Annotated in this window: 53 protein-coding genes and 1 tRNA gene (2 of these 54 running past the window's edge); 33 read left to right on the forward strand and 21 right to left on the reverse strand. The window is 64.8% G+C overall.

Features of this window, described 5'->3' with window-relative positions; genetic code table 11:
- Positions 1–67: transfer RNA gene (locus LDZ27_RS12235), tRNA-Met, on the forward strand; it begins 10 nt to the left of the window's first position.
- 369 nt (positions 68–436) lie between these two features.
- On the opposite strand, the gene LDZ27_RS12240 is transcribed toward LDZ27_RS12235, so the two are convergent.
- Genes LDZ27_RS12240 through LDZ27_RS12250 form a run of 3 tightly spaced genes read right to left on the reverse strand, consistent with a single transcriptional unit; the run spans position 437 to position 2,316 of the window.
- Positions 437–823, reverse strand: a complete 387-nt coding sequence (locus tag LDZ27_RS12240) for a hypothetical protein (protein ID WP_244814340.1) — start codon at positions 821–823, stop codon at positions 437–439.
- A gap of 27 nt (positions 824–850) precedes the next feature.
- Complete coding sequence (bamE, locus tag LDZ27_RS12245) at positions 851–1,402, reverse strand: outer membrane protein assembly factor BamE (protein WP_244814341.1); 552 nt, start codon at positions 1,400–1,402, stop codon at positions 851–853.
- 20 nt (positions 1,403–1,422) lie between these two features.
- Positions 1,423–2,316: a peptidoglycan DD-metalloendopeptidase family protein gene (locus LDZ27_RS12250; protein ID WP_244816135.1), complete on the reverse strand. Its 894-nt coding sequence runs from the start codon at positions 2,314–2,316 to the stop codon at positions 1,423–1,425.
- Positions 2,317–2,852: 536 nt separating this feature from the next.
- Between LDZ27_RS12250 and LDZ27_RS12255 the strand changes: the two genes are divergently transcribed.
- The gene (locus tag LDZ27_RS12255; protein ID WP_244816136.1) at positions 2,853–3,104 is read left to right on the forward strand and encodes a GlsB/YeaQ/YmgE family stress response membrane protein; all 252 of its coding nucleotides are present in this window, start codon (positions 2,853–2,855) and stop codon (positions 3,102–3,104) included.
- A gap of 61 nt (positions 3,105–3,165) precedes the next feature.
- Here the strand turns inward: LDZ27_RS12255 and LDZ27_RS12260 are convergent, their stop codons facing one another.
- Entirely contained in the window at positions 3,166–3,834 is a 669-nt protein-coding gene (locus tag LDZ27_RS12260) for a VTT domain-containing protein (protein WP_244814342.1), read from the reverse strand.
- A gap of 192 nt (positions 3,835–4,026) precedes the next feature.
- On the opposite strand from LDZ27_RS12260, the gene mutL reads away from it, so the two are divergent.
- Together mutL and miaA are read left to right on the forward strand one after the other, a co-directional pair.
- Complete coding sequence (mutL, locus tag LDZ27_RS12265; protein WP_244814343.1) at positions 4,027–5,964, forward strand: DNA mismatch repair endonuclease MutL; 1,938 nt, start codon at positions 4,027–4,029, stop codon at positions 5,962–5,964.
- Positions 5,961–6,911, forward strand: a complete 951-nt coding sequence (gene miaA, locus LDZ27_RS12270; RefSeq protein ID WP_244814344.1) for a tRNA (adenosine(37)-N6)-dimethylallyltransferase MiaA — start codon at positions 5,961–5,963, stop codon at positions 6,909–6,911. Before mutL ends, miaA begins: the two co-directional genes overlap by 4 nt.
- A 59-nt stretch (positions 6,912–6,970) precedes the next feature.
- Here miaA and purM read toward each other — a convergent pair whose 3' ends face one another.
- Positions 6,971–8,023 (reverse strand): phosphoribosylformylglycinamidine cyclo-ligase, encoded by a 1,053-nt coding sequence (purM, locus tag LDZ27_RS12275; RefSeq protein WP_244814345.1) that lies wholly within the window; start codon positions 8,021–8,023, stop codon positions 6,971–6,973.
- Positions 8,024–8,264: 241 nt separating this feature from the next.
- Between purM and hda the strand changes: the two genes are divergently transcribed.
- From hda to LDZ27_RS12310, 7 genes are all read left to right on the forward strand, one after another.
- Positions 8,265–9,062, forward strand: coding sequence for a DnaA regulatory inactivator Hda (gene hda, locus LDZ27_RS12280; RefSeq protein ID WP_304656940.1), 798 nt, complete (start codon positions 8,265–8,267; stop codon positions 9,060–9,062).
- An 11-nt stretch (positions 9,063–9,073) separates the two neighbouring features.
- Entirely contained in the window at positions 9,074–9,757 is a 684-nt protein-coding gene (locus LDZ27_RS12285) for an HAD family phosphatase (protein WP_244814347.1), read from the forward strand.
- Positions 9,754–11,367, forward strand: coding sequence for a polynucleotide adenylyltransferase PcnB (pcnB, locus tag LDZ27_RS12290; RefSeq protein ID WP_244814348.1), 1,614 nt, complete (start codon positions 9,754–9,756; stop codon positions 11,365–11,367). Before LDZ27_RS12285 ends, pcnB begins: the two co-directional genes overlap by 4 nt.
- Before the next feature lie 99 nt (positions 11,368–11,466).
- Positions 11,467–12,054, forward strand: a complete 588-nt coding sequence (folK, locus tag LDZ27_RS12295) for a 2-amino-4-hydroxy-6-hydroxymethyldihydropteridine diphosphokinase (RefSeq protein ID WP_244814349.1) — start codon at positions 11,467–11,469, stop codon at positions 12,052–12,054.
- Positions 12,051–12,731 (forward strand): deoxynucleoside kinase, encoded by a 681-nt coding sequence (locus tag LDZ27_RS12300; protein WP_244814350.1) that lies wholly within the window; start codon positions 12,051–12,053, stop codon positions 12,729–12,731. Before folK ends, LDZ27_RS12300 begins: the two co-directional genes overlap by 4 nt.
- Before the next feature lie 40 nt (positions 12,732–12,771).
- Positions 12,772–13,587: a 3-methyl-2-oxobutanoate hydroxymethyltransferase gene (gene panB / locus LDZ27_RS12305; RefSeq protein ID WP_244814351.1), complete on the forward strand. Its 816-nt coding sequence runs from the start codon at positions 12,772–12,774 to the stop codon at positions 13,585–13,587.
- 76 nt (positions 13,588–13,663) lie between these two features.
- Positions 13,664–13,963 (forward strand): hypothetical protein, encoded by a 300-nt coding sequence (locus LDZ27_RS12310; RefSeq protein ID WP_244814352.1) that lies wholly within the window; start codon positions 13,664–13,666, stop codon positions 13,961–13,963.
- A gap of 31 nt (positions 13,964–13,994) precedes the next feature.
- Here the strand turns inward: LDZ27_RS12310 and LDZ27_RS12315 are convergent, their stop codons facing one another.
- Positions 13,995–14,948: a CopD family protein gene (locus tag LDZ27_RS12315; RefSeq protein WP_244814353.1), complete on the reverse strand. Its 954-nt coding sequence runs from the start codon at positions 14,946–14,948 to the stop codon at positions 13,995–13,997.
- Between the two features lie 432 nt (positions 14,949–15,380).
- Between LDZ27_RS12315 and LDZ27_RS12320 the strand changes: the two genes are divergently transcribed.
- The 4 genes from LDZ27_RS12320 (at position 15,381) to LDZ27_RS12335 (ending at position 19,872) form a co-directional block, all read left to right on the forward strand.
- Entirely contained in the window at positions 15,381–16,124 is a 744-nt protein-coding gene (locus tag LDZ27_RS12320; protein ID WP_244814354.1) for a cytochrome c, read from the forward strand.
- A gap of 21 nt (positions 16,125–16,145) precedes the next feature.
- A complete protein-coding gene (locus LDZ27_RS12325; protein ID WP_244814355.1) occupies positions 16,146–17,444 on the forward strand; it encodes a cytochrome c in 1,299 nt (432 codons plus the stop codon).
- Between the two features lie 83 nt (positions 17,445–17,527).
- Positions 17,528–18,148: a hemolysin III family protein gene (locus tag LDZ27_RS12330; protein WP_244814356.1), complete on the forward strand. Its 621-nt coding sequence runs from the start codon at positions 17,528–17,530 to the stop codon at positions 18,146–18,148.
- Between the two features lie 218 nt (positions 18,149–18,366).
- Entirely contained in the window at positions 18,367–19,872 is a 1,506-nt protein-coding gene (locus tag LDZ27_RS12335) for a DEAD/DEAH box helicase (protein WP_244814357.1), read from the forward strand.
- A gap of 49 nt (positions 19,873–19,921) precedes the next feature.
- On the opposite strand, the gene LDZ27_RS12340 is transcribed toward LDZ27_RS12335, so the two are convergent.
- The 4 genes from LDZ27_RS12340 to ggt all read right to left on the reverse strand — a co-directional run bounded on the left by LDZ27_RS12340 (position 19,922) and on the right by ggt (position 24,764).
- The gene (locus tag LDZ27_RS12340) at positions 19,922–20,413 is read right to left on the reverse strand and encodes a hypothetical protein (RefSeq protein ID WP_244814358.1); all 492 of its coding nucleotides are present in this window, start codon (positions 20,411–20,413) and stop codon (positions 19,922–19,924) included.
- 29 nt (positions 20,414–20,442) lie between these two features.
- Positions 20,443–21,267, reverse strand: coding sequence for a ferritin-like domain-containing protein (locus LDZ27_RS12345; protein ID WP_244814359.1), 825 nt, complete (start codon positions 21,265–21,267; stop codon positions 20,443–20,445).
- Between the two features lie 340 nt (positions 21,268–21,607).
- Positions 21,608–22,978, reverse strand: a complete 1,371-nt coding sequence (locus tag LDZ27_RS12350; RefSeq protein ID WP_370653313.1) for an MFS transporter — start codon at positions 22,976–22,978, stop codon at positions 21,608–21,610.
- Positions 22,979–23,126: 148 nt separating this feature from the next.
- Complete coding sequence (ggt, locus tag LDZ27_RS12355; RefSeq protein WP_244814360.1) at positions 23,127–24,764, reverse strand: gamma-glutamyltransferase; 1,638 nt, start codon at positions 24,762–24,764, stop codon at positions 23,127–23,129.
- Between the two features lie 435 nt (positions 24,765–25,199).
- Here ggt and LDZ27_RS12360 point away from each other — a divergent pair, with 435 nt between their 5' ends.
- Complete coding sequence (locus LDZ27_RS12360) at positions 25,200–25,397, forward strand: hypothetical protein (protein ID WP_244816138.1); 198 nt, start codon at positions 25,200–25,202, stop codon at positions 25,395–25,397.
- Positions 25,398–25,448: 51 nt separating this feature from the next.
- On the opposite strand, the gene LDZ27_RS12365 is transcribed toward LDZ27_RS12360, so the two are convergent.
- Positions 25,449–25,829: a hypothetical protein gene (locus LDZ27_RS12365; protein WP_244814361.1), complete on the reverse strand. Its 381-nt coding sequence runs from the start codon at positions 25,827–25,829 to the stop codon at positions 25,449–25,451.
- 230 nt (positions 25,830–26,059) lie between these two features.
- Between LDZ27_RS12365 and glpK the strand changes: the two genes are divergently transcribed.
- The 13 genes from glpK (at position 26,060) to gloA (ending at position 40,431) form a co-directional block, all read left to right on the forward strand.
- Positions 26,060–27,556, forward strand: coding sequence for a glycerol kinase GlpK (gene glpK / locus LDZ27_RS12370; RefSeq protein ID WP_244814362.1), 1,497 nt, complete (start codon positions 26,060–26,062; stop codon positions 27,554–27,556).
- Between the two features lie 189 nt (positions 27,557–27,745).
- Complete coding sequence (miaB, locus tag LDZ27_RS12375) at positions 27,746–29,122, forward strand: tRNA (N6-isopentenyl adenosine(37)-C2)-methylthiotransferase MiaB (RefSeq protein ID WP_244814363.1); 1,377 nt, start codon at positions 27,746–27,748, stop codon at positions 29,120–29,122.
- A 33-nt stretch (positions 29,123–29,155) separates the two neighbouring features.
- Complete coding sequence (locus LDZ27_RS12380) at positions 29,156–30,274, forward strand: PhoH family protein (protein WP_244814364.1); 1,119 nt, start codon at positions 29,156–29,158, stop codon at positions 30,272–30,274.
- Positions 30,271–30,735, forward strand: a complete 465-nt coding sequence (gene ybeY, locus LDZ27_RS12385; RefSeq protein WP_244814365.1) for an rRNA maturation RNase YbeY — start codon at positions 30,271–30,273, stop codon at positions 30,733–30,735. The genes LDZ27_RS12380 and ybeY overlap by 4 nt, the downstream gene beginning before the upstream one ends.
- A 52-nt stretch (positions 30,736–30,787) precedes the next feature.
- Positions 30,788–31,471, forward strand: a complete 684-nt coding sequence (locus tag LDZ27_RS12390; RefSeq protein WP_244814366.1) for a gamma-glutamylcyclotransferase — start codon at positions 30,788–30,790, stop codon at positions 31,469–31,471.
- 188 nt (positions 31,472–31,659) lie between these two features.
- Positions 31,660–32,562 carry an HlyC/CorC family transporter gene (locus LDZ27_RS12395; protein WP_244814367.1) on the forward strand — a complete coding sequence of 301 codons (903 nt, stop codon included), beginning with the start codon at positions 31,660–31,662 and terminating at the stop codon, positions 32,560–32,562.
- 52 nt (positions 32,563–32,614) lie between these two features.
- The gene (gene lnt, locus LDZ27_RS12400; RefSeq protein WP_244814368.1) at positions 32,615–34,234 is read left to right on the forward strand and encodes an apolipoprotein N-acyltransferase; all 1,620 of its coding nucleotides are present in this window, start codon (positions 32,615–32,617) and stop codon (positions 34,232–34,234) included.
- A 185-nt stretch (positions 34,235–34,419) separates the two neighbouring features.
- Positions 34,420–35,448, forward strand: a complete 1,029-nt coding sequence (glyQ, locus tag LDZ27_RS12405) for a glycine--tRNA ligase subunit alpha (RefSeq protein ID WP_244814369.1) — start codon at positions 34,420–34,422, stop codon at positions 35,446–35,448.
- Between the two features lie 17 nt (positions 35,449–35,465).
- Positions 35,466–37,565 (forward strand): glycine--tRNA ligase subunit beta, encoded by a 2,100-nt coding sequence (glyS, locus tag LDZ27_RS12410; RefSeq protein WP_244814370.1) that lies wholly within the window; start codon positions 35,466–35,468, stop codon positions 37,563–37,565.
- Between the two features lie 3 nt (positions 37,566–37,568).
- Positions 37,569–38,120, forward strand: coding sequence for a D-glycero-beta-D-manno-heptose 1,7-bisphosphate 7-phosphatase (gmhB, locus tag LDZ27_RS12415; RefSeq protein ID WP_244814371.1), 552 nt, complete (start codon positions 37,569–37,571; stop codon positions 38,118–38,120).
- A 53-nt stretch (positions 38,121–38,173) separates the two neighbouring features.
- A complete protein-coding gene (locus tag LDZ27_RS12420; RefSeq protein WP_244814372.1) occupies positions 38,174–38,947 on the forward strand; it encodes a 1-acyl-sn-glycerol-3-phosphate acyltransferase in 774 nt (257 codons plus the stop codon).
- Between the two features lie 88 nt (positions 38,948–39,035).
- A complete protein-coding gene (locus tag LDZ27_RS12425) occupies positions 39,036–39,926 on the forward strand; it encodes a M48 family metallopeptidase (RefSeq protein ID WP_244816139.1) in 891 nt (296 codons plus the stop codon).
- 118 nt (positions 39,927–40,044) lie between these two features.
- A complete protein-coding gene (gloA, locus tag LDZ27_RS12430) occupies positions 40,045–40,431 on the forward strand; it encodes a lactoylglutathione lyase (protein ID WP_244814373.1) in 387 nt (128 codons plus the stop codon).
- Between the two features lie 77 nt (positions 40,432–40,508).
- On the opposite strand, the gene LDZ27_RS12435 is transcribed toward gloA, so the two are convergent.
- Entirely contained in the window at positions 40,509–41,144 is a 636-nt protein-coding gene (locus tag LDZ27_RS12435) for a FadR/GntR family transcriptional regulator (RefSeq protein WP_370653398.1), read from the reverse strand.
- Between the two features lie 188 nt (positions 41,145–41,332).
- Here LDZ27_RS12435 and dgoD point away from each other — a divergent pair, with 188 nt between their 5' ends.
- Positions 41,333–42,481: a galactonate dehydratase gene (dgoD, locus tag LDZ27_RS12440; RefSeq protein WP_244814374.1), complete on the forward strand. Its 1,149-nt coding sequence runs from the start codon at positions 41,333–41,335 to the stop codon at positions 42,479–42,481.
- A 20-nt stretch (positions 42,482–42,501) separates the two neighbouring features.
- On the opposite strand, the gene pabB is transcribed toward dgoD, so the two are convergent.
- From pabB to grpE, 5 genes are all read right to left on the reverse strand, one after another.
- The gene (gene pabB, locus LDZ27_RS12445) at positions 42,502–44,313 is read right to left on the reverse strand and encodes an aminodeoxychorismate synthase component I (protein ID WP_244814375.1); all 1,812 of its coding nucleotides are present in this window, start codon (positions 44,311–44,313) and stop codon (positions 42,502–42,504) included.
- Positions 44,314–44,362: 49 nt separating this feature from the next.
- The gene (gene dnaJ, locus LDZ27_RS12450) at positions 44,363–45,499 is read right to left on the reverse strand and encodes a molecular chaperone DnaJ (RefSeq protein ID WP_244814376.1); all 1,137 of its coding nucleotides are present in this window, start codon (positions 45,497–45,499) and stop codon (positions 44,363–44,365) included.
- Between the two features lie 238 nt (positions 45,500–45,737).
- Complete coding sequence (gene dnaK / locus LDZ27_RS12455; protein ID WP_244814377.1) at positions 45,738–47,690, reverse strand: molecular chaperone DnaK; 1,953 nt, start codon at positions 47,688–47,690, stop codon at positions 45,738–45,740.
- 192 nt (positions 47,691–47,882) lie between these two features.
- A complete protein-coding gene (locus LDZ27_RS12460) occupies positions 47,883–48,266 on the reverse strand; it encodes a thioredoxin family protein (protein ID WP_244814378.1) in 384 nt (127 codons plus the stop codon).
- A 19-nt stretch (positions 48,267–48,285) separates the two neighbouring features.
- A complete protein-coding gene (gene grpE / locus LDZ27_RS12465; RefSeq protein ID WP_244814379.1) occupies positions 48,286–48,891 on the reverse strand; it encodes a nucleotide exchange factor GrpE in 606 nt (201 codons plus the stop codon).
- Between the two features lie 360 nt (positions 48,892–49,251).
- Between grpE and LDZ27_RS12470 the strand changes: the two genes are divergently transcribed.
- A complete protein-coding gene (locus tag LDZ27_RS12470) occupies positions 49,252–49,413 on the forward strand; it encodes a hypothetical protein (protein WP_244814380.1) in 162 nt (53 codons plus the stop codon).
- On the opposite strand, the gene LDZ27_RS12475 is transcribed toward LDZ27_RS12470, so the two are convergent.
- The 3 genes from LDZ27_RS12475 to hrcA form a co-directional block, all read right to left on the reverse strand.
- Positions 49,385–49,792 (reverse strand): RNA-binding S4 domain-containing protein, encoded by a 408-nt coding sequence (locus tag LDZ27_RS12475; RefSeq protein WP_244814381.1) that lies wholly within the window; start codon positions 49,790–49,792, stop codon positions 49,385–49,387. The two genes, LDZ27_RS12470 and LDZ27_RS12475, sit on opposite strands and share 29 nt — an antisense overlap.
- 37 nt (positions 49,793–49,829) lie before the next feature.
- Entirely contained in the window at positions 49,830–50,897 is a 1,068-nt protein-coding gene (gene hemH / locus LDZ27_RS12480) for a ferrochelatase (RefSeq protein ID WP_244814382.1), read from the reverse strand.
- A gap of 128 nt (positions 50,898–51,025) precedes the next feature.
- Positions 51,026–52,042 (reverse strand): heat-inducible transcriptional repressor HrcA, encoded by a 1,017-nt coding sequence (gene hrcA, locus LDZ27_RS12485; protein WP_244814383.1) that lies wholly within the window; start codon positions 52,040–52,042, stop codon positions 51,026–51,028.
- A gap of 183 nt (positions 52,043–52,225) precedes the next feature.
- Between hrcA and LDZ27_RS12490 the strand changes: the two genes are divergently transcribed.
- Both LDZ27_RS12490 and recN read left to right on the forward strand, forming a co-directional pair.
- Positions 52,226–53,119 (forward strand): NAD kinase, encoded by an 894-nt coding sequence (locus LDZ27_RS12490; protein ID WP_244814384.1) that lies wholly within the window; start codon positions 52,226–52,228, stop codon positions 53,117–53,119.
- Positions 53,120–53,154: 35 nt separating this feature from the next.
- Positions 53,155–54,807, forward strand: coding sequence for a DNA repair protein RecN (gene recN / locus LDZ27_RS12495; RefSeq protein ID WP_244814385.1), 1,653 nt, complete (start codon positions 53,155–53,157; stop codon positions 54,805–54,807).
- 15 nt (positions 54,808–54,822) lie between these two features.
- On the opposite strand, the gene glnE is transcribed toward recN, so the two are convergent.
- Positions 54,823–57,149, reverse strand: the 3' portion of a protein-coding gene (gene glnE / locus LDZ27_RS12500; RefSeq protein WP_244814386.1) for a bifunctional [glutamate--ammonia ligase]-adenylyl-L-tyrosine phosphorylase/[glutamate--ammonia-ligase] adenylyltransferase. The gene runs 466 nt beyond the window's last position; only the last 2,327 of its 2,793 coding nucleotides appear in the window; its start codon lies off the right edge, out of view; its stop codon occupies positions 54,823–54,825.

Genomic DNA, 57,149 nt, shown 5'->3' on the forward strand with positions numbered 1-57,149 from the left:
CTCAGTCGGTTAGAGCGACGGAATCATAATCCGCAGGTCCGGGGTTCGAATCCCTGATTCGCCACCAGCTTGAAGAAAAAGCCGCTGTTCCAAAAGGACAGCGGCTTTTTCCTTTTCCGCTCGTCGAATCTCCTCGTCGCAAACCGAACAATCACAAAAATGTCGGCCACCGTACATTCAGACGAATACGCACGAGCAGATACTTCATCTGCGCACGGGGGAACGGCAGCACGCGCGAACGAGAGATCACAAACAAGATGGGCGGCACTCGACCGAGCCGTGGGTAAAGAAAAAAGCGTGAACGCGCTTCTTTGCCAACGTCCCGGCGAGTAGGAGACGGATAAACCCTCGCCCCGACAACGAAGCTCAAAAGCCGGCAATCGCCGGCTTTTTCTTTTTCTTTTTCCGCGCGAGCGCCGCTTTCCCGCGCGATGCGTCAGCGATAGCGCGCGAAAACCGTCCGCGCGCATTCGGCGCACCAGTGGCGCTCGGCGGCATCCACGGTGGCGTCCCAGATGTGGTCGTGAGCGCATCGCCAGGTGAGCGGCGCGGCGGCGTCGACATAAGCCGGCGAGACGAGCGCGCCGCCGCGCACGTCCGCGATCACGCGCGCCCGATTGGTTTCGGTCTCGCGCCGCTGCGTCGCGCAGTTCATGCAGCGAATGTTTTGCGCGCGATCGAGCGCATCGTCCCAACGATGACCGCGGCTGCACTCCCAGCGCAGGGGCGCGTCGCCGGGGGCTATCACCGATGCCCGCTCGCGGTATCGCGTGGCTTCGTCCATCAACGCGCGCTGCCTTTTGCCGATGTTTCTGTCGCTCATTGCATCAACGCCTCGTGCGTCCTGCGCTCAATGCCGCCCGCCGCCTTCCGCCTCGGAGCGCGACGTCGTCACCACGGTGCCGTCCGGACCGAAATGCGCGTTGAACATGGCGTCGCGGTTGACGCCGTCCTCCAGCCAGTGCCAGCTCCAGACGCGCTCCTGCTTCAGCCGGTATTCCGCGACCGTGGTCGGCTTGCCGAGAAGGCGCCGCACTTCGTCCTGCGTCATGCCCGGCCGAACCTTCGCGATGTTCTCCGCCGTGAGCACCTGCGTCACCGAAACGAAGAGGCCGTCGGGATCGAGATCGACCATGTACGTGTTCGTGCCGGCCGGCCCGCGCGGATATTCGAGCCGCTTCGAGCCATCGGTGAAAGTGCGCTCCGTCTCGGGCTCGCCCATCTGGCTGCGAATCTGCGCTTCGGTCGTCACGCCGGGCTTGAGATCCTTGAGCAGCAGCGTGTCCGGCTTCACGGAATTGAAGAAGGAACTGAGCTTGCTCATCGCTTCTCCGCTTTGTTGCTGGTCGCACCCGGCAAGCAACGACGCCGCGAAGAACACGGCAATCACGATTTTTTTCATTCTGTCCTCTCTCACGCGACTCAGCCGCCGGAGCCGAGCAGCGGCACCGGATCGACGGCTGCGCCCGCCTTTCTCACCTCGAAGTGCAGCACGGGCGAGCCGCTCGGACCCGTGCCCATATCCGCGATGGTCGCGCCCTGCTTGACGGCGTCGCCTTCGTGCACGAGCAGTTTGTCGTTATACGCGTAGGCCGTCAGATAGTCGTTGCTGTGTCGCACGATGATCATGCGCCCATACGACCGAAGCCCGCTGCCCGCGTACACCACCTTGCCCGCCGCCGCGGCCTTCACCGGCTGACCGGCCTTCCCGGCGATATCGATGCCCTTGCTTCCGCTCGCGCCGAACGCGCGCACGATCTCGCCCTTCGCGGGCCAGATGAACGTGCCTTTGCCCGCCGGCGCGGATGTAGTGGCCGCCGGGGCTTCGGCGATTTTGGCAACGGGCCTTTCGGCGGCGGCCTTGCCAGGCGACGGCAAGAGCGGCGGCAGATCCTTCGCGCCTCCCGACGTGGACGCAGACGCCGACGCTCCCGGCGGCACCACGCGCAACACCTGCCCGACGTTGACCTGCCTGCTCTGCGGCAGATTGTTCCAGCTCGCCAGATCGTCCGGCTTCTGCTTGTAGAGCCGCGAGATGCCGAAGAGCGTATCGCCCGGCTTCACGCGATAGAACCCCGCCTCGACCGGCGCAGCCACGGAAGGCGCGGACGCGACGGACGAAGCCATCGGCGACGGCGCCCCGTTGCGCGGCGCGCTTTGCACCGCGGGCGGCGCGACAGGCATCGAGTTCTCGACGATCGGCGCGGGCTCTCGCGGAGTGGACGTACATCCCGCGAGCCCCGCCGTGATTGCTGCTGCGAGCGAAAGGCTCGCGATGACCGCCCGCGTGTGCGGCCCAACGACATCTTTGTGCATCGACACCCACTTTCCCATGCTTTTATCTTGATCTATTGCAACGCATTCGTTACCTACGGCGTGCACCGCCGCGTCAGCACACGGTGAAGCCCACGCCATACAGCGATGTCCCGACACATCCGACGATGCCGCAACCGGGCAACGTCGCAAAAGCCAGTCCACACAATCCAATTGCGACGAGCCGCAAGCCGCACGCGTAAAACCGCGTCGACTTCCGCTCGCGCGAACATCCGCCAGCATAAGACATTACAGAACCCCGATCGTCCGCATGAGTCAACGGAACACTTTAGGCGAAAGTCAACCGGACGCTTTGGGATTCTAAATTTTTCACGAATGTCCTCGTTCGCCGACGCTGCTCACGACGTTCCCGCAACGTCCACATAGGCCGTTCGGAAAACGCCGCGCGAATCCACAATCCTTGACAGTTTGCGCATTTTTCGCACAGCACTTTCGGCTAAATTCGAGGCGCTCGAAAGCAGGGGCCCCCTGCGGTCCTGCAACTCCCTCACTCTCAGGAGCGTTAGCGCATGAACCTCGTGCATCACGGAATCATCATCAGTCTCATCATCGGCGGCGTCGCGGGCTGGCTTGCCGGCCTCATCATGAACGGCACGGGCTTCGGCATGCTCGTGGACATTCTCGTCGGCATCGTCGGCGGCGTGGTCGGCAACTGGCTCTTCGGCGCACTCGGCATTTCGCTCGGCGGCGGACTGCTCGGCTCGCTGCTTACCGCGGTCATCGGCGCGGTCGTGCTGCTCTTCATCATTCGCCTTTTCCGGCGCGCGTAGAGCCACGTCTTATCGTGACGGGCCGGCTCCGTGGCATCGCCCGCGCCGGCCCCGCATCGTTTTACAGCCGCCCGACTTTCGAGCCGCGGCGGCTCATCTTCCACACGGCGCCAAGCGCAATCGGCACGATGGCCGCGCCAATGCCGACCAGCACGATCACATTCAGATACTGCCGGATGAACGGAATATTCCCGAAGAAGTAGCCGAGCAGGACGAGCAAGAGCACCCAAAGCGCCGCGCCGAGCACGTTGAACAGTTGAAACCGCGTGGCGTTCATCGTAGATGCCCCCGCCACGAACGGCGCGAAGGTCCGCACCACCGGCACGAATCGCGCGATGACGATGGTCTTGCCGCCGTGACGCTCGTAGAAGTTATGCGTCTTCTGGAGCGCGGCGCGGTCGAGAAAGCGTTCCAGCACCGGAATGTTGGTATCGAAGACTTTCGGGCCGATGGCGCGTCCGATCCAGTAATTCACCGTATTGCCCGCAACCGCCGCGACGAGCAGCAGCACGATCAGCGCGCCGAGATCCATCTCGTGCGTGGCCGCGAACGCGCCGCCGATAAACAGCAGCGAATCGCCCGGCAGAAACGGGAACACGACAAGCCCGGTTTCGCAGAACACGATCAGGAACAGCACGGCATAGACCCATCCGCCGTACACATGGATAAAGTCACCGAGCGATTTGTCGATGTGAAGGATGAGTCCCAGAAAATGCAGCAGCGTGTCCAAAAGCATTCCTCGAAGTAATGGGCCGCCGGTCAACCGAAGGACCGGTCCGGCAACAAGCGAAGGGTCGCGCCATGATACCGAAGTGACCGGCTGCGTCGGTTAAAAAGCACGCATCCGGACGCCATCTCGCCCGCGTATGGCGGAAGCGGCGTGCCCGAGGGCCGCCCGTTGCGAATGGCTATAATTTCGCTCATGGCCGATCTCAACGAACTCTCCGCCGGCGTTTCGACCGCCGCCGCCGCGCGCCGTTCGCGCGCCATCGCCCCGCTGCCCGATCAGCTCGTCAGCCAGATCGCAGCGGGCGAAGTGGTCGAGCGGCCCGCTTCCGTCGTCAAGGAATTGCTGGAGAACGCGCTCGATGCCGGCGCGCGCACGCTGCGCGTCACGCTCGACGAAGGCGGGGTCAAGCGCATCGTGATTGCCGACGACGGCTGCGGCATTCCTCGCAACGAACTCCCGCTCGCGCTGATGCGCCACGCGACGAGCAAGATCCGCTCGCTCGCCGATCTCGAAGCCGTCGCGACGCTCGGTTTTCGCGGCGAGGCGATCGCGTCGATCGCGTCGGTGGCCGAGCTTTTCATCACGAGCCGCACCGAAGATTGCCCGCACGCGACGCGCATCGACGCGCAGACGGGCGCGCTGTCGCCCGCCGCCGGCGCCTGCGGCACGACCATGGAAGTGCGCGAGCTGTACTTCAACACGCCCGCGCGCCGCAAGTTTCTGAAGAGCGAGCAGACCGAACTCGGCCATTGCCTCGAAGTGATCCGCCGCACGGCGCTCGCCCGGCCCGATGTCGCCATCTCGGTCATGCACAACGGCAAGGCCATCGAGCACTGGAACGCGAGCGATCCGCGAACGCGCGTCGCGAAGATTCTCGGCGAGGTGTTCGAAACCGCGCATCTGCCGCTCGACGAACGCGCCGGGCCGCTCGCCGTCTACGGTTGCGCGGGGCTGCCGACCGCCAGCCGCGGACGCGCCGACCAACAGTATTTCTTCGTGAATGGCCGCTTCGTTCGCGACAAGCTGCTCACGCATGCCGTGCGCGCCGCCTACGAGGACGTGCTGCACGGCAACCGGTATCCCGCTTATGTGCTGTTCCTCGATCTTCCGCCCGAGTCGGTGGACGTGAACGTGCATCCGTCGAAGATAGAGGTGCGCTTCCGCGATTCGCGCTCGATCCATCAATACGTCTTTCACGCGGTGCAACGCGCCCTCGCGCGGCACGCGGGCGAATCGCCGGAGACGACTTCGGGCGGGCACGCGGCGCAGATCGAAGCGAACGGCCCCGCGTCGTTCAGTGCGAAGCCGTTCGCGAGCACGCCCGACGCGCTGCGCCTGAAAAGCGAGAACGGAACGTCGTGGATGCGCCAGTCGCGCATGACGCAGGGCACGCTGCCGGTCGCGCAGCCGCTCGCGCTCTACGACGCGCTTTTCGGCCGCAAGGAAGCCGCTGCCGCGCCGACGCAGCCGGAAGCGGCGTCGCCTGCGGTGGCGTGGGTGAATGAGCCATCGCCCGCTTACGCCGCGACGCGCCACAGCAGCGACGAGCAGCCGCTCGGCTTCGCCGTCGGCCAGATTCACGCCATTTATGTGCTCGCGCAGAACGCGCGCGGACTCGTGATCGTCGACATGCACGCGGCGCACGAACGCATTCTGTACGAGCAGTTCAAGCACGCGCTCGCGGACCGCGCGATCGCCGTGCAACCGCTGCTGATTCCGGTTTCGATGCCGGCGGAGCCCGTGGAGATCGGCATCGTCGATGAAGAGCGCGAGACGCTCGACGCGCTCGGCTTCGATCTCGCGGTGCTATCGCCGACATCGATCGCGATTCGCGCGGTGCCTGCGCTTCTGAAGGACGCGGACTTGCAGGCGCTCGCGCGCGCCGTGCTCGCCGATCTGCACGCCTACGGCGGCTCGCGCGTGCTGACCGAACGCCAGCATGAACTGCTCGGCACGCTCGCGTGCCATCACGCGGTGCGCGCGAACCGCCGCCTCACGCTCGACGAGATGAACGCCCTTTTGCGTCAGATGGAAGCCACCGAGCGCGCCGATCAGTGCAATCACGGCCGCCCGACGTGGTATCAGCTCACGCTCGCGGACCTCGACCGCCTTTTCATGCGCGGCCAATGAGCGCTTCGCGGATAGCTTGCCTGCTGGGGCCGACCGCGTCCGGCAAGACGGCGGCGGCGCTCGCGTTCGCGGCGGAATCGGCACGGCCGGTGGAAATCGTGAGCGTCGATTCGGCGCTCGTGTATCGCGAGATGGACATCGGCACGGCCAAGCCGAGCGCGGAGGAACGCGCGGTCGCGCCGCATCATTTGATCGATATTCTCGATCCGGCCGACTCGTATTCCGCCGCGCAGTTTCGTGCGGACGCGCTGCGGCTCGTCGGCGAGATCGAAGCGCGCGGTCACGTGCCGCTTCTCGTCGGCGGGACGATGCTGTACTACAAGGCGCTCACGCAAGGCCTGAACGATCTGCCTTCCGCCGACGCCGACGTGCGCGCGGCGCTCGACGCCGACGCCGCCCGCGAAGGCTGGCCGGCTTTGCATGCGCGCCTCGCCTCGGTCGATGCGCAAACCGCCGCGCGCCTCGCGCCCAACGATTCGCAGCGCATTCAGCGCGCGCTCGAAATTTTCTTGCTGACAGGCCAGCCGATGTCCGCGCTGCTTGCCGCGCCGCGCGTCGCGCCGGAGGAAGCGCCGTATCGCTTCGTGCCGATTGCGCTGGAGCCGTCGGATCGCGCGGTGCTGCACGCGCGCATCGCCGCGCGCTTCGATGCGATGCTCGCCAACGGTTTCATCGACGAAGTGAAGCGCCTGCGCGCGCGCGGCGATCTCGATCTCTCGATGCCGTCGATGCGCTGCGTCGGCTATCGGCAGGCGTGGGAGTATCTCGACGGCGCGACGAACTTCGACGACATGCGCGACAAGGGCGTGTTCGCGACGCGCCAGTTGTGCAAGCGGCAGTTGACGTGGCTGCGAGCAATGCCGGAGCGCGTCGTCGTGGATTGCTGCGCGGCGGATGCGACGCAGCGGGCGGTGAAGGCTATCGCCGGGATCGCGGGCATCGAATGAAAAAGGCCGCTCGAAAAACGAGCGGCCTCTCAGTCACGCATTCAGAACTGGAAGCGGACTCAGACGACGGTTTGCGCCTCGCCCTGGGCGCTCTCGCGCACGACGCCGATCTTCCAAACTTGTTCGCCCGCAGCCGACAACAAGCTCGTCGCCGCATCCGCGTCTTCGGCCGCGACGATCACCGCCATGCCGATGCCGCAATTGAACACGCGATGCATTTCCGCATCCGCGACGCCGCCGTGCTTCTGCAGCCACGCGAAAAGCGGCGGCAGCGGCCACGCGCGATGATCCAGCTCGGCCGTGAGCCCTTCGCGCAACACGCGCGGAATGTTCTCGACAAGCCCGCCGCCCGTGATGTGCGCCATGCCCTTCACCGTGACGCTTTGCATCGCGGAAAGCAGCGGCTTCACGTAGATGCGCGTCGGCGCCATGAGCGCGTCCGCGAGCGAACGGCCATCGAAGTCGGCGCTCAAATCCGGATTCGCGCGCTCGATGATCTTGCGCACGAGCGAATAACCGTTCGAATGAATGCCGCTCGACGCCAGCCCGAGCACGACATCGCCCGGTTGGATCTTGCTGCCGTCGATGATCTTGCTCTTGTCCACCGCGCCGACCGCGAAGCCCGCGAGGTCGTACTCGCCGTCCGGATACATGCCCGGCATCTCGGCCGTCTCGCCGCCGATCAGCGCGCAGCCCGCGAATTCGCAACCCTGCGCGATGCCCTTGACCACGTCGGCGGCGGTATTCACGTCCAGCTTGCCGCAGGCGAAATAATCGAGGAAGAAGAGCGGTTCCGCGCCCTGCACGAGGATGTCGTTCACGCTCATCGCGACGAGATCCTGACCGACCGTATCGTGCCGGTTAAGCTGGAACGCGAGGCGCAGCTTGGTGCCGACGCCGTCCGTGCCCGACACGAGCACCGGTTCCTTGTACTTCTTCGGCACTTCGAAGAGCGCGCCGAATCCGCCGATGCCGCCCAGCACGCCTTCGCGCAACGTCTTCTTGGCGAAGGGCTTGATCCGGTCGACGAGCGCGTCGCCCGCGTCGATGTCGACGCCTGCATCGCGATACGACAAACCTTGGGCGTCAGAGGCGGATTTCGGTTGATTCATGGGGGGAGCGCAAGAAGGTCGGTAAAATGCGATTTTACCCGATGATGCTCCGACGACGGTCGGCCTGCCGGTTTCGCCGCCAGTCGGCAGCGCTTTTTTTCGAGACCGATTCGCCCGTTTCCCGGAAAGCGGCGATACGCGCGAAAGACGGCAGCCAAGCGGCGGCGCGCGCATCGACGCGACGCAGCCTTCCGTTTTCGAGAAAGCGCACGCACAGACCGAACTCGCCCGACGACATCCATTGCCCGTGCAACGCCAACTGACGCTCGACCTCGGCACCCCGCCGCCCGCCACCTTCGACAATTTCTACCCCGCCGGCAATCACGAACTGGTGACGCGGCTGCGCGAGCTCGAAGGCGCGCTCGCGGCCGGCCCGGTGGCGGATCGCACGTTCTATGTCTGGGGCGAAGCGGGCAGCGGCCGCAGCCATCTGCTGCACGCGCTCGTGCATGAAGCGGGCGGCCCCGCACGGTATCTCAGCCCGCAGAGCGCGCTGAACGCATTCGGCTTCGATCCGCACGTCGCGCTGTACGCCGTGGACGATTGCGACGGCCTTTCCGCCGCGCAGCAGATCGCGCTCTTCAATCTATTCAACGAAGTGCGCGCGTATCCGGCGAGCGCGCTCGTCGCCACCGGCAACGCCGCGCCGATGGCGCTCGCCGTGCGCGAAGACCTGCGCACGCGCCTCGGCTGGGGCCTCGTGTTTCATCTGCTGCCGCTCTCGGACGAAGCGAAGGCGTCGGTGCTGAAGAACGCGGCGCGCGAGCGCGGCATCGTGCTCGCGGAAGATGTCCCCGCGTATTTGCTCACGCATTTTCGCCGCGACATGCCGAGCCTGATGGCGCTGTTCGACGATCTCGACCGCTTCTCGCTCGAACAGAAGCGCGCGGTCACGCGTTCGCTTCTGCGCACGATGCTCGCGCAAACGGGACGCGTGCCGCCGCTCGTCGCGCTCGGGCCGGAAGCGTCGCAGGAAGCGGACGACTTCGATGCCGCCGCTCCCGCCGCGCCGGACAACGCCGCAAGCCGCTTCAAGTAGAATGCGCTCCCATGAACCTCGCCCTCTTCGATCTCGACCACACGCTCATTCCCACCGACAGCGACCACGAATGGGGCCGCTTCATGGTGAAGCTGGGCATCGTCGACGCCAATGAATTCGCGCGCCGGAACGACGCCTTCTACGCCGATTACAAGGCGGGCGTCCTCGACATCAACGCGTATCTGCACGCCATGCTCGCGCCGCTCGCGAAATATTCGCGCGAACAGCTCGCCGACTGGCACGCGCAGTTCATGCACGAGATCATCAACCCGCGCATCGTGCCGACGGCCGTCACGCTCGTGCGCGAGCATCAGGACAACGGCGATCTCTGCTGCCTCGTCACCGCGACGAACGCGTTCATCACCGCGCCGATCGCGGAAGCATTCGGCATCGAAACGCTGATCGCGTGCGAAGTCGAAACCGTCGGCGATCATCCGCAGGGCGCGTTCACCGGACGGCCGCGCGGCACGCCGAGCTATCGCGAAGGCAAGATCGTGCGCGTCGAAGAATGGCTGGGTTCGCTCGGCAAGACGCTCGCCGACTTCAAACGCAGCTACTTCTATAGCGATTCGCACAACGACATCCCGCTGCTCGAGCGCGTCACCGACCCGGTCGCCACCAACCCCGACGACACGCTGCGCGCGCATGCGCAAGCCAAAGGCTGGCGCATTCTGAACCTCTTCGATACACAGTGATTAAAAAACTCATCCGCAAGCTGTTCGGACAAGAAAGCGTCGCGCCCGAAGCCGCGAGCGATGCCGCGGCCACCGACGATCCGACGGCTTCGTCCACTGCAAAGCCGGCTCGCAAGAGCACGCGCAAGAAAACGGCAGCGCCGAAAAAGCGCGATCCGAGCGTGCCGGTCATTCTGTCGTCGGACATTCATGGCATCGATCCGTCGCTGATCTCGAAGAACGCCGTGCGCGTGACCGAAGGCCTGCAGCAAGCGGGACATCGCGCGTTCATCGTGGGCGGCGCGGTGCGCGACCTGCTGCTCGGCGTCGCGCCCAAGGATTTCGACGTCGCCACCGACGCGACGCCCGACGAAGTGCAGCGGCTTTTCCGGCGCGCGCGCATCATCGGCAGGCGTTTTCAGATCGTGCACGTGCAGTTCGGGCAGGAAATCATCGAGACTTCGACGTTCCGCGCGCTCGTGGACGCGCCGGCCGCGCCCGCTGCGCCGCCCGCGCCGGTCTCCGAGCCGCCGCGCCGGTATCGCCGCGGCGAGCTCGACGCGCGCACGCACGCGGTCGATGCGAGCGGCCGCGTGCTGCGCGACAACGTCTGGGGCGAGCAGCACGAAGACGCCACGCGCCGCGATTTCACCATCAACGCGATGTACTACGATCCGGCGACGCAAACCGTGCTGGATTACCACGACGGCATGGCCGACATCCGCGCGCGCCTGTTGCGCATGATCGGCGATCCGGCCACGCGTTATCGCGAAGACCCGGTGCGCATGCTGCGCGTCGTGCGCTTCGCGGCGAAGCTCGGGTTCGAGATCGACGAAGCCACGCGTGCGCCGATCAAGGAACTCGCCGATCTGATGGACAACGTGCCGGCCGCGCGTCTCTTCGACGAGATGCTGAAGCTGCTGCTCTCCGGCCACGCGCTCGCATGTCTCACGCGTCTGCGTCAGGAAGGATTGCATCATGGCGTGCTGCCGCTGCTCGATGTCGTGCTGGAGCAGCCGCACGGCGAGAAATTCGTCACGCTCGCGCTCACGAGCACAGACGAGCGCGTGCGCGCCGGCAAGCCCGTCTCGCCGAGCTTTCTCTTCGCCACGCTGCTCTGGCACGACGTGCAGACGCGCTGGCAGAAATACACGGCCACGGGCGAATATCCGGTGCCGGCGCTGCATCGCGCGATGGACGACGTCCTCGAAATGCAGACGGAGAAGCTCGCCATCCACAAGCGCTATTCGGCGGACATGCGCGAAATCTGGGGCTTGCAGCATCGTCTGGAAAAGCGCGGCCGCAGCGCGATGAAGCTGATCGAGCACCCGCGTTTCCGCGCGGGCTACGATTTTCTGCTGCTGCGCTGCGAGTCGGGCGAACTGGACGCGGAGATCGGCGAGTGGTGGACCGACTTCGTGGAAGGCGACGGCGCCACGCGCGAAGCGCTGCTCGCGCAAGGCGGCAAGGACCGCAACGCGCCGAAGAAGCGCCGCCGGCGCAGCAATGCAAAGCGCAAGGCGAGCGATGCGAGCGATGCGAACCAGACTAGCGAAAACAGCGAGACGAGCGGCGCGAACGCCAGCGAAACGGACGCGGCAAGAAGCGGCGAAAGCGCGGACAACGAGTAAGGCGAGTTTTCGCTACAGTAGCGGATAAAGGTTTGCACCCGGGCAGCCTGCCGGCATTTCACCGCTTTTCGCCCAAGACCTACGCGTAGGACTTCTGCCATGACGATTGCTTATCTCGGCCTCGGAGCGAATCTCGGCGATGCGCGCCAGACCCTGAAAGACGCCGTCGTGTGTCTCGCCCAGCAGCGCACGATCACCGTGCTCGCCAAGTCGAGCCTCTACCGCACCGCGCCGATCGACGCTTCCGGCGACGACTACTTCAACTGCGTCGTCAAACTCGAAACCACGCTGCCCGCGCGCGCGCTCTTGCGCCTGTGTCATTTCATCGAGGAACAGTTCGGCCGCGAACGGCCGTATCGCAACGCGCCGCGCACGCTCGACCTCGACATTCTGCTGTACGGCGACTCGGGCATCGACGAAATGGATCTCGTCGTGCCGCACCCGCGCATGACCGAGCGCGCGTTCGTGCTCGTGCCGCTGCTCGAACTCGAACCCGATCTCATCATCCCGCAACGCGGACGCGCCGATGCGTTCGTGGCCTCCGTCGCCGACCAGCGCATCGAGAAAGTCGCCATCTGCCAGTGCGCGATGCCCGGCCCGCAAACGCGCGGCGCGGCATCGGCCACGCCAGACGCTCGAGACGCTTCCGACGCCTCCCCAGCCTCCAACAAAGCCAACTGCCGATGAGCGTTCCGCCACTCACCGTCACCGCGCCGCAACTGCGGCCGCCGCACCGTTACATCGCGATCGAAGGGCCGATCGGCGTCGGCAAGACGACGCTTGCGACGCTGCTCGCCGAACGCTGGTCGATGCGAACGCTCTTCGAGCGGCCGCAGGACAATCCGTTTCTCGAGCGCTTCTACCGCGACACGACGCGGCACGCGCTCGCCACGCAACTGAGCTTCGCGTTGCAGCGTGTCGCGCAGACGCGCGAAGTGGCGGACATGCTCACGCAGAACACCCCGCTAATCGCGGACTTTCTCACGCAAAAGAGCGATCTCTTCGCGCGCCTCACGCTGCCCGACGACGAATTCCAGCTTTATCGCGACGTCGCCTCGCGCATCGAAGCGAGCGCGCCGGCGCCCGATCTCGTCGTGTACTTGCAGGCGAGTCCCGAAGTGCTCTTTTCGCGCATCCAGAAGCGCGCGTTGCCGATGGAGCTGCAAATCTCCGATTCGTATCTGCGCGCGCTGACCGACGCGTACAACGACTTTTTCTATCACTACGACGCGACGCCGCTGCTCACGGTCAACGCCGAGCATCTGAATCCGCTCGCATCGGAAGACGACTTCGCGCTGCTCGTCGAGCGCATCGAGACCATGCGCGGCCGCAAGGAATTCTTTGTCAAAGGCGTATCGGCGTGAGCGTTCGCTCGATGCCCGCGCCTTCTCTAGCGAAATCATCATGACGTATCTGCAGGAAACGAGCCGCCCGACCATCACCGTGCCCAAGCTGCAAGCCATGCGCGAGGCGGGCGAACGCATCGCGATGCTCACGTGTTACGACGCGAGCTTCGCCGCGTTGCTGGATCGCGCGGGCGTCGATGTCATGCTGATCGGCGATTCGCTCGGCAACGTGCTGCAAGGCCACGGCACGACCTTGCCCGTGACGCTCGACGACATCGCGTATCACACGGCGTGCGTCGCGCGCGGCAACACGAGCGCGCTGATCGTCGCGGACATGCCGTTCGGCACCATCGGGTCGAAGGAAGAAACGTATGCCAACGCCGTGAAGCTGATGCGCGCGGGCGCGCAGATGGTGAAGATCGAAGGCGGCGAATGGCTCGCGGATACCGTGCGCTTTCTCGTCGAGCGCTCGATTCCGGTGTGCGGGCACGTCGGGCTCACGCCGCAATCGGTGCATGCGTTCGGCGGCTTCAAGGTGCAAGGCAAGTCCGATGCCGCCGCCGAGCAGATGCGCCGCGACGCGCTCGCGCTGCAGGAAGCGGGCGCGCGGCTCGTCGTGATCGAAGCGGTGCCGACGCTGCTCGCACGCGACGTCACCGCGAAACTCGCGATCCCGACGATCGGCATTGGCGCGGGCGTCGACTGCTCGGGGCAAGTGCTCGTGCTGCACGACATGCTCGGCATCTTTCACGGCAAGCGTCCGCGTTTCGTGAAGGATTTCATGCAGGGCCAGCCGAGCATCTTCGCGGCAGTGGAAGCCTACGTGCGCGCCGTGAGGGACGGCAGTTTTCCCGGACCCGAGCACACGTTCTGATGCGCCTTGTCGAACAGACGGAACGGGCGAGCTTTTTGCACACTGTCCCGCAACCGTCACCCGACCGAGAGCGACCATGTGGCACGTCCTTCCCGATGAATACGTCCGCGCCCAGCTTGCCGTGGGCGCGTTCGTCGCGTTGGGCGCGGCGCGCGTCGTGGCCGCCGTGCTCGGCGCGCAGCACGGCTGGCGCATTTCGGCGGTGACGCGCGCGTTCCTCGTGCTGTCGGTGGCGCTGTGCCTGCCGCAAGCGCTCGAACTCCTCATCGTCTCCGGTTCGCATGCTGCTTTCGTCGAACTGCAGGGCAAAGCGGCCGGATGCGCGCTCGCGCTCTTCTGTGCGCCGATCGTGAGTCACAGGCTGGGCTACGAGTAATCGGCGCTCATCCCTCGATCAGGCGGCGATCTCAGCCGCCCGTCGCGAATCCCGGCACGCTGTGCGAAAGCACTGACGCCGCCACGAATACGCCCGCCATCACCGCTGCCTCGACGCGCATCACGTTGATGACCGTGTGCGCGTCCATCGTCGATGCCGTGCGTTGCAGGCGCGGCAGCGCCGACCATCGATTGAGCGCGCCGAGCGCGAGCGCCGCCGCGACGAGCGCCGCTTTCACGGCGAGCGCATGCCCCCAGCCGCTTTGCGTGATGACCGCCGGCGATCCGCCGGTTCCGCGCCACGCATTGAAGACGCCCGTCGCGATGACGAACGCGACCGCGATGGTCGCCACGCGCGACAAGCGGGCAACGACGCGCATCAACGCATCGCGCGCCACCGACGACGCGAGCGCCGGCAACACCGCCGCCGCGCCCGCGATGACGACGCCGCCCCACACGGCCGTCGCGAGCAAATGCAGTGTCTGCACGCCTTCGGCGACGGAGAACGCGCCCGCATCGGCGGCATGGCCGATCGCCGCCTTGCCGCACGCGGCGATCAACGCGCCGAGGACGGCAAGCGCGTTGTGCGCGTTGTGCGCGTGGTGCGCGTTGCGCATCTGGCTGCTCGTCGCCGCGGCGATTGTCAGCAACACGCCGCCGGCGAACGCCACCGACGCGCCGAGGCCCGCGTGCGTCGCTGTCGCGACGAGCCATAGCGTTGCACCCGCATCGAGAATCGGCGAGCCGCTCATGGCGGCGGACTGAAGCCACAGCGAAACGAAATCGCAGACGACGAACGTCAGCGCGGCAGCGAGCGCCGTTCGCGCCGCGCGCCGCGCACTGCCTCGCGCGGGCGACTTCGGCGCGAACGCCTGTTCGCCGCGCAGCCAGGCGTCGAGCAGCAGCGCGCCGAGCGTGCAGGCGAACGCCAGATCGGCGAGCGCCGCGAACGCGACCTGGAGGAGCCACACGGGATCGCTGCTCATGGCGCGTCGCTCATCGTGGCGTGAACGGGAATTGCTGAAACGGAGTCCGGGCGGATCATCGAGCGTGAGGAGAATTGCGGCTCGGGCAGTCTAAACGAAGCGCCCGATGCATCGCGCGAAACGCTTCGTCGCTTGTCGAGCATCCATCGCACGGTGACGTGCACAGTCGAGCGTTTGTCGAATAGCAATGAATCAAACGCAGTGTCAAAGTTCTTAACTGCGGCGCGGCATTTTGTCGCGATTACGCCTCACGGGGCACGAAAAGTTGTGTCAAATAGTCACCATCAGGCATCGATGATAGAATTCCGCGTCGCATCAGAGGCTCGTCGAGCCGCTGTGGCTGTGGTCCGCCACCCTCCGCCACCTTACGCGTGGCCGTGGTTCGCCACCTTCGCACCGAGCCGCACGAAGCTCGGCAGGTCCCCGAATTTCATGGAGTGTCGCGTGTTTTCAAGACGCATTTTCCGTCCGCTGCTCGCCTTGGCTCTCGTCGGCAGCGCTGGCGTTATGAGCGCGGGCCAGGCGCAAGCCCAGGCGCAGAACCAGCCCATCGCACCGGACACCATGGCAGCGCGCGTGCAAGGCTGCACCGCATGTCACGGCGTTCATGGCGAAGGCACGGACAATGACTACTTCCCGCGTCTTGCCGGCAAGCCCGCCGACTATCTCTACAACCAGCTTCAGAATTTCCGCGAAGGCCGGCGCAAGTATCCGCCGATGAACTACCTCGTCACGTATCTCTCGGACGACTACCTTCATCAGATCGCAGGCTACTTCTCGCAGCAGCGCCCGCCGTATCCGCCGCCCGCGAAGACCAACGTCTCGGCGACCACGCTCGCGCGCGGCTCGCAGATCGTGCTCAACGGCGACGCGTCGAAGAACATTCCCGCGTGCGCGGCCTGCCACGGCAAGGGTCTGACCGGCATGCAGCCGGCCATTCCGGGTCTCGTCGGCCTGCATTCCGACTACATCAGCGCGCAGCTCGGCGCATGGAAGTCGGGCACGCGCCACGCGAAGACGCCCGACTGCATGCAGCAGATCGCATCGCGTCTCTCGGACGACGACGTGACCGCCGTGGCCGCCTGGCTCTCCACGCAACAAGCACCCGCCAATCCGGTGCCCGCGCCCGCTGGCTCGTTGAAGATGCCGCTCACGTGCGGCAGCGAACCGCAATAAGGCGTCTGGAGCGACAACACAATGAAACGCAAGTCCCTGTTCGCACTTTCCTCGGCTGTCGTGGTGGCAGCCGTCGCAGCCGCCGCCGTCCTCTGGTCGGGCGGCGACAATCTCCATTCGGGCGGCGCTATCGCGGCGACGCCAGCCGACAAGGCCGAGCTCGTCAAGCACGGCGAGTACCTCGCGCGCGCCGGCGACTGTATCGCGTGCCACACGGTGCGCGGCGGCAAGCAGTTCGCGGGCGGCCTGCCGATGGCCACGCCGTTCGGCACGATGTTCACGCCGAACATCACGCCCGACGACAAGTACGGCATCGGCAAATGGACATCCGACGACTTCTATCGCGCGATGCACACGGGCCGCTCGAAGGACGGCAGCCTGCTCTACCCCGGCTTCCCGTTCACGAGCTACACGAAGGTCTCCCGCGCCGACTCCGATGCGATCTACGCGTACCTGCGTTCGGTCGCGCCGGTTTCCGAGCCGAGCCGTCCGCATGAACTGCGCTTCCCGTTCAACAACCGCAATCTGCTGATCGGCTGGCGCACGCTGTTTTTCTCGGAAGGCGAGTACAAGCCGGACCCGACCAAGTCGGTCGAGTGGAACCGTGGCGCGTATCTCGTCGAAGGCCTCGGTCACTGCGGCATGTGCCATACGTCGATCAACGCGATGGGCGGCCCGGTCAATTCCGCGGCGTTCGCGGGCGGCCTGATTCCGCTGCAGAACTGGTACGCGCCGTCGCTCACGTCGAACAAGGAAGCGGGCCTCGGCGACTGGGACATCAAGGACATCAACGATCTGCTGAAGAGCGGCGTGTCGCAGCGCGGCGCGGTGTTCGGCCCGATGGCCGAAGTCGTCCACAACAGCCTGCAGTACATGACCGACGCGGACATCAGCGCGATCTCGACGTATCTCAAGTCGATTCCGCAGAAGAAGGAAGCGCCGGAATCGCTGCAACTGGAGACGTCCGAGAAGTTCGGCGGCGAGCTGCTCACGATGGGCAAGAAGGTCTACACCGAGAACTGCGCGAAGTGTCACGCGGAGAACGGTCTCGGCAAGCCGCCTGCCTATCCGCCGCTCGCGAACAATCAGTCGATCCAGATGCCGTCGGCCGTCAACCCGATCCGCATGACGCTGAACGGCGGCTATCCGCCGAGCACGGACGGCAACCCGATGCCGCACGGCATGCCGCCGTTCGCACAGGCGCTGTCGGATACGGAAGTCGCGGCAGTCGTGACGTACATCCGGATGTCGTGGGGCAACCACGGCACGCCGGTGTCGCCGCAGCAAGTGAGCAACCTGCGTTCGGCGCCGCTCGACTGACATTCGCGAAGACAGCGTACAATACGCACTTGGGGCGCAGCCTTCATATCGGGGCTGCGCCCTTTGTCTTTGGTGGATCGGTCATGCACGCAGGCGAGCGTTTCAACAGCATCAGCCATTTGATCGGCGCGATCTTGTCGATAGCGGGACTCGCGACGCTCGTCACGATGGGCGCGCTCGACCGCGACGCGTACAAGGTCGTGAGCTTCGCGGTGTACGGGGCCATGCTCTGTGCGCTGTATCTGATTTCGACGCTCTATCACTGCGCGCGCAGCCCGCGCGTGAAGTCGATCCTTCAGAAGTGCGATCACTCGGCCATCTACTTGTTGATAGCCGGCAGCTACACACCGTATACACTGGTGACCTTGCGCGGCCCCTGGGGCTGGTCGCTGTTTGGCGTGAGCTGGGGGCTTGCCGCTCTCGGCATCACGCAGGAATTGACGCTCGGAAGAAGAACCCGCAGCGTTTCGATGGTGCTGTACGTGTTGATGGGCTGGCTTGCGCTCGTAGCCGTTCGTCCGCTCGTCACGGCGCTGCCGCCCGCGGGCACCGCGTGGCTCGTTGCAGGCGGCGTGATCTACAGCGCGGGAATCTATTTTTTCATCAACGACGAGCGCATCCGGCACGGCCACGGTATCTGGCATCTGTTCGTGCTGGCGGGCAGTCTATGTCAGTTCGTGAGCGTCGCGCGCTATGTCGCGTAAGCCGCGAATGTCACGCACGCCTTCCGCATTGCGGCCATCGCAATGCAACTTACAGCCAGCCGGCGTGTCTTCATAGCGCGCCGAACCTTGCGGCACAGCCCGGCGGTCGATGACCGCGAACGAAGGCCCGCCGCCCGATTCATTCCGAGCGTCGCACATCATCGCCGCTGACTTTAGCCGCATGCGCGCCGTTCGCCATAACGATTCGAACACCCTATATGTCTTTTGATTCACTCGGTCTGTCAGAACCTCTTCTTCGCGCCGTCAACGAACTCGGCTACACGAGCCCCACTCCGATTCAGCTCCAGGCCATTCCGGCCGTCCTGAAAGGCGGAGACCTGCTCGCCGGCGCACAAACCGGCACGGGCAAGACGGCCGGCTTCACGCTGCCGATCCTGCAGCGTCTCTCGCAACTCGCGCCCGCAGCGGGCGCAAGCAAGCGCCCGGTGCGCGCGCTGATTCTCACGCCGACGCGCGAACTGGCCGCGCAGGTCGAGGAAAGCGTGCGCGCCTACGGCAAATATTTGAAGCTGCGCTCGACGGTGATGTTCGGCGGCGTCGGCATCAATCCGCAGATCGATGCGCTGCGCCGCGGCGTGGATATCGTCGTCGCGACGCCGGGGCGTCTGCTGGATCACATGCAGCAGAAGACCATCGACGTTTCGCAACTCGAAATTCTGGTGCTCGACGAAGCCGACCGCATGCTCGACATGGGCTTCATCCACGACATCAAGCGCGTGCTCGCGCGTCTTCCGGAAAAGCGCCAGAACCTGCTCTTCTCGGCCACCTTCTCCGACGAAATCAAGGCGCTCGCCGACAGCCTGCTCGATTCGCCCGCGCTGATCGAAGTCGCGCGCCGCAATACGACGGCCGAGCGCATCGAACAGAAAATCTATCCGGTGGATCGCGATCGCAAGCGCGAACTGCTCACGCACCTCATTCGCCAGCACGACTGGTTTCAGGTGCTCGTCTTCACGCGCACGAAGCACGGCGCGAATCGTCTTGCCGAGCAACTGACGAAGGACGGCATCAGCGCGCTCGCGATTCACGGCAACAAGAGCCAGTCCGCACGCACGCGGGCGCTGGCCGAGTTCAAGGATCAGACCTTGCAGGTGCTCGTCGCGACGGACATCGCGGCGCGCGGCATCGACATCGATCAGCTGCCGCACGTCGTCAACTTCGATCTGCCGAACGTGCCGGAAGACTATGTTCACCGCATCGGCCGCACGGGGCGCGCGGGCGCGGAAGGCGAAGCGGTGTCGCTCGTTTGCGTCGATGAACTGCAATTGCTGAAAGACATCGAGCGCCTCATCAAGCGCGCGATCCCGCAGGAAGTGATTCCTGGCTTCGAGCCGGACCCGAACGCGACGCCCGAGCCGATCCAGCGACGCAGTCAGGGACGCGGCGCGCCGCGCGAAGGCGGCCGCGGCAACGGCGCGTCACAGGGACAGCCGCGCGCGCCGAAGCCCGCGAATGCCGGCGCAGGCGGCAAGGGCCGGCCCGACGCTCGCGGCGCCAAGCCCGCAGGCGCGAAGCCGAATAACGGGGCAAGCGCGAACCTGGGAAATCAGGCACCGCGCCGCGCGGAAGCGGCGCACGCCAGCCACGCGCCGAACCCGCGCGCCAAGGCCGGCAATCCGGGCGCACTGCTTGGCGGCAAGCCGCGCAACGACAATGGCGGCGCACGACGCGACGGCATGCGTTCGGGCAGCCGCGGTCGTTGAATGCAGAAGTAGGAAGCGGGCCGCTTTTCGGCGGCTCGCGAAGTCAAGATCAGGCGGCGGCGCTCGCCGCCTGTTTCAGCCAGTCAAGCTGCTCGCGCCAGCGTGCGAGCACATTCTCGGTATCCGTCAATTCGAACGCGATGCCGCCAGTCAACCGCGCATAAGCCACACGCTGCATCTCGCCGCTTTCGATCGAACCGACGAAGCACGCGATGGGCACGCCCTCCAGCGCCACGCGGCGCGCATCGATCTGCACCTGATGGAACGCCTCGTCGAACACGAAGGTGAGTGTCGCGCGTCCGCTTGTCGCGACTGCCTGCGCCGTGCGCGACGACGGCCACAGTCCGAACGCGAGCGTGCGCGCATCGGGAGCGAGGAGTTCGCCCGCGCTCAATAACGCGGTGCGAATGCGGCCGCCCTCGTCCACGGCGGACAGCGACGCGGTGAATCCGCTCGGCGCGCCGGTAAGCGTGCCGTCGAACAACGCGCGCAATTCGGGCGGCCATTCGTCGAAAACGGTCTGCGAGGACAGGGAACCCATACGTTATAACGGTCCGGCCGTGTCGGGAGTCAACGGAAGAACAACTGCGTGATCTTCGCGAGCGGATAGTGCACGCCCGGCTGGATGCGCGCGGGCAGATCGAGCGGCTTGAGCAGCATTTTGATGCACTGATCGGCTGACAGATTGCGCCTCACGAGCGCATTGACGCTCGCGAAAAGCTCGCGGTTGTAGCTGGAATCCTTCACGCGTTCGGGATAGCGAATGGCGAAGACGTGACGCAACGCGATCTCCGAATCCTCGCTTTTCAGTTCGGCCACACGCCGCACGAGCGCGCCCAGCACCGCCATTCGGCCATTGCCCTCGATCTTGTTCCACTTCTTGAAAAAGCGGAAAAAGTGCTTGTAGTGGCGCACTTCGTCGGTGCGGATATTGTCGGTGATTTCCTTCAGCACCGGCTCGTCCGAACATTCGTTGATGGCCCGATACAGCGTGGCCGTGCCCGTCTCGATGACGCAGCGCGCGACCATCTCTAGCGCGCGCTTCTTCTCGAACTGTTCGTAGGAGCAAGTCAGCGAGTATTCGGCGAAGAAATTCTTAAATGCCGTGTCCCAGTCGAATTCGGGCCAGACGTGGTTGATGTACTTCTTGAGCGCCCGCCCGTGCTGCATTTCCTCCGGCTCCCATTCGTCGTTGAGCCAGGCCGCGATTTCCGGATCGTCGCGGAAGTAGGTGCTGAGATTGCTCGTATAGAGATCCGTGCCGCTTTCGATGAACGAGCAGGCGCAGAGCAACAGGAGCAGATGTTCGTTGGCTGCCGCCTTCTGGCGATCGATCCGGTTCAGATCGATGTCTTCGATGCGCCACGGCATCACATGAGTACTGTTTGTGTGCATGTATCGCGCTCCTTGGCTGGACTGAACGTGCCGCCAGCCTCGTGGAAGACGGCCGAGCTTCGGCGACGCCACCCACGTTCGGTGCCAGCGTCCTCAAGTCAAAGTGTTAGCGGCTTTTCGCTTTTTCATCTTAGCCGTCCTGCAATCAGTTTGCAGACATGGGGACAGACTCACGCCGCGCGATGCGGTTCCGCGGGCGGCTCGTGGTGCGTCAAAATTCCACGACTTCACAGAGAAGCGGCTCAGCCGGCTTTGACGAGCACGAAACATGCCGTGTTCGACCGCGCAAAACAAAAGGCGGCCGAAGCTGCCTTTATGCGTTCATGGCTCGAACAGCCGTTCATGCCGGCTGCCGCGTGCCGCCCCGCATGCGCCACGCGACGATCGCGAGCGAGGCGCCCGAAAGAATCGCGGCGAGCAGCACGTAGTAGCTCGGCGCGAGCTTGTCGCCGGTGACATGAATGAACGCCTCGACAATGGTCGGTGCGAATCCGCCGAAGAGCGTGACGCCAAGCGCATAGCCGATCGACAAGCCTGTCGAGCGCACGCGCGTGGGAAAGATTTCGGACATCAGCGCGGGCATCGGTCCGGAATACGCGGCCTTCAGAATGCCTGCCGCCGACTGCAGGACGACGAGCGACAGCACCGTCGGCGAAGCCTGGAGCCACGCGAACATCGGATAGATGGTGACACCCATGACGATGGACGTCCCGAGCATGATGCGGATACGCCCGAGCTTGTCCGAGAGCGCACCCATGATCGGCGAGAAAACGAATTGCAAGCCGCCGTTGAGCACGACCACCGCGAACGACGCCGTGGCGGGCAAATGCAGTTGCTTCACCGCGTACATCGGCATGTACAGTTGCAGCACATACACGCCGACCGTCGATTGCGCGACGATGCCTACCGACAGCAGCAAATTCGCCCATTGATGCGAGAACGAGACGTCGGGCGTGCTTGCCGCGCCGGTGGAATTAGCAGCGCGCGTCGCGCGATTCGCGAGAAACTCCGGCGTTTCGTCCAGATGCGAGCGAATGTAGTAGCCGACCGGGCCGACCAGCAGGCCGAACACGAACGGAATGCGCCAACCCCAGCTCTCCAGTTGCGGCTGCGGCAGCCAAGCCGTCAGCAGCGAGCCGAACGCCGCGGCCATGATCGCGGCGAGGCCCTGGCTTGCGAACTGCCAGCTTGCGTAGTAGCCACGACGCGCGTCGCTGTGTTCGACCATGAATGCCGTCGCGCTGCCGAATTCGCCGCCGACGGCGAAGCCCTGAATCAGGCGCGCGAAGAGGATCAGGAGCGGCGCCGCGATGCCGATGTGCTGATACGAAGGCATGACGGCCATCGTCAGCGTGCCGATCATCATCAGGAGAATCGCGAGCGTGAGCGCGGCCTTGCGGCCCTTGCGGTCGCCGTAGAGGCCAAGGACGATCGCGCCCAGCGGCCGCATCAGAAACGAAATGCCGAATGTGCCGATGGCGAGCATCGTCGATAACCATTCGTCGTGCGACGGGAAAAACGCCTTCGCGATGATCGCCGCGAAGTAACCGTAGACGAGAAAGTCGAACCACTCGAGCGCATTGCCAACGGACGACGAAAAAACGATGCGACGAACCATCGCCTTCGAAAGTGCTCCCGATGATGCATGCGAAGGCGCGTCCGCCGACGCGGTCTTGCCGGAATCCGGCGCCCGGTGCACCCGTTCGTTCATGGTTTCCCCCTGATGCATCATGTCGTGCGCTCTGCCCGCCGCAGCAAGGCGCGGACGTGCGCCGCCCTCGCCTGCTTGTACGCCGGCGAACGGCGGTGTTCATCGAATGAGTGAAAGGAACTGCGCTTGCGCGCAGTCCGACAGGCGTTTAGAAGCCCGCTGCGAGACCGTCGCGCCGGCTGTCGCTTGCCGCGACGTAACCGCGATCGGGATCGTTGCGGTCCAGCTTCCAGATGTACTGGCCGGAGCCGAAATCCATGTACGGGTCGTCGACGGATTTGATCGTATGGCCGAGCCCTTCGAGCGCGCGTGCCGTTTCGAGATCGAGCGTAGCCTCGATGTCGATGGTGAAATCGCGGTTCACCTTCCAGCGCGGCGCGTCGCAGGCTGCCTGCGGCTGCTGACCGTAATCCATCATCCGCACGATGGATTGCAAATGACCTTGCGGCTGCATGTCGCCGCCCATCACGCCGAAGCTCATGACGGCGTCGCGGCGGCCATCGACTTCCTGCGTGACGAACGCCGGAATGATCGTATGGAACGGACGCTTGCCGCCCTCGACGACGTTGGCCGACTTCGGGTCCATCGAGAAACCGCAGCCGCGGTTTTGCAGCGAGATACCGGTATTCGGCACGACCACGCCGGAACCGAAGCCCATGTAATTCGACTGGATGAAACTCACCATCATGCCGCGCTCGTCCGCCACCGACATATAGATGGTGCCGCCCGCCTTCGGCATGCCGAAGTCGAACTGCGAGGCCTTCGCCGGGTCGATGAGCTTCGCGCGCTCGGTGAGATAGGCGTCGTCGAGCATCTGCTCGGGCGTGACTTCCATCGAACGCGGATCGGCCACGTAGCGATAGACATCCGCGAACGCGAGCTTCATGGCCTCGATTTGCAGATGTTGCGACTCGATGCGATCCACCGTCAGCGCCCTGACATCGAACTTGTCCAGAATGCCGAGCGCGATGAGGGCCGCGATGCCTTGTCCGTTCGGCGGAATCTCGTGCACCGTGTAACCGCGATAGTCCTTGCTGATCGGCTCGACCCAGTCCGCGCGATAGTTGCGCAGATCGTCCAGTGTCATGGCGGCGCCGCCCTCGCGGGCGAAAGCCGCGATGCGCTCGGCGATCTCGCCTTCGTAGAACGCGCGCGGCCCGTGCTGCGCAAGCGCGCGCAGCGTATTCGCGTGGCCCGGCATGCGCACGAGTTCACTCACCTCCGGCGCGCGGCCATGCGGCATGAAGACGTCCGCGAAGCCGGGCTGATCCTTCATTTCAGGGACGGCGGCGGCCCATTTGTAAGCGACGATGCTTGCAACGGCGTGCCCGCGTTCCGCAATTTCGATGGCCGGCTCCATCAGGTCCGCAAAGGGCAGCGAGCCAAACTTTGCGTGCAATGCCTCCCATCCCGCGATGACGCCGGGCACCGTCACGGCGTCCCACCCGCGCTTGGGTTGGCGAGCAAGACCGTTCTCCTCGCCGTACTTGCGACGGAAATAGTCGACGTTCCATGCCGCCGGCGACACGCCCGACGCATTCAGTCCATGCAGCTTGCTGCCGTCCCACACGAGCGCGAATGCATCGCCGCCGAGACCGTTGGAAACCGGTTCGACGATGGTGATGGCCGCCGCCGCGGCGATGGCCGCATCGACGGCATTGCCGCCCTTCCAGAGCATGCGCAGGCCGGCTTGCGCGGCAAGCGGATGCGACGTCGAAACGATATTGCGTGCAAAGACCGGCAGGCGCGGCGTGGGATACGGGTTTTGCCAGTTGAAGCGAGTCATGGATGAAGTCCGGATTGCGAGCCGTCTACGGCAGTTCCAGGCCAATCAGCAATGCAATGAGTTGATCGGGCAAAAGAAGGATATTGCATTGCGGGCGTAAGACGGAACAAATTCATTTATTGTATGGATTGATGCAACAGCGGCATGAGTCGCGCGCTCTTCGCACTGCGCTGCACCGCCGCAGGAACTTCGAGTGGATTCTGCGAATTCCCGTCTCGCGTGAACCGCCTGCGGGCGGTCAAAAAGTCAAAGCGAAAATTTGCAGTGAAGCGTTTGGCACTCCTCATACGCTTGCCTACAATCGCAATTCCCGGCATGCGCGGCGCCAGAACCAGCGCGCTTGCCCGGCGGTTTGAAGTTATCCGCACAACTCCTCGAAGCAAGGACCCGGTCGCGAGCCGGCTGCCATGCGCTTCGGCCGTCATGGAGAACACGATGCTGAGTCCGCACGAATTTGCCACGCTGCTGTTGGTTCAGGAAGCGCCCAATCAGGTCGACATGGAGCGAGAGGAACTCGACGCATTGCTGGAACGCCAGCTCGTGCAGCTGGAAAGCCTCGCGTCGGGGCGGCAACAATGGCGCCTCACCGCCACCGGCGATTCCACCATCAAGGCATTCAAGCGGTTCTCCTAGCAGCGTGCCGGACGCGGCATCCACGCCGCGTCCATTCCTCTCTTCTGCGCACTACCCGGCTCGCAACGTGGGATCGACTGCGGCGCGCCAACTGAGCGCCTGAGCGCGCATATCGAGGAAAAAGCTGGCCCAGGCGCTTTGCGCCGCGGAGCCGGGATTCGCGAGATAGGCGCGATGCCGCTCCGCGATGTCCGCCTGGAACGCACAGAACCGGTCTTTCGATAGCCCGCCGCGCCGCTCGGCGACATAAGCGTCGTAGAAAGCCGAATACACCGACTGCGCGTCGGCCCCGTAATCTGCTGGCGTTGTCGCACACATCTGTTGCAGCGCGTCCAGCGACGGCGCGCGGAACGACCCGTCGAGACTTGGCGTCGACACACAGCCGGCCAGCGCTGCCGCGCCCAGCGAACAAGCAACGATCCACTTTCGCATTGCATTCACCCTTCTTCTCGATTCGAGCCGCCAGTATCGTTCGATGAGCGCGTTCGTGCCACTCGGCCAAATGGCATAGGCAAGATCTCATATTGGCGCAAAACGCGTCCATTAAGCCTATGCCATTCGGCCAGGTTGTCCGCGCCCCGCGCGTCCGCTAGATTGCGCATTCGAAGGTCGCACGGCCAATGCCCGATGCCGGCGATATCCGCTCAACTCCGGAGATGACCATGCAGGATCAAATCGTCCTCGCGCTCGATCAGGGCACCACGAGTTCGCGCGCAATGCTGTTCGACAGGAACGGCAACGTTGTGTCCGTCGCGCAGAAGGAATTCCAGCAAATCTATCCGCGTCCGGGCTGGGTCGAGCACGACCCGCGCGAAATCTGGTCGACGCAGGCAGGCGTTGCGGCCGAAGCCGTCACGCGGGCGGGACTGAGCGCGTCGTCGATCGCGGCTGTCGGCATCACGAATCAGCGCGAGACGACCATCGTGTGGGATCGCGAAACCGGCAGTCCGGTGTACAACGCGATCGTCTGGCAGGACAGACGAACGGCCGCCATGTGCGACGAACTGAAGGCGCGCGGGCTCGAACCGATGGTGCGCGCGAAGACCGGCCTGCCCATCGACGCGTATTTTTCCGCGACGAAGATCCGCTGGATTCTGGACAACGTCGAGGGCGCGCGCGACAAGGCGAAGCAGGGACGGCTCGCCTTCGGCACCGTCGATAGCTGGCTCGTGTGGAACTTCACTCGCCACGGCATGCACGTCACCGACGTCACGAATGCGTCGCGCACGATGCTCTTCGACATCCACGCCCGCCGCTGGGACGACGACCTGCTCGAAGCGTTCGACATTCCGCGCAGCATGCTGCCCGAAGTGCGCGCGTCGTCCGAGGTCTACGGGAACACGCACGGCAGCGTGCTCGCCGCCGAAGTGCCGATCGCCTCGCTCGCCGGGGACCAGCACGCCGCGCTTTTCGGACAGATGTGCACGGAAAGCGGCATGGTGAAGAACACGTATGGCACCGGGTGCTTCCTCGTCATGAACACGGGCGAGACGCCGATCGAGTCGCGCAACAATCTGGTGACGACGATTGCCTGGCAGATCGGGGATCAGGTGAACTATGCGCTGGAAGGCAGCATCTTCATTGCGGGCGCGGTCGTCCAATGGCTGCGCGACGGCCTCGGACTGATTCGCCGCGCGAGCGACGTCGAAGCGCTCGCGCGCGCCGTGCCGCATACCGACGGCGTCTATCTCGTGCCCGCGTTCGCCGGCCTCGGCGCGCCGCATTGGAACGCGCGCGCACGCGGCACGCTCTTCGGCGTCACGCGCGGCACGACGTCGAGCCATATCGCGCGGGCGGCGCTCGAATCGATCGCGTATCAGTCGCTCGACGTGCTGCGCGCGATGCAGGCGGACTCCGGCATGCCCATCGCGCAATTGCGTGTCGACGGGGGCGCGTGCGCCAACGACCTGCTGATGCAGTTCCAGGCCGACGTGCTCGGCGTCGATGCGGTGCGTCCGCGCGTCGCGGAAACGACGGCGCTCGGCGCCGCCTATCTCGCGGGCCTCGCGGTCGGATACTGGAAGGACATCGGCGAATTGAAAGCACAGTGGCAGCTCGACCGCCGATTTACGCCGTCGATGCCCGCAGCGGATGTCGAAGCCGGCGTCGCGGGATGGCGCCGTGCCGTCGCTGCGGCGAAGGCGTGGGCCGATGCGTGACGCACAGAACGCCGGTTCCCGAGCGTTCTGGCCCCTCCGTCGGACTCGCGTGCGTAACGTCGGAATACGTCGCCGGCGCTATAATATCGGGCTAAGCGCAAGCAAATGCGGCGCACTTTCTGCAAAAGCGCCGAATCTCCCCCATTTCTACTGCGCCCCCAGGTTAACCACTGCGACCGGCGACCATTCATGACCAAGAAAGTTTACGTAAAGACCTTCGGCTGCCAGATGAACGAGTACGACTCCGACAAAATGGTCGATGTACTCGGCGCGGCTGAAGGCCTCGTCAAGACCGATACGCCCGAAGACGCGGACGTCATCCTCTTCAATACCTGCTCGATTCGCGAGAAAGCCCAGGAAAAAGTGTTTTCGGACCTGGGCCGCGTGCGCGAACTGAAGGAAGCGAACCCGAATTTGCTGATCGGCGTCGGCGGCTGCGTGGCGAGTCAGGAAGGCGCGTCCATCGTGTCGCGCGCGCCTTACGTCGATCTGGTGTTCGGCCCGCAGACGCTGCATCGCCTGCCGGCCATGATCGACAAGCGCCGCGCCACCGGCCGCGCGCAGGTCGATATCAGCTTCCCCGAAATCGAAAAGTTCGACCATCTGCCGCCCGCGCGCGTGGAAGGTCCGAGCGCGTTCGTGTCGATCATGGAAGGGTGCAGCAAGTACTGCAGCTATTGCGTGGTGCCGTACACGCGCGGCGAGGAAGTTTCACGCCCGCTCGACGACGTGCTCACCGAAATCGCCGGCCTCGCGGATCAGGGCGTGCGCGAAGTGACGCTGCTCGGCCAGAACGTGAACGCCTATCGTGGCGCGCTCACCGTCGGCTCGAACGAGATCGCGGATTTCGCGACGCTCATCGAGTACGTGGCGGAAGTGCCGGGCATCGAGCGGATTCGTTATACGACTTCGCATCCGAAGGAATTCACGCAGCGCCTCATCGACACCTACGCGAAAGTGCCGAAGCTCGTCTCGCACCTGCACTTGCCCGTGCAGCACGGCTCCGACCGCATCCTGATGGCGATGAAGCGCGGCTACACAGTGCTCGAATACAAGTCCGTCATCCGCCGCCTGCGCGCAGTCCGTCCCAATCTGTCGCTGTCGACCGACTTCATCGTCGGTTTTCCCGGCGAAACCGAGGACGATTTCGCGAAGATGATGGCCCTCGTCGACGAAATGAGCTACGACACGAGCTTCTCGTTCATCTTCAGCCCGCGCCCGGGCACGCCGGCTGCGAACCTGCACGACGACACGCCTCGCGAAGTCAAGCTCGGACGCTTGCAGCACTTGCAGGCGACGATCGAGGAAAACGTCGTGAGAATCAGCAACTCGATGGTCGGCTCGGTGCAGCGCATCCTCGTGGAAGGCCCGTCGCGCAAGGACCCGAACGAACTCGCCGGACGCACGGAGAACAATCGCGTCGTGAATTTCCCGGCGCCGCTGGCCTCGCATGCGCGGCTCATCGGCCAGATGGTCGATGTCGAGATCGATCACGCGTACCCGCATTCGCTGCGCGGCGCGCTGGTGCTCGCGCCGGAGACGGCCGCGACCGAACTTGCCAATTAATCTTACGAGACCGGACAGGACACCCACCCCGCCTTGAAGAACGCTCCCCAGCAGCATCTCGAATTCACCGCTCCGCGCGACGACAACGCGCGGCTCGCCAACCTCTGCGGCCCGCTCGACGAGAATTTGCGACAGATCGAGCAGGCGCTCGATGTCACGCTGTCGCGGCGCGGTCACAAGATTGCGATTCGCGGCCGTGGCGCCAAGGTCGCACTCGCGGCGCTCGAGAACTTCTACAACCGCGCGCGCGACCCCATTTCCGTCGACGATATCCAGCTCGCGCTGGTCGAAGCGCGTCACGCGACGCGCCTCGCGAAGGAAGCGCAGGAGAACGGCGGCGACGACGCCCAGATCGATCCGCGTTTTCGCGGCGATCCGGACCATCCGTTCGACGAGCCGAGCGCGACGATGGATCTCGGCGAAGACGAAGACCACGGCCCGAAGCTCTACACGCGCCGCGCCGACTTGCGCGGCAGAACGCCCGCGCAGCGCGAATATCTGCGGCAAATCGTGGCGCATGACGTGACCTTCGGCATCGGGCCGGCTGGTACGGGCAAGACCTACCTTGCCGTCGCGTGCGCCGTCGACGCGCTGGAGCGCGATCAGGTCAAGCGCATCGTGCTGACGCGTCCGGCCGTGGAAGCCGGCGAGCGGCTCGGCTTTCTGCCGGGCGACCTCGCGCAGAAGGTCGATCCGTATCTGCGCCCGCTCTACGACGCGCTCTACGACCTGCTCGGCTTCGACAAGACCGCGAAGATGTTCGAGCGCCAGATGATCGAGATCGCGCCGCTCGCGTACATGCGCGGCCGCACGCTCAATCACGCGTTCATCATTCTGGACGAGGCCCAAAACACCACGCCCGAGCAGATGAAGATGTTCCTCACGCGCATCGGCTTCGGCTCGAAGGCGGTCGTGACGGGCGACACGACGCAGGTCGACTTGCCGCGCGGTCACAAAAGCGGGCTGATCGAAGCGCAGCATGTGCTTTCGGAAGTGCGCGGCATCGCGATCACGCATTTCACGTCGGCGGACGTGGTGCGCCATCCGCTCGTCGCGCGCATCGTCGAGGCGTACGACGCGCAGTCGCAGAAAGACGCCGCGCTCGCGGAAGCCGCGCGCGCCGCCCAGCAGTCGCAGAAGCCGTCGGAATGATGCACCGTCTGACTCTGACGATTCAGTTTCCCGCGGCAAAGGCGTATCCGTCGCACAAGGCGGTTCTGCCGCGCGCAACCGTTGCGCGCTGGATCAAGGCGTCGCTGTTCGCGGACGCCGAGCTGACGCTGCGCTTCGTCGACGAGGAGGAAGGCCGCCTGCTCAACCGCACCTATCGGCAGAAGGATTACGCGACGAACGTGCTGACGTTCGCCTACGCGGAATCGGAGGACGATCCGGTCGCGGGCGATCTCATCCTCTGCTGCCCGGTCGTGGAGCGCGAGGCCGCCGAGCAGGGCAAGCCGCTCGCGGCGCATTACGCGCATCTGATCGTGCACGGCACGCTCCATGCACAGGGCTATGACCACGAGGTCGAGAGCGAGGCGGAGGAGATGGAATCCATCGAGACGGACATCATGCGGTCTTTGGGTTTTCCCGATCCCTACGTGCCCGCGGCTTGACCGACACACCTATCCTTTCGCCGATCCACTGTCCGAAACGTCGAAACGCACCGTGAACGACAAGACGCCCGAGTCCACGCCTTCGGAATTTCCGCCGCAAGAATCCGAACAACCTTGCCCGAACTATCCGCCCGCGCTCGTCGAAACCGCGCTTCTCACCGACGAACAGCTCGCGGCCTCCCGCGAAGCCGCGCTCCGGCACTGGGACGGCAAGTCGGACCTGTGGCTCTTCGGCTACGGCTCGCTCATCTGGAATCCCGGCTTGCCGACGCTCGAAGCCGTGCGCGGCAAGGTGCATGGCTATCATCGCGGGCTGTATCTGTGGTCGCGCGTGAATCGCGGCACGCCCGAGCAACCGGGCCTCGTGCTGGCGCTCGATCGCGGCGGCTCCTGCACGGGCATGGCATTCCGGATCTCCGGCGCGGACGCTACGGAGCATCTGGAAGTGCTTTGGCGGCGCGAAATGTCGATGGCGTCGTATCGTCCCGCGTGGCTGCCGTGCACGCTCGTCGACGGGCGGCGCGTGGAGGCACTCGCGTTCGTGATGCGTCGCGATGCGACGTCCTATACCGGAAAGCTCGCCGATCCCGTCATCCGCACGGTGTTCGGCTGCGCGAGCGGTCGTTATGGCACGACGCTCGATTACGTCAGCCGAACGGTCGAGGCGCTGCGCGAGAGCGGCATGCCGGATCGCGCGCTGGAGGCGCTTCTCAGGAGATGCGATGGCGGAAAATGACGGCGGCGCGGGGTTATCCGTTCGGCTAACGCTGCCCGCCGGACATGGAATTCGCACATTCGTCGGATAGCATGACCGAACCGTCCCCACCGCCCGATACGCGCGCCGCCCCACCCAGCCGGCGTTTTACCTTGGTGTATCCTTAAGTTTCCGTAAATTCGCGCCCGGGTCTTCCCGGGCGCTCCGCTATGAACGAACCCTATCCCAGTCGACGACACGCCGACAAACCTCAGGAAAAGCGCTCGCTGCTCGAACGTCTGACCGACTTCATCTCGCACGAGCCGGAGTCGCGCGACGAGTTGCTCGAAGTGCTCCAGGACGCGCACGAGCGCAACCTGCTCGACGCCGATTCGCTCTCGATGATCGAAGGCGTCTTTCAGGTGTCCGACCTCTGCGCGCGCGACATCATGATTCCGCGCGCCCAGATGGACGCCATCAACATCGCGGAAACGCCCGCCGAATTCATTCCCTTCGTGCTGGAAAAAGCGCACTCGCGCTATCCGGTGTACGAGGGCAACCGCGACAACATCATCGGCGTGCTGCTCGCGAAAGACCTGCTGCGCTATTACGCCGAAGAAGAGTTCGACGTGCGCGGCATGCTGCGCCCCGCCGTGTTCATCCCCGAGTCGAAGCGCCTGAACGTGCTGCTGCACGACTTTCGCGTGAACCGCAATCACATCGCGATCGTGGTCGACGAATACGGCGGCGTCGCGGGCCTCATCACCATCGAGGACGTGCTCGAGCAGATCGTCGGCGATATCGAGGACGAATACGACTTCGACGAGGAAGCCGGCAATATCATCGCGTCGCCGGACGGAAAGTATCGCGTGCGCGCGTTGACCGGCATCGAGCAGTTCAACGAAGCGTTCGGCACCGACTTCTCCGACGACGAAGTGGACACCATCGGCGGACTCGTCACGCATCGCTTCGGGCGCGTGCCGCATCGCGGCGAGAAGGTCCGGATCGACGATTTCGCGTTCGAGATTCTGCGCGGCGACGCCCGCCAGATCCATGTGCTGCTCGTGCGGCGCGTGCCGAACCTCACTCAGCAGCATCACACCGGCGACGACGAGGGCGAGCTGCGCGATTGACGCATCGCGCCGCACGCATCGACTCGCATTTCCTCCGCCGACCTCCGCATTCATGGCCGATTCATCGCTTCGCTCGCTGTCACGTCAACGTGACGCCTCCGCCGCGCCTCGCGCGCTGCCCTTCTGGCATTACCTCGTGGCGGCCGTGCTCGGCGCGGCGAACACCTTTTCCTTCGCGCCGACGCCGCACGGCGGATGGATCGAGCTCGTCATCTTCACCGTCTTCTTTGCGTGGCTTTCGCGCACGAACGGCTGGAAGAGCGCGGCGGCGACCGGCTGGGCCTTCGGCTTCGGCAACTTCGTGACGGGCGTCTGGTGGCTGTACGTCAGCATGCACGACTTCGGCGGCATGGCCGCGCCGCTCGCGGCCGCCGCGGTCGCGTTGTTCTCGCTGTATCTCGCCGTGTATCCGGCGCTGTCGGGCGCGGTCTGGTCGCTCGTCGCGGGACGAGGACGCGTCGAAGACGAGCAGGCGACCAGCCCGACGTGGCACGGCGCGTTCGCCTTCGCAAGCGCGTGGGCGCTGGGCGAATGGCTGCGCGGGCTCGTGTTCACGGGCTTTCCGTGGCTCGCGAGCGGCTATGCGCAAGTCGACGGGCCGCTGAAGGGCTTCGGGGCGATCGTCGGCGTGTATGGCGTCGGCTGGGTGCTCGCGCTCGTCGCGGCGCTCGTCGTGCAGGCGGCTTTCGGATTACGCAGAGAGCGCAGGCGCGCGCTGATTCCGGCGCTGATCGCGCTTGCGCTGATCGTCGCGGGCATGCTGCTTTCGCTCGTGCGCTGGACGACGCCCGCGAACGCGCCGCTCGACGTGCGCCTGCTGCAAGGCAACGTCAAGCAGGAAATGAAGTTCGAGCAGGCGGGCGTCGACGAATCGCTCGCGCTGTACGAGCGGCTCATCACCGAGAAGCGCGCCGATCTCATCGTCACGCCCGAGACCGCGCTGCCGGTGCTGGCCGTTCAGGTGCCGGAAAGTTTCGCGACCGCGATCCGCGGCTTCGCGGACCGCACGAATTCGTCGATTCTCTTCGGCGCGATCGGCGTCACCGTGCTTCCCGATGGCCGCGCCGCCGATTTCACGAACAGCCTGTTCGGCATCACGCCAGGCGTGAACGACGTGTACCGCTACGACAAGCATCATCTCGTGCCGTTCGGTGAGTTCGTGCCGCTCGGCTTTCACTGGTTCGTGAAGCTGATGGGCATTCCGCTCGGCGATCTCGCGCGCGGCCCGATCGCGCAGAAAGCGTTCTTCGTGCATAACCAGCCGATCGCCGTCGATGTCTGCTACGAGGACATCTTCGGCGAGGAGATCGCGCATACGATCCGCGAGCAGGAAACGCCCGCGGGCATACTCGTGAACTCGACGAACCTCGCGTGGTTCGGCAATACGATCGCGCTCGATCAGCATTTGCAGATCGCGCGGATGCGTTCCATCGAGACCGGCCGGCCGATGCTGCGCGCGACGAATACGGGCATGACCGCGGTGATCGCGGCGAACGGCGATGTGGTGTCGAAGCTGCCGACGTTCACCACGGGCGTGCTCGAAGCGCGCGTGCAAGGGACGTCCGGACGCACGCCGTATGTGACGAGCGGGAACGTGACGGTGATCGTCGTGTCGTTGATCCTGCTCGCGATTGCGTTCGCGTTCGCGCCGGGACGAAAGCGCGGCGCGTAACACATCTAGCGCGGCGCACGCCCGCCGCAACAACGCAAACACGCGCCGCCCGGTGAAGCGGCGCGTCTCCCAAAAAGTCCCGCCCTCCCCCCGTTCCAGCTAAAATTCAAGGTTTTAGCACTTCGGCCGAGCCTCGGCGACGCGCGTCTTGCGAGGCGCGCGCCCGGTCCGCATCCAAGGCAATCATGCTCACCTTTCAGCAAATCATCCTGACGCTGCAGTCCTACTGGAACGACAAGGGCTGCGCGCTTCTTCAGCCGATCGACATGGAAGTCGGCGCCGGCACCTCGCACGTCCACACGTTCCTGCGCGCGATCGGCCCCGAGCCGTGGCGCGCCGCGTATGTGCAGCCCTCGCGCCGCCCGAAGGACGGACGCTACGGCGAGAATCCGAACCGCCTGCAGCACTATTACCAATATCAGGTCGTGCTGAAGCCCGCGCCCGAGAACATCCTCGATCTGTACCTCGGCTCGCTCGAAGCGCTCGGCTTCGATCTCAAGCAGAACGACGTGCGCTTCGTCGAGGACGACTGGGAAAACCCGACGCTCGGCGCGTGGGGTCTCGGCTGGGAAGTGTGGCTCAACGGCATGGAAGTCACGCAGTTCACGTACTTCCAGCAAGTGGGCGGCATCGATTGCAAGCCGGTGCTCGGCGAGATCACCTACGGTCTCGAACGCCTCGCGATGTACCTGCAGAAAGTCGAGAACGTGTACGACCTCGTCTGGACCGAGTGGGAAGAAGAAGGCCCGAACGGGCGCGTGCTGCGCCGGCTGACCTACGGCGACGTCTATCACCAGAACGAAGTCGAGCAGTCCACGTACAACTTCGAGCACGCGAACGTTGATCTGCTTTTCGGATTCTTCAACAGCTACGAAGCCGAAGCGAAGAAGATGATCGACGCGAAGCTCGCGCTGCCCGCCTATGAACTCGTGCTCAAGGCCGGCCATACGTTCAATCTGCTCGATGCGCGCGGCGCCATCTCAGTGACCGAGCGCGCGGCGTACATCGGTCGCATCCGGGCGCTGTCGCGTCTCGTCGCGCAGGCTTATTACGATTCCCGCGAAGCGCTCGGCTTCCCGATGCTCGGCAACCCGGTCAGGCGCGATCCCGACCTCGTCACCGATCAGGAAGAAGCCGCGCGTCCCGCGTGGGCGCCGCCGCTGAAGGTGGAAAGCGCGCCCCCGGGTGAATCCAGCCACAACGACCAGGTTTGACGAGGCAAGACAAAACAATGACGCAATTCAATCACGCTTCTCTGCTCGTCGAGCTGCTCACCGAAGAACTGCCGCCGAAGGCGCTCGCGCGTCTCGGCACCGCATTCGCCGAAGGCATCGTGGAGCGGCTCGCCGCGCGCGACCTGATCGAAGGCGCCGCGTCGTTCGAAAAATATGCGACGCCGCGCCGCCTCGCGGTGCTCATCCGCAACGTGCGCGATGTCGCGCCGGAAAGGCAGGTCCGCGAGAAAGTGCTGCCCGTTTCCGTCGCGCTCGATAAAGACGGCAACCCCACCGCGCCGCTCGCGAAGAAACTGGCCGCGCTCGGCTTTCCGGACTTCCCGCTCGCCGAACTCGAACGCGCGCAGGACGGCAAGGCCGAAGCGTTCTTCCTGCGCTACGCCGCGCCCGGCGCGACGCTGACCGAAGGCCTGCAAGCCGCGCTCGACGAAACGCTCGCCAAGCTGCCGATCCCGAAGGTCATGACGTATCAGCGCCCGGACGGCACCAACGTGCAGTTCGTGCGTCCGGTGCAGCGGCTCGTCGCGCTTCATGACCGCAATGTCGTGCCAGTGAGCGCGCTCGGCGTCGATGCCGGCGATACGACCATCGGCCATCGCTTTTTGTCGCACGGCTTTGTCGCGATCGCGCACGCCGACGACTACGCGGAAACGCTGCGCACGAAGGCGCATGTGGTCGCGAACTTCGACGACCGCCGCGAATCCATTCGCACGCAGTTGCAGGCATTCGCGGGCGAAGACCGCGTCGTGATGCCCGAGGCGCTGCTCGACGAAGTAAACGCGCTCGTCGAATGGCCTGTCGTCTATCAGTGCCGCTTCGACGAGGAGTTTCTGCAAGTGCCGCAGGAATGCCTGATCCTCACGATGCAGACGAACCAGAAGTACTTCGCGCTCACCGATCAGAACGGCAAGCTGCGCTCACGCTTTCTGATCGTGTCGAACATCGATACGAAGACGCCCGCCGAGATCGTCGAAGGCAACGAGCGCGTCGTGCGCCCGCGCCTCGCCGACGCGAAGTTCTTCTTCACGCAGGACAAGAAGAAGCGTCTCGAAGACCGCGTGCCGCTGCTCGCGAACGTCGTGTATCACAACAAGCTCGGCTCCGCGCTCGAACGCGTGCAGCGCCTCGAAGCGCTCGCGGGCGAAATCGCGCCGATGATCGGTGTCGATGCCGCGCTCACGCGCCGCGCCGCGCGTCTCGCGAAGGCGGACTTACTGACCGACATGGTCGGCGAATTCCCTGAACTGCAAGGCACGATGGGCACGTACTACGCGCGCCACGACGGCGAGCCGGAGGAAGTCGCGCTCGCGTGCTCGGAGCACTACCAGCCACGCTTTTCCGGCGACGAAACGCCGTCCACGGGTGTCGGCTCGGCGGTGGCGCTCGCGGACAAGCTCGAAACGATCGTCGGCATCTGGGGCATCGGCCTTGCGCCGACCGGCGAGAAAGACCCCTTCGCGCTGCGCCGTCATGCGCTGGGCGTGCTGCGCATCCTGCTGGAGAAGAAGCTGCCGGTCGATCTGCGCGCTCTCGTCGCCGCCGCGCAGCGCCAGTTCGCCGGCATGCCGCAAGTCGCGGATTCGACCGAGCCGGTGTATGCGTTCTTCATGGACCGCCTGCGCGGTCTCCTGCGCGAACGCGGCTTCGAAGCGAACGACATCGAAGCCGTGCTGAGCCTGAATCCCTCGCGTCTCGACGACATCGTCGCGCGCCTCGACGCCGTGCGCGAGTTCGCGTCGCTGCCGGAAGCGGCATCGCTCGCGGCGGCCAACAAGCGTATTTCGAACATCCTGAAGAAGTCGGAGCAAGGCGCGCCTTCGTCGGTGAATCCGGAATTGCTCGTGGAAGCGGCTGAAAAGAATCTGTACGCACAGATTCAGGGTGTGACGCCGCGCGTGCAAAGCCAGCTCGCCGCGCGCAATTACACCGAAGCGCTGACCGCGCTCGCCGCTTTGCGCGAGAGCGTCGATACGTTCTTCAACGACGTGATGGTGAACGCGGAAGACGCGGCGCTCAGAAACAACCGCCTCGCTTTGCTCAACGCGCTTCATCAGCAGATGAACTGCGTCGCGGACATTTCGAAGCTGGCGGCGTAAGTCATGAACAGAAGACTCGTCATCCTCGATCGCGACGGTGTCATCAATGTCGATTCTGACGCGTTCATCAAGTCGCCGGAGGAATGGGTCGCCATTCCGGGCAGCCTGGAGGCCATCGCGCGGCTGAATCAGGCGGGCTATCGCGTGGCGATTGCGTCGAACCAGTCGGGCATCGGGCGCGGTCTATTCGACATGGCCGCGCTCAACGCGATGCATCAGAAGATGAATCGCGCGGCGGCGGCGGTCGGCGGGCGGATCGACGCAATCTTCTTCTGCCCGCATACCGCCGAGGACCAGTGCGATTGCAGGAAGCCGAAGCCCGGCATGCTGCAGCAGATCATCGACCGCTTCGAGATCGATCCGGAAGATACGCCTGTCGTCGGCGATGCGCTGCGCGATCTTCAGGCGGGCGCCGCGCTCGGCTTTCCGGTGCATCTGGTGCTGACCGGCAAGGGCGCAAAAACGCTCGCGCAAGGCAACCTGCCCGAAGGCACGCAGGTTCACAAGGACTTGCGCGCGTTCGCGCTCGACTTTCTCGCGCGGCAGCACGACTGACCGTGCGCGCCGCCGCCACGTATGCCACGTATGCCACGTATCGCTGAGGCTTCATGCGCTTCATCCGTTCCTTGCTGTTGATGCTGTACTTCGTCGTGTACACGGTGCCGTATGCGACCGCGTGTTTCGTCGCGTTTCCGTTCATGCGCGCGCACAACCGCTACTGGATGGCCGCCGGCTGGTGCAAGTCGACGATCGTCGTGCTGCGATATCTCGTCGGCATCCGCTACACGATCGAGGGCATGGAGAATCTGCCCAACGGTCCCGCCGTGCTGCTCTCGAAGCATCAGTCCGCGTGGGAGACGCTCGCGTTTCCCGCGCTGATGCCGCGTCCGCTCTGCTATGTGTTCAAGCGCGAACTGCTCTACGTGCCGTTCTTCGGATGGGCGCTCGGCCTCCTGAAGATGGTTCACATCGACCGGTCGCAGGGCCGCGATGCCTTCGCCTCCGTCACGCGGCAGGGCCGCGCGCGCATGGACGAAGGCGCGTGGGTCATCATGTTTCCTGAAGGCACGCGCACGCGAGTGGGCGCGCAGGGCAAGTACAAGACCGGCGGCGCGCGCTTCGCGGTGGCGACGGGCGCGCCTGTCGTGCCGATCGCGCACAACGCCGGGCACGTCTGGCCGCGCAATTCGTTCCTCAAATATCCGGGTATAGTCACGGTGTCGATCGGCAAGCCCATCGATACCGCCGGTCTCTCGCCCGAAGAAGTGAACACGCGCGTCGAGAACTGGATCGAGACCGAGATGCGCCGGATCGATCCGCTCGCGTATGCGTCGCCGGGCGAAGCGCCGCATCAAGCCGGCGCCGCGGGTGCGGGCCGCTGACGCGGCCTTGCATCCGAAGTCATCGAGCCGCGGCGTGCCTCACCCGTTCCTGTCGTCATTCCTGCGCCGCGAGCGCAAAGCCGAGCCGATGTCGAAGCCTCCCTCGCGACAGCGCCCCGCGGTCGCGCTCGATACCCTGCAACTCGATCTCCCGTTCGAGCACGCGCCTTCATCGCCGCCCGCTGCCGCGCCCGCCTCCTTGCGCGGCGAGGTGCCTTTGAGCGATCCGGTGAAACCCGCCCCGCTTCCCGACGGCATGCGACTGCGGCGCATCGTGCTCGGCGCGCGCTCGCTCGATTACCGGTTCAAGCGCTCGGCGCGCCGCACCATCGGCTTTTGCATCGACGCGACCGGACTCACGATTACCGCGCCGCGTTGGGTGACGATCGCGGACATCGAAAGCGCAATCGTCGACAAGCAGAACTGGATCTTGCGCAAGCTCGCCGAATGGCAGACGCGCGTGGAGCAGCGCGCGCTGCCGCGCATCGAATGGCAGGACGGCGCAGAGCTTCCGTTTCTCGGCAAGACGATCCGCGTGTACCTGAATCCGGCCGCGAGCGCGCTGTCCTTCGACGCCGAAAGCGGCGTTCTCGCGCTCGCCCTGCCCGCGCTCGCCGACGCGCAGCACATCAAGGACCGCGTGCAAGGCTGGCTGCAAAGCGAAGCGCGGCGCATCTTCGGCGAGCGGCTTGCGGCGTATGCGCAAAAGCTCGGCGTCGAATTCCGTTCGTATGCGCTCTCATCGGCGGCGACGCGCTGGGGCAGTTGTTCGAGCGATGGCAAGATTCGCCTCAACTGGCGGTTGATCCACTTTCCGATGTCGATCATCGATTACGTGGTCGCGCACGAACTCGCGCATCTGCGTGAAATGAACCATAGCCCGCGCTTCTGGCAGACGGTCGAGTCCATCTTTCCGGAGTTCCGCGAGGCGCGGCATACGCTCAAGCATCATCCGCCGGACCTGCTTCCTGCGCTCTGAGCGCGCTTTGAGCGCGCTCTGAGAGCGCCTGAGCGCGCGCCTGGGACGGACGGTACAATTTCAGACACCCCGCAATCGCGGCCTTGGCGCCGCCGTCCAACACAACAGGAACCTCACCATGCGACTCCTCCACACGATGCTGCGCGTCGGCGACCTGCAGCGTTCCATCGATTTCTACACGCGCATTCTCGGCATGAAAGTGCTGCGTCAGAGCGAAAACACCGAGTACAAGTACACGCTGGCGTTCGTCGGCTACGGCGACGAGAGCGAGAACAGCGTGCTCGAACTGACGTACAACTGGGGCGTCGAGAGGTACGAAATGGGCACGGCATACGGCCATATCGCGCTCGAGGTGGATAGCGCGGCGCAAGCGTGCGACCGTATCCGCGAAGCGGGCGGCAAGGTCACGCGCGAAGCCGGCCCGGTGAAGGGCGGCAAGACGGTGATCGCGTTCGTGGAAGATCCGGACGGCTACAAGATCGAGCTGATCGAAAAGCATTCCTGATCGGCGATTTCCTTGCATGCGTGCGCGCTGCGTTCAAAACGCCAGCGCGCTTTTTTTCTTTCGAGCGATGCGCCGCCTCAACCTTCGATGCGCCCGCGTGTGACGCCTAGCAAATCGGCCATCGCGCGACGGGCGGCATCGGCATCGCGCGCGGCGATGGCATCGAACACGGCCGTATGTTCGGCGAGCGACGCGTTGTACACCTCGGCGCGCTTCGCGTTCAGACGCAACTGGCCTTCCAGCGTGCGCTCGATCAGCGCGCCCAGCGGCACGAGCAATTCGTTGCTGCATGCCGCGAGCACGCTCAGGTGGAAGTCGAGATCCGCGCGCACCCATTCATCGACGTTTTGCGCGTTCACCATCGCGCGATGCGCCTCTTCCAGCCGCGTCAGCGTGTCCGGCGCGTGATTCACGGCGGCGAGCGCGGCAGCGTAAGGCTCGATCATCTCGCGCATTTCCTGCAGCTTGAGCGCGAACGTCATCGGCGGCGCGACGCGCGAATACCAGTCGAGCATGTCGGCGTCGAGCAGATTCCACGCTTGTTTCGGACGCACGCGCGTGCCGACTTTCGGGCGAGATTCGATCAGCCCTTTCGACGTGAGCGTGCGCAACGCCTCGCGCAGCACGGTGCGACTGACGCCGAAGCGCTCCATCAGTTCGGCTTCGCGCGGCAACGGCGAGCCGGGCGCGTGGTCGCCGCGCAGGATGCCCATGCCGAGTTCGTGCGCCACGCGGCCATGCAGATCGCGGTGAATGATGAACTCCTTGTCGGCGTGATCGGTTGCGCGTGATTATGCTGCATCGAATCACGGTCCCGAAGACTTGCCATCCAATAGTACTATTAATACGATCAGACACGCCGCTTTTTGCTACTATGGAGACCCTTGCCGGAGACGCTCCCATGAAAATCACGAAACTCGAAACCTTCATCGTTCCACCGCGCTGGTGCTTCCTCAAGATCGAAACCGACGAGGGCATTACCGGCTGGGGCGAACCTGTCGTCGAGGGCCGCGCGCATACGGTCGCCGCCGCCGTCGATGAACTCGCGGATTACCTGATCGGCAAAGATCCGCGACATATCGAAGACTTGTGGCAGGTGATGTATCGCTCGGGCTTCTATCGCGGCGGGCCGATCGGCATGAGCGCGATCGCGGGCGTCGATCAGGCGCTGTGGGACATTCTCGGCAAGCATCACGGCGTACCGGTTCACGCGCTGCTCGGCGGCCCGGTGCGCGACAAGATAAAGGTCTATTCGTGGATCGGCGGCGACCGTCCGAGCGACGTCGCGAACAATGCGCGCGCCGTGGTCGAGCGTGGCTTCAAGGCCGTGAAGATGAACGGCTCCGAAGAGCTTCAGATGATCGACACCTTCGACAAGGTGCAAGGCGTGATCGACAACGTGCGCGCCGTGCGCGAAGCGGTCGGGCCGAACGTGGGCATCGGCGTCGACTTTCATGGCCGCGTGCACAAGCCGATGGCGAAGGTGCTCGCGAAGGAACTCGATCCGTTCAAGCTCATGTTCATCGAAGAGCCGGTGTTGTCGGAGAACGTCGAGGCGCTGCGCGATATCGTCAATCAGACGAGCACGCCCATCGCGCTCGGCGAGCGGCTCTACTCTCGATGGGACTTCAAGCACATTCTCGCGGGCGGCTATGTGGACATCATTCAGCCGGACGCGTCGCACGCGGGCGGGCTGACGGAATGCCGCAAGATCGCGTCGATGGCCGAAGCCTACGATGTCGCGCTCGCGCTGCACTGTCCGCTCGGGCCGATTGCGCTTGCTACCTGCCTGCAGATCGACGCGGTCAGTTACAACGCGTTCATTCAGGAGCAAAGCCTCGGCATTCACTACAACACGGGCAACGACCTGCTCGATTACATCAAGAATCCCGAAGTCTTCAAGTACGACGACGGCATGGTCTCCATTCCGCAAGGGCCGGGGCTAGGCATCGAAGTGAACGAAGACAAGGTGCGCGAGATGGCGAAGATCGGGCATCGCTGGCGCAATCCGGTGTGGCGTCACGCGGATGGCAGCGTCGCCGAATGGTGATTCGCGCGGGTTAATGCGGGTTAATGCTTCAGACGTGCCGTCACCGCGCCGCGCAGCGCGTTGCTGATGAGCATGTCTTCGGCGCGATCGAGGTCGGCGGGCGCGAGCGTGCGTTCGCGCGCGCCGAGTTCTTCGATCAGCACCGCGCGCATGACGCCGGGCAACACGCCCGCATCGACGGGCGGCGTCCACCACGTTCCGCCGAGCTTCACGAACACGCTCGAACGGCCGCCCTCGGTCAACTCGCCGCGTTCGTTCGTGAACAGCATGTCGAACGCGCCTTCGGCTTCGGCGGCCTTCCATGCGCGGTCGTAATCGGCGCGGCGCGTGGTCTTGTGGCGCAGCAGCACATCGCCGGATGACTGCGGCGCGAATCCACGCTCCGATGCGAGCAGCACATCCACGGTATCCGGCGGCAACGGCGCGAGCGGCGCGCTAGTCATCGCGAATCGTCCGCTTTTGTCGAGCGCGATACGCAAGCGATATGGCTTGCCTGCGTCGAAGCCCGCGCAATGCTGCGCAACTTGCGCATGGAGCGCGCGCTCGTCGAACGGGAAGCCGAGGTAGGACGCGCTCGCGCTCAAGCGCGCGACGTGCCGCGCGTAATGACGCACATAATGCCGCACGCGCTCGTCGTGCGTGGCGTAGGCGGTCTCGAACAGTTCGATGCCGGGGTCCGCGCCCGTCAGAAAACGCGCCTTCAAGAGACACTCGTCGTACTCGCTTTGCGCGACGCTATCCAGCACGATTCCCGCGCCGATGCCGAGCACGCCGCGCTTGCCCGCAGCGTCGATGACGAGCGTGCGGATCGCAACCGACATGCAGAAGTCGCCGCCCGCATCCACCCAGCCGATCGCGCCCGTGTACAAGCCGCGCGGCGTGCTTTCGATGGCGTCGATCAGTTGCATCGTGCGGTACTTGGGCGCCCCGGTAATCGATCCGCATGGAAAAAGCGCGCGGATGATCGCGGCGAACGGCGTGCCGGGCGCGACGCGCGCCTCGACGGTCGACGTCATCTGCCACACCGACGCATACGGCTCGACCGCAAACAGCGCCGGCACATGCACCGACCCGGTGAGCGCGACGCGCGACATGTCGTTGCGCAGCAGATCGACGATCATCACGTTCTCGGCGCGGTTCTTCGGATCGTCGTGAAGCGCGGCGGGATCGGAGTCGCGCGGCGCGGTGCCTTTCATCGGGCGGGCGCGCAAGGCATCGCCGTGTTTCTCGATGAAAAGCTCCGGCGAGCACGACACCACGGTGCGACCGTCGGGCAACGCGATCAGCGCGCCGTAGCGCACCGGCTGCCGCTCGCGCAGCCGCCGGTAAAGCGCGAGCGGCGTGCCGAACACGTCGAAGTTCAGCCGATACGTGTAATTGATCTGATACGACTCGCCTTCTTCCAGCGCGCGCTTGACGGCGGCGATGGCACGCTCGAAGTCCTCGCGCGTCACGCTCGCCTCGATGCTCGCGATGCCCGCGGTCGATGGCTCGGTGCCTGCGCAATCCTGCGACGCGAGCCAATCGCTGGCTTCATCGCGCGAAAGAAAGCTGAGCGAGCGGAACATCAGCACGCGCAGTGCACGGTCCGCGCCGCGCCCGATCTCGCCGAACTGGAGGTTGCGGCCGAATTCGTAATCCGCGACGACGACCGCATGCAAGCCGCTTTGCAAATCACGCTCGATGGCGGCGCATAGCGCATCGAGTTCGCCGCCGTCATCGCACGCGCGCTCGTGCGAAAAGTCCGCGTACAAACGACTCGACCGCCTTTCGGCGGTCGCGTCGCAATCGTCGAGCAGCGCGAATGTCGCGCTGCGTGCTTCGATTTTCATGGCAATGCTCGCGTGATGCGAAACTGCCCTGCCTTCCGGAACGACTGCATCAATCGAAGAAACTCTTCACGCGGTCGAACCAGCTTTTGCTTTGCGGACTATGCCGCGCGCCGCCCTCGACGAGCGACTTCTCGAACTGCTTGAGCAGATCGCGCTGCTGCTCGGTGAGCTTGACCGGCGTTTCGACCTGAACGTGCACGTAGAGATCGCCCGCGATGCTGGAGCGCAGACCCTTGATGCCCTTGCCGCGCAGACGGAACGTCTTGCCCGACTGCGTGCCTTCCGGCACGGTGAAGCTCGCGCGGCCCGCGAGCGTCGGCACTTCGATCTCACCGCCGAGCGCGGCTGTCGTGAATGGAATCGGCATTTGGCAGTGCAGGTCGTCGCCGTCGCGCTCGAACACCGCATGCTGCTTGATGTGGATTTCCACATACAAGTCGCCATTCGGCCCGCCGTTGATGCCCGGCTCGCCGTTGCCCGCCGAACGGATGCGCATGCCGTCGTCGATGCCAGCCGGGATCTTCACTTCCAGCGTCTTCGTTTCCTTCACCTTGCCCGCGCCGTGGCAGTTCGCGCAAGGTTCCGGAACGTAAGTGCCGCTGCCGTGACATTTCGGACACGTCTGCTGGATGCTGAAAAAGCCCTGCGACATCCGCACCTGACCTTGTCCGTGACACGTCGGGCAGGTTTCGGGCTTCGTGCCCGGCTTCGCGCCCGAACCGTGACAGACGTTGCAGTTCGTCCAGCTCGGCACGCGAATCTGCGTGTCGTAGCCGTGCGCGGCCTGCTCCAGCGTGATCTCCATGCTGTAGCGCAGATCGGCCCCGCGATACACCTGCGGACCGCCGCGTCCACCACGGGCCGCGCCGCCTGCCGCCTGCCCGAAGATGTCGCCGAAGATATCGCCGAACGCATCGGCGAAACCGCCGAAGCCTTGCGCGCCCGCGCCCGCCATGTTCGGATCCACGCCCGCGTGACCGTATTGGTCGTAAGCGGCGCGCTTCTGCTGGTCGGAGAGCATTTCATAGGCTTCCTTCGCCTCCTTGAAACTCTCTTCCGCCTTCTTGTTGTCCGGGTTGCGGTCAGGGTGATACTTCATCGCGAGCTTGCGATACGCCTTCTTGATCTCGTCGTCGCTCGCGTTCTTCGCGACGCCCAGAACGTCGTAGTAATCCCGTTTCGCCATGTCGGTTCCATGCCGCCGCGGATTTGGCCGCGACGGTTCCTCTCAATGCTTAAGGGTCGAACGACCCGCGCGAACCTCTGACGCCCGCTGAAAAACCGTCTTCAGCCGGACGCCCCAAAAAAACAATGTGCCCGGGGAGCCATTCGGCTCGCCAGGCGCGTTTCACGTCAGACGCTCGACGCGTCCCGGTGACGACACCGAAAGGCGCGTGAACGTTGCCATCCACGCGCCCTGCGGCTTAGTCCTTCTTCACTTCCTTGAAGTCGGCGTCGACGACATCGTCATGCTGCTGGCTCGCGCCCGCCGATGCCGCTTCCGCGCCGCCCGCGCCGGCAGCCGCGCTCGCCGCGCCCTGCTGCGCCTGCATGTCGGCGTACATCTTTTCGCCGAGCTTCTGCGACGCGGTGGCAAGCGCCTCGATCTTGGCCTCGATCGCCGCCTTGTCGCTCGCGCTGCTCTTGAGCGCGTCTTCAAGGTCCTTCAGCGCGGCTTCGATCGCTTCCTTCTCGCTCGCGTCCACCTTGTCGCCGTACTCGGCAACCGCCTTCTTCGTGCTGTGAACGAGCGCGTCACCCTGATTGCGGGCATCGGCCAGTTCGCGCAGCTTGTGATCTTCCTCGGCGTTGGCTTCGGCGTCCTTCACCATCTTGTCGATTTCGGCGTCCGTCAGGCCCGAGTTCGCCTTGATGGTGATCTTGTTTTCCTTGCCCGTCGCCTTGTCCTTCGCGCCGACGTGCAGAATGCCGTTCGCGTCGATGTCGAAGGTCACTTCGATCTGCGGCGTGCCGCGCGGTGCGGGCGGAATGCCTTCCAGGTTGAACTCGCCGAGCAGCTTGTTGCCCGCGGCCATTTCACGCTCGCCCTGGAACACCTTGATCGTCACGGCCGACTGGTTGTCGTCCGCCGTCGAATACACTTGCGAGTGCTTCGTCGGGATCGTCGTGTTCTTGTTGATCATCTTCGTCATCACGCCGCCGAGCGTCTCGATGCCGAGCGAAAGCGGCGTCACGTCGAGCAGCAGAACGTCCTTGCGGTCGCCCGACAGAACCTGACCTTGAATCGCGGCGCCCACGGCCACGGCTTCGTCCGGGTTCACGTCACGGCGCGGTTCCTTGCCGAAGAACTCCTTCACCTTCTCCTGCACCTTCGGCATACGCGTCATACCGCCGACGAGAATCACGTCGTCGATTTCGCCGACCTTCACGCCCGCGTCCTTGATCGCGATGCGGCACGGCTCGATGGTGCGCTCGATCAGTTCCTCGACCAGCGCTTCCAGCTTGGCGCGCGTGAACTTGAGGTTCAAGTGCTTCGGACCCGATGCATCCGCCGTGATGTACGGCAGGTTGATGTCGGTCTGCGCCGTGGACGACAACTCGATCTTCGCCTTTTCAGCGGCTTCCTTCAGGCGTTGCAGCGCGAGCACGTCCTTCGACAGATCGACGCCCTGCTCCTTCTTGAACTCGCTGATGATGTAATCGATGATGCGCTGGTCGAAGTCTTCGCCGCCGAGGAACGTGTCGCCGTTCGTCGAGAGCACTTCGAACTGCATTTCGCCGTCGACGTCCGCGATTTCGATGATCGAGATGTCGAACGTGCCGCCGCCCAGGTCGAACACGGCGATCTTGCGGTCGCCCTTTTCGGCCTTGTCGAGGCCGAACGCGAGCGCGGCCGCCGTCGGCTCGTTGATGATGCGCTTGACTTCCAGACCGGCGATGCGGCCCGCGTCCTTCGTTGCCTGACGCTGGCTGTCGTTGAAGTACGCCGGAACCGTGATGACGGCTTCCGTCACCGGCTCGCCGAGGTAGTCTTCAGCGGTCTTCTTCATCTTGCGCAGGACTTCGGCCGAAACCTGCGACGGCGCGAGCTTGCTGCCGTGCGCTTCGACCCAGGCGTCGCCGTTGTCGTGCTTGACGATCTTGTAGGGCATCAGGTTGATGTCCTTCTGCACTTCCTTCTCGTCGAAGCGGCGGCCGATCAGGCGCTTGACCGCGTACAGCGTGTTGCGCGGGTTGGTGACCGACTGACGCTTCGCCGGCGCGCCGACGAGAATCTCGTTGTCGTCCATGTACGCGATGATCGACGGCGTGGTGCGCGCGCCTTCCGCGTTTTCGATGACCTTGACCTGATTGCCTTCCATCAGCGCCACGCAGGAATTCGTGGTGCCGAGGTCGATGCCGATGATTTTGCCCATTTTTTATACTCTCCTAGCTTTGATCGCTTTGGCGCTGCGGCCGGAAAATGCCGGCTTTTGCGGCCGATTCAACGGGCCGAACGCCCAAAATTCATACCTGTACGCAAGATAAGAGCGCGGATTTCGTTTTCAAGACCCTGAATGCGATGCGGTCTATAACTTTTTCGCGCGCCTCGCTCGTCAGACTTGCTTTCACGCTGCGCGAATCTTGGCGCGCGCCGCCGCGACAGCCGCCTCGAACTGCGCGAGGCCGTGCCAGCCGGTCGCGCGGCCGAGCCGCTTGCCGCGGTGAAAGAAAAACCATGTCGGCACGCCGTGCAGCAGGAAGCGGCGGCCAAGCTCGCGGTGCTCGTAGACGTTGCTGTGAAACCACTTCAGCCCGAGCGCGCGGATGGCTTCCGGCTGCGCGAGCATCGCCTTTTTCGCGATTTCGCAATTGAAACAGTCGAGGCCCCAGAAGAACACGACGGCCAGCTCGTCGCCCGCCGACGCGAGGCCGGCGTCGAAACCGGCCGCGTCCAGCTCCTGCATGCCGAAGACGGCGAACGCGGTGGAATCGACGGGCAGGTTGGCCATGAGCGCGCGCCTCGCGGATTTACTTCGGTGCGGCGACCGTGACAAGCGCCGGACGCAGCACGCGATCGGCGATGATGTAGCCTTTTTGCAGCACGGTGACGACCGTGTTCGGCTCCTGATCGGCCGGAACCATCGAGATGGCCTGATGGCGATGCGGGTCGAACTTCTCGCCGACCGGGTTCAGCGCGACGACGCGGCCTTTTTCCAGCGCGCCGGTCAATTGGCGCAGCGTCAGTTCGACGCCTTCGCGCACCTTCGCAAGATCGGTCGACTGATCGGCGAGCGCGGCTTCGAGGCTGTCGAGCACCGGCAGCAGATTCTCCGCGAAGCTCTCGATGGCGAACTTGTGGGCCTTCGCCACGTCTTCCTGACCGCGACGGCGCACGTTCTCGGTTTCCGCCTTCGCGCGCAGAAATTCCTCCTGCAGCGCGGCGGCCTTGGCCTGCGCCTCGGCGAGCGCGGTTTCAGTGGCGTTCGACGCGGCTTGCGGCGCGGCGTCGGCGGCCGACGGCGCTTCAGCGGCAGCGGCTTGCGTGGTTGCCTGATTCAGGTCGGCGGCCTGGCGCGCGTTTTCGTCGGCGGGCGTCGCGTTCTGGCTCGCTGAATTCTCTTGCGTGTTTTCCATGTCGCTGAATGTTATTGCTGTGAGTGGATGGGATACGAAGCGCTCGCCCGGTTCCGGTCGCCACGCTTCTCGCACTAGCCGCCGAAATTGGGGCTACGGACACGTTTTCAAGGCTTTGTCCGACGAAATTTGCGCGTCCAGTGTGCCATCGGTGCGTTGCGGGAAATACGCGGTAACGGACGTTTCGTCGCATCGAACGAAATGAGATTGAGGGAATGCGGCCGCTCGCCTACACTTCGAAGAAGCACCGCAGGAGACACGTTAACCCTAATCCTACGAATGCTTCAAACCGCTTACGCCTTGCCCGTTTCCTGATCCTCGTGCGGTCCTCCGACCGCCCAGCCCGCTCGCGGGGGTGCCATGAAACTGACCTTTGTCATCGCGGTGGTCGCCCTGGTACTCGTCGCGGGAACCACCACCATCTGCATGTCCGGCGCACTGACCGCCCGTACCACCGAGTACGGCGGCGTTCACGCGACAGTCGAAGAATTCTTCAATCCGAACCTGAAAATTTGTCGATGACGCGGCGGTCCCGCTTCGTCGGCCTGCCTTGCATGCCGGCCGCCGGCTCGCGGTAGGTCTTGCGCCGCTCCGCTTCGGCGAGCCGCTTCGTGCGCCCTTCGTCGGTTTCGGAATAGAGCGTCTGCGCGACCGGCGCGGGGCCGCGCACATCGCAGATTCGGAGCACTTGCACTTGCCACACGATCCGCTCGATATCGATCTCGACGATATCGCCCACGCGCACGTCCTTCGACGGTTTCACGTTCGCGCCACCGATTTTCACGCGGCCTTTTTCGACCGCATCGCTCGCAAGCGACCGCGTCTTGAAGAAACGCGCCGCCCATAACCACTTGTCGATGCGCAGACGCGCGCCGGGTTCCGTCGAAATCTTGTAGTTCATCGTGAATCTCTTGCAGCTTGGCAGACAGGGCCGAAATTCAGGCCGCGACCGTTGCCGGTTGCGCGGCCTGCACCGGCCATCCTTGCAGATGTTGTGCCGCGATCTCGCCGATCGCCTTGATCCACGCCGGCGACGCGTTCAGGCACGGAATGCGGTGAAAATGCTTGCCGCCCGCCTTCAGAAACTCATCGCGCACTTCCATGCCGATTTCCTCGATCGTCTCCAGGCAGTCCGCCGTGAAGCCGGGGCAGAACACGTCCACGCGCGCGACGCCGCCCGCGCCGAGTTCCGCGAGCGTCGGCGCGGTGTACGGCTGGAGCCATTCCGCGCGGCCAAAGCGCGACTGAAACGTCACGCGGCATTCCACCGGCGTGAGCCCGAGCGCCGACGCGAGGAGCGATCCCGTCAGCTGACATTGGTCGTGGTAAGGATCGCCCAGGTCCATCGTGCGCTTGGGCACGCCGTGAAAGCTCAAAACGAGTTTGTCGCCGGCGGCGAAATCGGGCTGACCGTGCAGCCGCCAATACTCGCGCACCTGTTCCGCGAGCGCCGCGATGTACGCCGGATGATCCGCGTAATGGCGAATGGTGCGAATTTCCGGCTGATTGCGCACGCGCTTGAGCGCGGTGAAGGCGTCGTCGAAGGCGGTGGCCGTGGTCGACGACGAGTACTGCGGATACATCGGCAGAAGCAGAATGCGCTCGGCGCCTTCGAGCTTCAGTTGATTGAGCATCGCGCCGATGCCGGGCGTACCGTAGCGCATCGCGTAATCGACGATCACCTGATAATCATTCGCCGCGAAAAGCCGCCGCAACGCCTCGACCTGCCGCTCCGTATAGACGCGCAGCGGCGAGCCTTCCGCCATCCAGACCTGCGCGTACTTCCTGGCAGATGCGCGAGCGCGAAACGGAAGAATCGCGCCGCGCAAGATGACTTGCCATATCAAAGCCGGAATTTCGACGACACGCGGATCGGACAGGAACTGCGTCAGATACTTGCGCACCGCCCGCGGCGTGGGCGCGTCCGGCGTGCCGAGGTTGATCAGCAGCACTGCGACGCGATGCGAAGCGCTGGGCTGCGAGGGCAACTCGAGGTCGAAACGCATAGGGCAAGGCGGCCGGAAGTCATCGAAAGGTGAAGGCCATTATAGCGGCGCGTTTCTGCGCGCATCATCGGCCGAACGGCCTAGTGGCGCGCGGCCGGACCGCGCGGCAAGATGCCCGCAGGCCTGCGCTACTGCTGGCTGAGCGACATCGAAAGGAGGCGCGCGGTGATATCGACGATGGGAATGACGCGGTTGTACGCCATGCGCGTCGGGCCGATCACGCCGAGCGTGCCGACGATCTTTCCATTCACTTCATACGGCGCGGTGACGACGCTCATCTCTTCTATCGGCACGAGATTCGACTCGCCGCCGATGAAGATTTGCACGCCCTGCGCGTGGCTCGACACGTCCAGCAATTGCAGCAGGCTCGTCTTCTGGTCGAAGAGGTCGAAGAGCTTGCGCAGCCGCGCCATGTCGGACGAAAGGTCCGCCACTTCCAGCAGATTGCGCTCGCCGGAAATGAGCACGGTCTCGCCCGGATCGGTTTCGGCGGTGCTCGCGACGACGGCCGCCTGCATCAGCGTGGTCATGTCGCCGCGAATCTGGTCGATTTCCTCGCGCAGCCGGCGGCGCACTTCGTCGAAGGACAGGCCCGCGAAATGCGCGTTGATGTAATTGGAGGCTTCGGTGAGCTGCCCGGGCGTGTAGTCGCGCTGCGTCGCCATCATGCGGTTCTGGACGTCGCCCTCGGGCGTCACGATGATGAGCAGAATGCGCTTGTCCGACAGCCTCATGAACTCGATCTGCTTGAACATGTGGCTGCGCCGGGGCGTGAGGATCACACCCGCGAACGACGACAGGCTCGACAGCACGCTCGCCGCCGCCGCGACAATCTTCTGCGGCTCCTGGCCCTGCAGCCGCGTCTTGACGGCGGTGGTCATCGCCTCGTCCTGCGGCGCCTCGACGGTGAGCATCGTGTCGACGAAGAGCCGGTAGCCGCGCGGCGTGGGAATGCGCCCCGCCGACGTATGCGGACTGGCGACGAGGCCCAGGTCCTCGAGGTCCGACATCACGTTGCGGATGGTGGCGGGACTGAGTTCGAGACCGGAGTGGCGTGATAACGTGCGCGAACCGACCGGCTGACCTTCGGCGATGTAGCGCTCGATCAACGTTTTCAGGAGGGTTTGTGCACGAGGGTCTAGCATGGGCAAATTTTAACGCAACGTGTCAGGGCGCGGCCGCTCGTTCGAGCCGTTTCGGGGAGCCTCGCGCCGCTTGCCGATCGCGCGGACCGCTCGATGTCCGCTCCATTCTAGCGATAAACCAGACGCGGCTCGCCGCCCGCCGCAACCGTTCTTTTCGCATTCGACCTATGGTGTAATGCCGGCATGGAAATTGGCCAATTCAAGACCGTTGCCCTTGTCGGGCGAACCAACACGCCCGGTATCGAGGCGCCGCTACGATCGCTCGCGGAGCACATTGCGAACCAGGGCTTCGACGTCGTGTTCGAAGCCGGCACCGCGAAAGACGTCGGCGTGACGGAATACCCGGCGTTGTCCATCGCCGAGATCGGGGCGCGCGCGGATGTCGCCGTCGTGCTCGGCGGCGACGGCACCATGCTCGGCGTCGGCCGCCAGCTCGCGCCGTACAGGACGCCGCTCATCGGCGTGAACCACGGGCGGCTCGGCTTCATCACGGACATCCCGCTCAAGGAAATGCGCGAACGCGTGCCGCAGATGCTCGCGGGCCAGTTCGAACGCGAGGAGCGCACGCTGCTCGAAGCGCGCATCGTGCGCAACGACAAGCCGATCTACCACGCGCTCGCCTTCAACGATGTCGTCGTGAATCGCAGCGGCTTTTCCGGCATGGCGGAGCTGCGCGTCTCGGTGGACGGCCACTTCATGTACAACCAGCGCTCGGACGGGCTGATCGTCGCGACGCCGACCGGCTCCACCGCTTACGCGCTGTCGTCCACAGGGCCGATTCTGCATCCGCAATTGCAGGGCTTCGTGCTCGTGCCGATTGCGCCGCATTCGCTCTCGAACCGTCCGATCGTTCTGCCCGACGATTCGAAAGTCACCATTCAGATCATCGGCGGGCGCGACGTGAACGTGAACTTCGACATGCAATCGTTCACCGCCGTCGAACTGAACGACGCGATCGAGGTGCGGCGCTCGCGTCATACCGTGCCGGTGCTGCATCCGGTCGGCTACAGCACCTACGCCACGCTGCGCAAGAAACTGCACTGGAACGAGCATCCTTCGCAGGACTCGTCCGTCTGACCCGCACAACCTAGCCGAACCCTTCCGAAGCGTCCATGCTCCGTCATCTCTCCATTCGAGACTTCGTCATCGTCGCCGCGCTCGACATCGAATTCGATTCGGGCTTCACGGTCTTTTCGGGTGAAACCGGCGCGGGCAAGTCGATCCTAATCGACGCCCTCGCCCTCACGCTCGGCGCGCGCGCCGATGCGAGCGTCGTGCGCACCGGCGAGGCACGCGCGGACATCACCGCAGAGTTTTCCACGTATGCGCAGGTCGTCCGCTGGCTCGAAGATCACGCGCTCTCGCAGGACGGCGACACGGTCATGCTGCGCCGCGTGATCGATTCGGGCGGACGCTCGCGCGCGTTCATCAACGGCACGCCGGCCACGCTCGCGCAGTTGCGCGAAGTGGGCGAAATGCTCGTCGATATTCACGGCCAGCATGCGCATCAGTTATTGATGCGGCCGGACGCCCAACGCGAACTCTTCGACACGCACGCGGGCCTCGTCGATACGGCGAGCGCCGTCAATCGCGCATGGCGTGCGTGGCGCGAGGCGCAGCAGGCCGTCGAAGCCGCGCAGAGCCGCGACCGCGAACTGCAGCTCGAACGCGAGCGGCTCGCGTGGCAATTGAGCGAATTCGACAAGCTCGCGCCGCAGCCGGGCGAATGGGAGGAAGTGAGCGCGGAGCATCATCGGCTCTCGCATTCGGCAAGTCTCATCGACGGCGTGCAAAGCGCGCTTGCCGCCCTTTCCGAATCCGACGACGCGATGATCTCCAAGCTCGGCGCGATCATTTCGAAGGTGCGCGGCCTCGCGGATATGGACCCGGCGCTCGGGGACGTGCTCGCCTCGCTCGAACCCGCCGAAATTCAGCTGCAGGAAGCGTCATATTCGCTGTCGCATTACGCGCAGCGGCTCGAACTCGATCCCGATCGGCTCGCGCAAGTCGAAAGGCGCATGGATCAACTGCACTCGACCGCGCGCAAGTTCCGCCTTCAACCGGAATCGCTGCCGGAAGAACACGAGTTGCGCCGCCGTCAGCTTGCCGAACTCGACGCCGCCGCCGATCTCGACGCGCTCAACGCCGCCGCCGACAAAGCGAAGAAGGCGTATCTGGCGCAAGCGCAGGTGCTTTCGAAGGCGCGCGCGAAGGCGGCGAAAGCGCTGTCGCAAGCCGTCACCGGAGGCATGCAGGAATTGTCGATGGCGGGCGGCAGCTTCGAAGTCGCGCTCGTGCCGCTCGAGGAAGGCGGCGCGAACGGGCTGGAGCAAATCGAGTTCAGGGTCGCCGGTCACGCGGGTGTCGCGCTGCGTCCGCTCGCGAAAGTGGCTTCGGGCGGCGAACTGGCGCGCATCAGCTTGGCGCTCGCCGTGATCGCGAGCACCGCGAGCCCAACGCCCACGCTGATCTTCGACGAAGTGGACACCGGCATCGGCGGCGGCGTCGCGGAAGTGGTCGGGCGGCTGCTGCATCAACTCGGGCGCGACCGTCAGGTGTTGTGCGTCACGCATTTGCCGCAAGTGGCCGCGCGCGGCGACCGGCATTTTCAGGTGGCGAAGTCTTCCGACGATGCCGGCGGCACGGTCAGCACCGTCACGCCGCTCGACAAGTCGAAACGCATCGAGGAAGTCGCGCGCATGCTCGGCGGTCTGGAAATCACCGCGACCACGCGCAAACACGCGAAGGAAATGCTCGCCGCGTAGGCGTTGCGGCGCGGCTCACGCCTCGCCGCCGAATACGCGCCTCCACAGACCCGTCACCGCCTCGCGCTCGCGTCGCACGACAGCCGGCGCGACGCGCGCCTTCTCCATGCCGTCGAGCCGCAGCGTGTGCTGCAGCTTCCGGTAATGCCGGTAGGCCGCGCCGATTTCCTCGGCGCCGTCGCTGGAAATCAGCCCGCTTTGCGCCGCAATCTTCAGGAGCGTGATGTTCCCGGCATTGCGCAAGAACGCGCGATGCTCCCGCGCATGCAGCAACACCCAGTACTGCACGATGAATTCGATATCGACCATGCCGCCGCGATCGTGCTTGAGATCGAAGAGTTCGGTGCGATTCGGGTGCCCCGCCGCCACGCGTTCGCGCATCGCGACGATCTCGCGTGCAAGCGACGCCGCATCGCGCTCCATGACGAGCACGTCGGCGCGGATCGCTTCGAATTGCGCGCCGATGCCGGCATCGCCCGCGCTGAAACGCGCCCGCGAAAGCGCCTGATGCTCCCACACCCACGCGGTGTTCGCCGCGTCGCCCTCGCGCAGTTGATAGCGGCGAAACGAGTCGAGATTCGTCACGAGCAAGCCGGATTCGCCGTTCGGACGCAGCCGCAAGTCCACGTCGAAGAGCGTGCCCGCGCCCGTCGCCGTCGTGAGCCAGGTGATGAGGCGGCGCGCGAAGAGCGCGTAGATATCGGAGGCGGCGTCGTCCGGGTCGTCGTAAAGAAAGATGAGATCGAGGTCGGACGCATAGCCCAGTTCCTTGCCGCCCAGCTTCCCATATGCGATGACCGAAAAGCGCGGCGTCTCGCGATGGCGCTTGGGGAACTGCTTCCACACGGTTTCGACCGTCACGTCGAGCACCGCGTCCGCGAGTTCTGACAGGCGGTCGCTGACATGCTCCACCGTCAGCCGCCCGGCGAGATCGATCAGCAGAATGCGGAACACTTCGGCCTGATGCGCGTGCCGCAGCAAGTCCATCTGATGCTCGGCGTCCTCGGCGGCGGCAAGACGCGCGCGCAGGGAGCGCTTGAATTCCTGCCAGTCGAACGGGCTGGAAATGGCCTCTTCATCGAGCAATTCGTCGAGCAATTGCGGGTGGCGAATCAGATAGCCCGCCGCCCAGCGCGACCCCGAGAGCACCGACAGCACGCGGTCGAGCGCCGCCGGATATTCCGTGAGCAACGCCAGATACGCGCCGCGCTTCGCCGTCGCTTCGAGCAGATCGAAAAGACGCGCGATGGTGTCGCCACGGCGCGCCGAGTCGATGGACTGCACCGCTTCGAGCGCCCGCTGCGCGACGATGTCGAAGCGCCCGCGGCTTCGCTCCGGCAAGCCGGCATAGCGCGACGAATTCCACACGGCGGTGAGCCGCGCGAGCACCGGCGACGGGTCCGCGAACCCAAGCTCCGAGAGGCGCGCGGCGAGTTCGTCCTGCGCGGAATCGTCGGCGAGCGCGCTGCTCCAGATCCACGACGCCGCCGAATCCTCCGCGACGCCGCAGCCGTTCTCGCCGCTCACCTTGTCGGCGAAGATCGCGTCGAACTGCTGCTCGACGAACTCGCGGTGCGCGTCGAGCGTCGCCATCAGCGCGGCGTAGTCCGCGAAGCCGAGCGACGACGCGAGCAGCGCGCGCTCGTCGTCCGCGACCGGCATCGCGTGCGTCTGCGCGTCGTTGCGATATTGCAGGCGATGCTCCACCGTGCGCAGAAAGAGATAGGCGTCGGAGAGCGCATCGCGCACGGAAGGCGCGATCAATCCGTGCGACGCCGCGCAGTCGAGCACGGCGAGCGTCGGCCGGATGCGAAACTGCGCCGCCTGCCCGCCGCGAATGAGCTGAAAAACCTGCGCGCTGAATTCGATCTCGCGGATGCCGCCGCGCCCGAGCTTGATGTCGTCGGCCTTGTCGGGGCGCATGGACGCGCGCCGCCGCGCTTCCTGCCGAATCTGCTGATGCAGCGCGCGAATCGCCGCGATCACGCCGTAGTCCAGATAGCGGCGATAAACGAACGGCGTCGCGATGGCGTCGAGCTGTTTCGCGAGCCGTTGCGCGCTGTCGATCTCGCGCTCGGAGACGAGCCGCGCCTTGATCCACGCGTAGCGTTCCCACTCGCGGCCCTGCACGTAGAAATATTCCTCGAGCATGCCGAGGCTGCACACGAGCGGCCCGGAGTCGCCGTTCGGACGCAGCCGCATATCGACGCGAAACACGTAGCCGTCCTGCGTCATCTCGGCAAGCGCGCCGATCAGCCGCCGCCCGAGCCGTGTGAAGAATTCCTGCGTCGGCAGCGGCGAGCGCTTCCCGCCGATGGTCTCGCCATCGTCTTCGTAGACGA

The organism is Caballeronia sp. Lep1P3 (assembly GCF_022879595.1).
Taxonomy (GTDB): Bacteria; Pseudomonadota; Gammaproteobacteria; order Burkholderiales; family Burkholderiaceae; genus Caballeronia.

Coding starts and splice junctions, on each gene's coding strand:
- gloA (WP_244814373.1), top strand. CDS start 40,045: ATGCGACTCCTCCACACGATGCTGCGCGTCGGCGACCTGCAGCGTTCC.
- LDZ27_RS12395 (WP_244814367.1), top strand. CDS start 31,660: ATGAACGAACCCTATCCCAGTCGACGACACGCCGACAAACCTCAGGAA.
- LDZ27_RS12350 (WP_370653313.1), bottom strand. CDS start 22,978: ATGAACGAACGGGTGCACCGGGCGCCGGATTCCGGCAAGACCGCGTCG.
- miaB (WP_244814363.1), top strand. CDS start 27,746: ATGACCAAGAAAGTTTACGTAAAGACCTTCGGCTGCCAGATGAACGAG.
- LDZ27_RS12470 (WP_244814380.1), top strand. CDS start 49,252: ATGAAACTGACCTTTGTCATCGCGGTGGTCGCCCTGGTACTCGTCGCG.
- LDZ27_RS12345 (WP_244814359.1), bottom strand. CDS start 21,267: ATGCACACAAACAGTACTCATGTGATGCCGTGGCGCATCGAAGACATC.
- pabB (WP_244814375.1), bottom strand. CDS start 44,313: ATGAAAATCGAAGCACGCAGCGCGACATTCGCGCTGCTCGACGATTGC.
- glpK (WP_244814362.1), top strand. CDS start 26,060: ATGCAGGATCAAATCGTCCTCGCGCTCGATCAGGGCACCACGAGTTCG.
- LDZ27_RS12325 (WP_244814355.1), top strand. CDS start 16,146: ATGAAACGCAAGTCCCTGTTCGCACTTTCCTCGGCTGTCGTGGTGGCA.
- LDZ27_RS12320 (WP_244814354.1), top strand. CDS start 15,381: ATGGAGTGTCGCGTGTTTTCAAGACGCATTTTCCGTCCGCTGCTCGCC.
- bamE (WP_244814341.1), bottom strand. CDS start 1,402: ATGAAAAAAATCGTGATTGCCGTGTTCTTCGCGGCGTCGTTGCTTGCC.
- LDZ27_RS12460 (WP_244814378.1), bottom strand. CDS start 48,266: ATGGCCAACCTGCCCGTCGATTCCACCGCGTTCGCCGTCTTCGGCATG.
- dgoD (WP_244814374.1), top strand. CDS start 41,333: ATGAAAATCACGAAACTCGAAACCTTCATCGTTCCACCGCGCTGGTGC.
- mutL (WP_244814343.1), top strand. CDS start 4,027: ATGGCCGATCTCAACGAACTCTCCGCCGGCGTTTCGACCGCCGCCGCC.
- LDZ27_RS12420 (WP_244814372.1), top strand. CDS start 38,174: ATGCGCTTCATCCGTTCCTTGCTGTTGATGCTGTACTTCGTCGTGTAC.
- LDZ27_RS12475 (WP_244814381.1), bottom strand. CDS start 49,792: ATGAACTACAAGATTTCGACGGAACCCGGCGCGCGTCTGCGCATCGAC.
- gmhB (WP_244814371.1), top strand. CDS start 37,569: ATGAACAGAAGACTCGTCATCCTCGATCGCGACGGTGTCATCAATGTC.
- purM (WP_244814345.1), bottom strand. CDS start 8,023: ATGAATCAACCGAAATCCGCCTCTGACGCCCAAGGTTTGTCGTATCGC.
- grpE (WP_244814379.1), bottom strand. CDS start 48,891: ATGGAAAACACGCAAGAGAATTCAGCGAGCCAGAACGCGACGCCCGCC.
- LDZ27_RS12360 (WP_244816138.1), top strand. CDS start 25,200: ATGCTGAGTCCGCACGAATTTGCCACGCTGCTGTTGGTTCAGGAAGCG.
- LDZ27_RS12490 (WP_244814384.1), top strand. CDS start 52,226: ATGGAAATTGGCCAATTCAAGACCGTTGCCCTTGTCGGGCGAACCAAC.
- hemH (WP_244814382.1), bottom strand. CDS start 50,897: ATGCGTTTCGACCTCGAGTTGCCCTCGCAGCCCAGCGCTTCGCATCGC.
- LDZ27_RS12310 (WP_244814352.1), top strand. CDS start 13,664: ATGTGGCACGTCCTTCCCGATGAATACGTCCGCGCCCAGCTTGCCGTG.
- LDZ27_RS12240 (WP_244814340.1), bottom strand. CDS start 823: ATGAGCGACAGAAACATCGGCAAAAGGCAGCGCGCGTTGATGGACGAA.
- ggt (WP_244814360.1), bottom strand. CDS start 24,764: ATGACTCGCTTCAACTGGCAAAACCCGTATCCCACGCCGCGCCTGCCG.
- LDZ27_RS12340 (WP_244814358.1), bottom strand. CDS start 20,413: ATGGGTTCCCTGTCCTCGCAGACCGTTTTCGACGAATGGCCGCCCGAA.
- LDZ27_RS12365 (WP_244814361.1), bottom strand. CDS start 25,829: ATGCGAAAGTGGATCGTTGCTTGTTCGCTGGGCGCGGCAGCGCTGGCC.
- recN (WP_244814385.1), top strand. CDS start 53,155: ATGCTCCGTCATCTCTCCATTCGAGACTTCGTCATCGTCGCCGCGCTC.
- lnt (WP_244814368.1), top strand. CDS start 32,615: ATGGCCGATTCATCGCTTCGCTCGCTGTCACGTCAACGTGACGCCTCC.
- LDZ27_RS12435 (WP_370653398.1), bottom strand. CDS start 41,144: ATGGGCATCCTGCGCGGCGACCACGCGCCCGGCTCGCCGTTGCCGCGC.
- hrcA (WP_244814383.1), bottom strand. CDS start 52,042: ATGCTAGACCCTCGTGCACAAACCCTCCTGAAAACGTTGATCGAGCGC.
- LDZ27_RS12315 (WP_244814353.1), bottom strand. CDS start 14,948: ATGAGCAGCGATCCCGTGTGGCTCCTCCAGGTCGCGTTCGCGGCGCTC.
- LDZ27_RS12330 (WP_244814356.1), top strand. CDS start 17,528: ATGCACGCAGGCGAGCGTTTCAACAGCATCAGCCATTTGATCGGCGCG.
- dnaK (WP_244814377.1), bottom strand. CDS start 47,690: ATGGGCAAAATCATCGGCATCGACCTCGGCACCACGAATTCCTGCGTG.
- folK (WP_244814349.1), top strand. CDS start 11,467: ATGACGATTGCTTATCTCGGCCTCGGAGCGAATCTCGGCGATGCGCGC.
- LDZ27_RS12335 (WP_244814357.1), top strand. CDS start 18,367: ATGTCTTTTGATTCACTCGGTCTGTCAGAACCTCTTCTTCGCGCCGTC.
- glyQ (WP_244814369.1), top strand. CDS start 34,420: ATGCTCACCTTTCAGCAAATCATCCTGACGCTGCAGTCCTACTGGAAC.
- ybeY (WP_244814365.1), top strand. CDS start 30,271: ATGATGCACCGTCTGACTCTGACGATTCAGTTTCCCGCGGCAAAGGCG.
- LDZ27_RS12285 (WP_244814347.1), top strand. CDS start 9,074: ATGAACCTCGCCCTCTTCGATCTCGACCACACGCTCATTCCCACCGAC.
- panB (WP_244814351.1), top strand. CDS start 12,772: ATGACGTATCTGCAGGAAACGAGCCGCCCGACCATCACCGTGCCCAAG.
- miaA (WP_244814344.1), top strand. CDS start 5,961: ATGAGCGCTTCGCGGATAGCTTGCCTGCTGGGGCCGACCGCGTCCGGC.
- LDZ27_RS12250 (WP_244816135.1), bottom strand. CDS start 2,316: ATGCACAAAGATGTCGTTGGGCCGCACACGCGGGCGGTCATCGCGAGC.
- LDZ27_RS12300 (WP_244814350.1), top strand. CDS start 12,051: ATGAGCGTTCCGCCACTCACCGTCACCGCGCCGCAACTGCGGCCGCCG.
- glyS (WP_244814370.1), top strand. CDS start 35,466: ATGACGCAATTCAATCACGCTTCTCTGCTCGTCGAGCTGCTCACCGAA.
- LDZ27_RS12425 (WP_244816139.1), top strand. CDS start 39,036: ATGTCGAAGCCTCCCTCGCGACAGCGCCCCGCGGTCGCGCTCGATACC.
- dnaJ (WP_244814376.1), bottom strand. CDS start 45,499: ATGGCGAAACGGGATTACTACGACGTTCTGGGCGTCGCGAAGAACGCG.